This is a genomic window from Streptomyces sp. MH60 (genome assembly GCF_002939385.1).
Taxonomy (GTDB): domain Bacteria; phylum Actinomycetota; class Actinomycetes; order Streptomycetales; family Streptomycetaceae; genus Streptomyces.
Genome location: NZ_MULI01000023.1, coordinates 1 through 56105, shown reverse-complemented (window position 1 = coordinate 56105; position 56105 = coordinate 1). Strand labels below are relative to the sequence as shown.

General features: G+C 72.2%; 48 protein-coding genes and 3 pseudogenes. 20 read left to right on the top strand and 31 right to left on the bottom strand.

Annotated elements, in window-relative coordinates:
- Window positions 1-58: 58 nt before the first annotated feature.
- From BZZ08_RS16905 to BZZ08_RS16885, 5 genes are all read right to left on the bottom strand, one after another.
- Window positions 59-727 (bottom strand): hypothetical protein, encoded by a 669-nt coding sequence (locus tag BZZ08_RS16905; protein WP_104633055.1) that lies wholly within the window; start codon window positions 725-727, stop codon window positions 59-61.
- Window positions 728-829: 102 nt separating this feature from the next.
- A complete protein-coding gene (locus tag BZZ08_RS16900; RefSeq protein WP_104633054.1) occupies window positions 830-2308 on the bottom strand; it encodes a GntP family permease in 1479 nt (492 codons plus the stop codon).
- Window positions 2309-2433: 125 nt separating this feature from the next.
- Complete coding sequence (locus tag BZZ08_RS16895; protein ID WP_104633053.1) at window positions 2434-2844, bottom strand: RidA family protein; 411 nt, start codon at window positions 2842-2844, stop codon at window positions 2434-2436.
- On the bottom strand, window positions 2841-3605 hold the full coding sequence (locus BZZ08_RS16890) for an IclR family transcriptional regulator (protein ID WP_104633052.1): 765 nt from the start codon (window positions 3603-3605) through the stop codon (window positions 2841-2843). The genes BZZ08_RS16895 and BZZ08_RS16890 overlap by 4 nt, the downstream gene beginning before the upstream one ends.
- Complete coding sequence (locus BZZ08_RS16885; RefSeq protein ID WP_104633051.1) at window positions 3602-4651, bottom strand: sugar kinase; 1050 nt, start codon at window positions 4649-4651, stop codon at window positions 3602-3604. Before BZZ08_RS16885 ends, BZZ08_RS16890 begins: the two co-directional genes overlap by 4 nt.
- A gap of 175 nt (window positions 4652-4826) precedes the next feature.
- On the opposite strand from BZZ08_RS16885, the gene BZZ08_RS16880 reads away from it, so the two are divergent.
- The 4 genes from BZZ08_RS16880 (at window position 4827) to BZZ08_RS16865 (ending at window position 9609) form a co-directional block, all read left to right on the top strand.
- On the top strand, window positions 4827-6122 hold the full coding sequence (locus BZZ08_RS16880; RefSeq protein WP_104633050.1) for an amino acid deaminase: 1296 nt from the start codon (window positions 4827-4829) through the stop codon (window positions 6120-6122).
- Window positions 6123-6160: 38 nt separating this feature from the next.
- Entirely contained in the window at window positions 6161-7771 is a 1611-nt protein-coding gene (locus BZZ08_RS16875) for an N-acyl-D-amino-acid deacylase family protein (protein WP_104633049.1), read from the top strand.
- 109 nt (window positions 7772-7880) lie between these two features.
- Window positions 7881-9092: a pyridoxal phosphate-dependent aminotransferase gene (locus BZZ08_RS16870; RefSeq protein ID WP_104633048.1), complete on the top strand. Its 1212-nt coding sequence runs from the start codon at window positions 7881-7883 to the stop codon at window positions 9090-9092.
- 94 nt (window positions 9093-9186) lie between these two features.
- Complete coding sequence (locus tag BZZ08_RS16865; RefSeq protein WP_104633047.1) at window positions 9187-9609, top strand: SCO4983 family protein; 423 nt, start codon at window positions 9187-9189, stop codon at window positions 9607-9609.
- 88 nt (window positions 9610-9697) lie between these two features.
- Here BZZ08_RS16865 and BZZ08_RS16860 read toward each other — a convergent pair whose 3' ends face one another.
- Window positions 9698-9880: a hypothetical protein gene (locus tag BZZ08_RS16860; protein WP_104633046.1), complete on the bottom strand. Its 183-nt coding sequence runs from the start codon at window positions 9878-9880 to the stop codon at window positions 9698-9700.
- Between the two features lie 326 nt (window positions 9881-10206).
- Complete coding sequence (locus BZZ08_RS16855; protein WP_104633045.1) at window positions 10207-12036, bottom strand: phosphoenolpyruvate carboxykinase (GTP); 1830 nt, start codon at window positions 12034-12036, stop codon at window positions 10207-10209.
- Window positions 12037-12323: 287 nt separating this feature from the next.
- Here BZZ08_RS16855 and trhA point away from each other — a divergent pair, with 287 nt between their 5' ends.
- Together trhA and BZZ08_RS16845 are read left to right on the top strand one after the other, a co-directional pair.
- On the top strand, window positions 12324-13028 hold the full coding sequence (gene trhA / locus BZZ08_RS16850) for a PAQR family membrane homeostasis protein TrhA (protein ID WP_104633044.1): 705 nt from the start codon (window positions 12324-12326) through the stop codon (window positions 13026-13028).
- Window positions 13029-13200: 172 nt separating this feature from the next.
- On the top strand, window positions 13201-13932 hold the full coding sequence (locus tag BZZ08_RS16845; RefSeq protein WP_104633043.1) for a Mut7-C RNAse domain-containing protein: 732 nt from the start codon (window positions 13201-13203) through the stop codon (window positions 13930-13932).
- Between the two features lie 4 nt (window positions 13933-13936).
- On the opposite strand, the gene BZZ08_RS16840 is transcribed toward BZZ08_RS16845, so the two are convergent.
- The 5 genes from BZZ08_RS16840 to BZZ08_RS16820 all read right to left on the bottom strand — a co-directional run bounded on the left by BZZ08_RS16840 (window position 13937) and on the right by BZZ08_RS16820 (window position 21512).
- Window positions 13937-15979, bottom strand: coding sequence for a thioredoxin domain-containing protein (locus BZZ08_RS16840; protein WP_198601531.1), 2043 nt, complete (start codon window positions 15977-15979; stop codon window positions 13937-13939).
- A 106-nt stretch (window positions 15980-16085) separates the two neighbouring features.
- Window positions 16086-16592, bottom strand: a complete 507-nt coding sequence (locus tag BZZ08_RS16835; RefSeq protein WP_104633042.1) for a nucleoside deaminase — start codon at window positions 16590-16592, stop codon at window positions 16086-16088.
- Window positions 16593-16784: 192 nt separating this feature from the next.
- Entirely contained in the window at window positions 16785-17594 is an 810-nt protein-coding gene (gene xdhC, locus BZZ08_RS16830; RefSeq protein ID WP_104633041.1) for a xanthine dehydrogenase accessory protein XdhC, read from the bottom strand.
- A gap of 1 nt (window position 17595) precedes the next feature.
- A complete protein-coding gene (gene xdhB / locus BZZ08_RS16825) occupies window positions 17596-20022 on the bottom strand; it encodes a xanthine dehydrogenase molybdopterin binding subunit (RefSeq protein WP_104633040.1) in 2427 nt (808 codons plus the stop codon).
- Window positions 20019-21512, bottom strand: coding sequence for a xanthine dehydrogenase small subunit (locus tag BZZ08_RS16820; protein ID WP_104633039.1), 1494 nt, complete (start codon window positions 21510-21512; stop codon window positions 20019-20021). The genes xdhB and BZZ08_RS16820 overlap by 4 nt, the downstream gene beginning before the upstream one ends.
- Before the next feature lie 562 nt (window positions 21513-22074).
- On the opposite strand from BZZ08_RS16820, the gene BZZ08_RS16810 reads away from it, so the two are divergent.
- Complete coding sequence (locus BZZ08_RS16810; RefSeq protein WP_104633037.1) at window positions 22075-25323, top strand: tetratricopeptide repeat protein; 3249 nt, start codon at window positions 22075-22077, stop codon at window positions 25321-25323.
- 75 nt (window positions 25324-25398) lie between these two features.
- On the opposite strand, the gene BZZ08_RS16805 is transcribed toward BZZ08_RS16810, so the two are convergent.
- Both BZZ08_RS16805 and mca read right to left on the bottom strand, forming a co-directional pair.
- Entirely contained in the window at window positions 25399-25635 is a 237-nt protein-coding gene (locus BZZ08_RS16805) for a hypothetical protein (protein WP_198601530.1), read from the bottom strand.
- Window positions 25628-26509 (bottom strand): mycothiol conjugate amidase Mca, encoded by an 882-nt coding sequence (gene mca, locus BZZ08_RS16800; protein ID WP_104633035.1) that lies wholly within the window; start codon window positions 26507-26509, stop codon window positions 25628-25630. Before mca ends, BZZ08_RS16805 begins: the two co-directional genes overlap by 8 nt.
- Window positions 26510-26637: 128 nt before the next feature.
- On the opposite strand from mca, the gene BZZ08_RS16795 reads away from it, so the two are divergent.
- Complete coding sequence (locus tag BZZ08_RS16795) at window positions 26638-27036, top strand: DUF4307 domain-containing protein (RefSeq protein ID WP_104633034.1); 399 nt, start codon at window positions 26638-26640, stop codon at window positions 27034-27036.
- A gap of 180 nt (window positions 27037-27216) precedes the next feature.
- A complete protein-coding gene (greA, locus tag BZZ08_RS16790) occupies window positions 27217-27714 on the top strand; it encodes a transcription elongation factor GreA (protein ID WP_052839654.1) in 498 nt (165 codons plus the stop codon).
- Between the two features lie 70 nt (window positions 27715-27784).
- Here greA and BZZ08_RS16785 read toward each other — a convergent pair whose 3' ends face one another.
- The 3 genes from BZZ08_RS16785 to ilvA form a co-directional block, all read right to left on the bottom strand.
- The gene (locus BZZ08_RS16785) at window positions 27785-28642 is read right to left on the bottom strand and encodes an ABC transporter permease (RefSeq protein ID WP_104633033.1); all 858 of its coding nucleotides are present in this window, start codon (window positions 28640-28642) and stop codon (window positions 27785-27787) included.
- Window positions 28639-29646 carry an ATP-binding cassette domain-containing protein gene (locus tag BZZ08_RS16780; protein ID WP_104633032.1) on the bottom strand — a complete coding sequence of 336 codons (1008 nt, stop codon included), beginning with the start codon at window positions 29644-29646 and terminating at the stop codon, window positions 28639-28641. Before BZZ08_RS16780 ends, BZZ08_RS16785 begins: the two co-directional genes overlap by 4 nt.
- A 171-nt stretch (window positions 29647-29817) precedes the next feature.
- Window positions 29818-31047: a threonine ammonia-lyase gene (gene ilvA, locus BZZ08_RS16775; protein WP_104633093.1), complete on the bottom strand. Its 1230-nt coding sequence runs from the start codon at window positions 31045-31047 to the stop codon at window positions 29818-29820.
- 169 nt (window positions 31048-31216) lie between these two features.
- On the opposite strand from ilvA, the gene BZZ08_RS16770 reads away from it, so the two are divergent.
- From BZZ08_RS16770 to BZZ08_RS16760, 3 genes are all read left to right on the top strand, one after another.
- On the top strand, window positions 31217-31717 hold the full coding sequence (locus tag BZZ08_RS16770) for a MarR family winged helix-turn-helix transcriptional regulator (protein ID WP_104633031.1): 501 nt from the start codon (window positions 31217-31219) through the stop codon (window positions 31715-31717).
- 155 nt (window positions 31718-31872) lie between these two features.
- Window positions 31873-32379, top strand: coding sequence for a sigma factor-like helix-turn-helix DNA-binding protein (locus BZZ08_RS16765; RefSeq protein ID WP_104633030.1), 507 nt, complete (start codon window positions 31873-31875; stop codon window positions 32377-32379).
- A gap of 94 nt (window positions 32380-32473) precedes the next feature.
- Complete coding sequence (locus BZZ08_RS16760) at window positions 32474-32731, top strand: hypothetical protein (protein WP_104633092.1); 258 nt, start codon at window positions 32474-32476, stop codon at window positions 32729-32731.
- 10 nt (window positions 32732-32741) lie between these two features.
- Here the strand turns inward: BZZ08_RS16760 and BZZ08_RS16755 are convergent, their stop codons facing one another.
- Window positions 32742-33896: a cystathionine gamma-synthase gene (locus tag BZZ08_RS16755; RefSeq protein ID WP_104633029.1), complete on the bottom strand. Its 1155-nt coding sequence runs from the start codon at window positions 33894-33896 to the stop codon at window positions 32742-32744.
- A gap of 96 nt (window positions 33897-33992) precedes the next feature.
- Between BZZ08_RS16755 and BZZ08_RS16750 the strand changes: the two genes are divergently transcribed.
- A complete protein-coding gene (locus BZZ08_RS16750) occupies window positions 33993-35111 on the top strand; it encodes a hypothetical protein (RefSeq protein WP_104633028.1) in 1119 nt (372 codons plus the stop codon).
- Window positions 35112-35169: 58 nt separating this feature from the next.
- Here the strand turns inward: BZZ08_RS16750 and msrA are convergent, their stop codons facing one another.
- On the bottom strand, window positions 35170-35682 hold the full coding sequence (gene msrA / locus BZZ08_RS16745) for a peptide-methionine (S)-S-oxide reductase MsrA (RefSeq protein WP_030400875.1): 513 nt from the start codon (window positions 35680-35682) through the stop codon (window positions 35170-35172).
- A gap of 224 nt (window positions 35683-35906) precedes the next feature.
- Between msrA and BZZ08_RS39945 the strand changes: the two are divergent.
- The 3 genes and pseudogenes from BZZ08_RS39945 to BZZ08_RS16730 all read left to right on the top strand — a co-directional run.
- Window positions 35907-36128 (top strand): annotated as a pseudogene (locus BZZ08_RS39945) (DUF6247 family protein); the annotation flags it as partial.
- A gap of 37 nt (window positions 36129-36165) precedes the next feature.
- Window positions 36166-36819 (top strand): DUF4291 domain-containing protein, encoded by a 654-nt coding sequence (locus BZZ08_RS16735; protein ID WP_104633026.1) that lies wholly within the window; start codon window positions 36166-36168, stop codon window positions 36817-36819.
- A pseudogene (locus tag BZZ08_RS16730) lies at window positions 36819-37344 on the top strand (hypothetical protein). Before BZZ08_RS16735 ends, BZZ08_RS16730 begins: the two are co-directional and overlap by 1 nt.
- 33 nt (window positions 37345-37377) lie before the next feature.
- Here the strand turns inward: BZZ08_RS16730 and BZZ08_RS16725 are convergent.
- Window positions 37378-37974 (bottom strand): TetR/AcrR family transcriptional regulator, encoded by a 597-nt coding sequence (locus BZZ08_RS16725; protein WP_104633025.1) that lies wholly within the window; start codon window positions 37972-37974, stop codon window positions 37378-37380.
- A gap of 258 nt (window positions 37975-38232) precedes the next feature.
- Between BZZ08_RS16725 and BZZ08_RS16720 the strand changes: the two genes are divergently transcribed.
- Window positions 38233-39270, top strand: a complete 1038-nt coding sequence (locus BZZ08_RS16720) for an aldo/keto reductase (RefSeq protein WP_104633024.1) — start codon at window positions 38233-38235, stop codon at window positions 39268-39270.
- Window positions 39271-39273: 3 nt separating this feature from the next.
- Here the strand turns inward: BZZ08_RS16720 and narI are convergent, their stop codons facing one another.
- The 6 genes from narI to BZZ08_RS16690 form a co-directional block, all read right to left on the bottom strand.
- Window positions 39274-39987 (bottom strand): respiratory nitrate reductase subunit gamma, encoded by a 714-nt coding sequence (gene narI / locus BZZ08_RS16715; protein ID WP_104633023.1) that lies wholly within the window; start codon window positions 39985-39987, stop codon window positions 39274-39276.
- A complete protein-coding gene (gene narJ, locus BZZ08_RS16710) occupies window positions 39984-40640 on the bottom strand; it encodes a nitrate reductase molybdenum cofactor assembly chaperone (protein WP_104633022.1) in 657 nt (218 codons plus the stop codon). Before narJ ends, narI begins: the two co-directional genes overlap by 4 nt.
- Window positions 40637-42265: a nitrate reductase subunit beta gene (narH, locus tag BZZ08_RS16705; protein WP_198601529.1), complete on the bottom strand. Its 1629-nt coding sequence runs from the start codon at window positions 42263-42265 to the stop codon at window positions 40637-40639. The genes narJ and narH overlap by 4 nt, the downstream gene beginning before the upstream one ends.
- Complete coding sequence (locus tag BZZ08_RS16700) at window positions 42265-45972, bottom strand: nitrate reductase subunit alpha (RefSeq protein WP_198601528.1); 3708 nt, start codon at window positions 45970-45972, stop codon at window positions 42265-42267. Before BZZ08_RS16700 ends, narH begins: the two co-directional genes overlap by 1 nt.
- A gap of 216 nt (window positions 45973-46188) precedes the next feature.
- A complete protein-coding gene (locus tag BZZ08_RS16695) occupies window positions 46189-46974 on the bottom strand; it encodes an SDR family oxidoreductase (protein WP_104633021.1) in 786 nt (261 codons plus the stop codon).
- Window positions 46975-47136: 162 nt separating this feature from the next.
- Window positions 47137-48177, bottom strand: a complete 1041-nt coding sequence (locus BZZ08_RS16690) for an NAD(P)-dependent alcohol dehydrogenase (RefSeq protein WP_104633020.1) — start codon at window positions 48175-48177, stop codon at window positions 47137-47139.
- Between the two features lie 167 nt (window positions 48178-48344).
- Between BZZ08_RS16690 and BZZ08_RS16685 the strand changes: the two genes are divergently transcribed.
- Window positions 48345-49220, top strand: coding sequence for a helix-turn-helix domain-containing protein (locus BZZ08_RS16685; RefSeq protein WP_104633019.1), 876 nt, complete (start codon window positions 48345-48347; stop codon window positions 49218-49220).
- Between the two features lie 84 nt (window positions 49221-49304).
- Here the strand turns inward: BZZ08_RS16685 and BZZ08_RS16680 are convergent, their stop codons facing one another.
- Together BZZ08_RS16680 and BZZ08_RS38995 are read right to left on the bottom strand one after the other, a co-directional pair.
- A complete protein-coding gene (locus BZZ08_RS16680) occupies window positions 49305-50549 on the bottom strand; it encodes a L,D-transpeptidase (RefSeq protein ID WP_104633089.1) in 1245 nt (414 codons plus the stop codon).
- A gap of 230 nt (window positions 50550-50779) precedes the next feature.
- A complete protein-coding gene (locus BZZ08_RS38995) occupies window positions 50780-51133 on the bottom strand; it encodes a hypothetical protein (protein ID WP_198601527.1) in 354 nt (117 codons plus the stop codon).
- Between the two features lie 109 nt (window positions 51134-51242).
- On the opposite strand from BZZ08_RS38995, the gene BZZ08_RS38990 reads away from it, so the two are divergent.
- Complete coding sequence (locus BZZ08_RS38990; RefSeq protein ID WP_198601526.1) at window positions 51243-51572, top strand: hypothetical protein; 330 nt, start codon at window positions 51243-51245, stop codon at window positions 51570-51572.
- A 160-nt stretch (window positions 51573-51732) separates the two neighbouring features.
- Here BZZ08_RS38990 and hutH read toward each other — a convergent pair whose 3' ends face one another.
- The 3 genes from hutH to BZZ08_RS16660 form a co-directional block, all read right to left on the bottom strand.
- Window positions 51733-53271, bottom strand: a complete 1539-nt coding sequence (hutH, locus tag BZZ08_RS16670; RefSeq protein ID WP_104633017.1) for a histidine ammonia-lyase — start codon at window positions 53269-53271, stop codon at window positions 51733-51735.
- A gap of 93 nt (window positions 53272-53364) precedes the next feature.
- Window positions 53365-54513: a GGDEF domain-containing protein gene (locus BZZ08_RS16665; RefSeq protein ID WP_198601525.1), complete on the bottom strand. Its 1149-nt coding sequence runs from the start codon at window positions 54511-54513 to the stop codon at window positions 53365-53367.
- A gap of 365 nt (window positions 54514-54878) precedes the next feature.
- The gene (locus BZZ08_RS16660) at window positions 54879-55679 is read right to left on the bottom strand and encodes an enoyl-CoA hydratase/isomerase family protein (RefSeq protein ID WP_104633016.1); all 801 of its coding nucleotides are present in this window, start codon (window positions 55677-55679) and stop codon (window positions 54879-54881) included.
- Window positions 55680-55890: 211 nt separating this feature from the next.
- On the opposite strand from BZZ08_RS16660, the pseudogene BZZ08_RS16655 reads away from it, so the two are divergent.
- A pseudogene (locus BZZ08_RS16655) lies at window positions 55891-56105 on the top strand (hypothetical protein); the annotation flags it as partial.

Genomic DNA, 56105 nt, shown 5'->3' with positions numbered 1-56105 from the left:
AAAGCCCATGGCCCGCCGGTGCGGCAAGAGGGCGTGCACGGATCTTCACCCGATGCGCTTACTCCGCGCGGGGCGCGGCCTCCTTCGCGTCCTTCGCGTCCTTCGCGTCCTCGGCGTCCTTCGTGTCCTCGGCGTCCTTCGCGTCCGGGGAGGCGCCGTCGGCTTCGGCTTCCGTCCCCGCCGCGGTTTCGGCCGCGGCCTGCGCCTCGCCGTCCTCGAAGTACGCGTCCAGGACCTCGTCCAGGGCCGATTCCCACTCCGCGAAGCGGCTCCGGGACGTGGCCTCGATCTCGATCGGGTACCAGCGGCGGTCCGGCGTGTGCACCGTGACCGTGAACCGCTTGCCGAAGCGGCCGGTCTCCGTCTCGACGGCCCCGACCTCGTCCCAGCGGAAGTCACAGCTCTGGTCGTCGAGGGAGAGCCGTACGCCCTGGTGGTCGGCGACGATCCGGGCACGGCGGTCGGCGGCCTCGAAGACCGGGCCGTCCACGGGGGCCTCGCCGTCCGGTGCGGCGGCGTCCTCGGTGCCCTCGGCGGACGGCTCGCCGGCGGCCGGGGAAGGCGACGACTCCTCGGTCTCCGCGTCGGCGTCGTCGACCGCCTCGGCCTCCTCGCGTCTCACGTCCTCCGGCCCACCGGACACGGGTGCGGTGAGCCCGGGGATGAATGCCGGGTCGAATCCGGCGCCTTCCAGGGGCTGGCTCGTCGATCCTCTGCGCTGCTCCACGCGGGCAGTATGGTCGACGATCCTGTGTCGGACACAGCCAGCCCCAACTTCGTTATCAGACGCCTACACGAGTCGCCCGCACGAGCCGCCCGCGCGAGCCGCCTACACGAACAGGCTCACCACCGCGGCCATCACGAACCCGGCGACCGACAGCACGCTCTCCAGCACGGTCCACGTCTTGAGCGTGTCCCGCTCGCTGATGCCGAAGTACTTGGCGACCATCCAGAAACCGCCGTCGTTGACGTGCGAGGCGAAGATGGAGCCGGCCGAGATGGCCATGATGACCAGGGCGACGAACGCCTGCGAGTGGTCGCCCTCGGCGAGCAGCGGCGCCACGATGCCCGCCGTCGTCACGATGGCGACCGTCGCCGAGCCCTGGGCGACCCGCAGCACCACGGAGATCAGGTACGACAGGACGATCACCGGCAGGCCGACGTCGTTGAAGGTGTCGGAGAGAGCCTGGGCGACGCCGCTGGCCTTGAGGACGGCGCCGAAGACCCCGCCCGCGCCGACCACCAGCAGGATGTTGCCGACCGGCTTCAGCGAGGCCGTCGAGACGGTCTCCAGGGACTTGCGGGACCAGCCGCGCCGGATGCCGAGCAGGTAGTAGGCGAGCAGCAGGGCGATGGTCAGCGCGACGAACGGGTTGCCGAAGAACTCGATCACCGAGCGGAGGGTGGACGGGTCCAGGGCGATGGAGGAGAAGGTCGCCGCGAGGATCAGGACCAGCGGGGTGCCGATGATGCCGAGGACCGTGCCGAGCGCGACCGGGGTCTCGGTCGGCGCGACGCCGGCCTTGCGCTGCTCCTCCACGACGGCCTGCTTGGCCTCCTCGGCCGCCTCCACCATGTCCTGCGGCACGGGCACGAAGATGCGGCGGCCGATCCAGGCGGAGAACACCCAGGCCGCGAGCACGGCGGGGATGCCGCAGACGATGCCCATGAGGATGATCCAGCCGAGCTTGACGTTCAGCAGTCCGGCGGCGGCCACCGGGCCGGGGTGCGGCGGCAGGAAGGCGTGGGTCATGGACAGGCCGGCCAGCAGCGGCAGGCAGTAGAGCAGGATCGACTTGCCGGAGCGCTTGGCGGCGGCGTAGACGATGGGCGCGAGGACGAAGATGCCCACGTCGAAGAAGACCGGGATGCCGAAGATCAGGCCCGTGAGGCCCATGGCGAGCGGGGCGCGCTTCTCCCCGAAGAGGCCGAGGAGCCGTGAGGCCAGCACCTGTGCGCCGCCGCTGACTTCGAGGATCGCGCCGAGCATGGTGCCCAGGCCGATGATGATGGCGACGTGGCCGAGGATGCCGCCCATGCCGGACTCGATGGTCGAGACGGCGTCCGACTTCTGGACGGTGCCGAAGAGTTCGGTGACCGACAGGCCGGCGAGCAGGCCGACGGCTATGGAGACGGCGAGCAGCGCGACGAACGGCTGCAACCGCACCTTGATGATGAGGAAGAGCAGAAGCACGATGCCGATGGCGGCGACGGTCAGCAGCCCGGCGGTGCCGTCGATCAGGGTGAGCAGACCGCCGGTGTGCGGTGGGGCCTCGGCGGCGGCGAACTGGAGGGACGCGTGGGACATTCGGGGGTCCTCTGGATAAGTACATGGAGCTTTCGGGCAGGGTGGAGCGCGGCACGGCGCCCCTGGGTGCGGGGACGCCGTGCCGTTCACAGACAGACGGTCAGACAGGCGGGGTGGCGGGACGGTCAGCCGAGGACGGCGAGCGCGTCGATCTCGATGAGGAGGCCGGCGGGCAGACCGACGTACACGGTCGTGCGCGCGGCGGGCGGCTGGGTGAGGCCCTGCTCCGCGAAGTAGGCGTTGTAGATCTCGTTCATCTCGGCGAAGTGGTCCACGTCGGTGAGGTAGACGCGGAGCATCATCACGTCGTCCCAGGAGGCGCCGCCCTCCGCCAGGATCGCCTTGACGTTGGCGAGGGTCTGGAGGGTCTGCTCGCGCAGGGTCGGACCGGCCGGGGTGGGGGCCTTGCCCTCCTCGTGGGGCAGGAAGCCGACCTGGCCGGCGACCTGGAGGATGTTGCCCTTCTTCACGCCGTGGCTGAACTTCGCCGGGGGGACGGTGTGGGTCGCGGGAACGAGAGCGATCTTGTCGGTCATGCGGTGACTTCCTTGACTGGGGTCCTGCCGGAGTACTCGCCGCTGATGGCGTCCGCCGTACGGCGGACCAGCGGGAGCAGGCTGAGGAGTTCCTCGGCGGTGACGACGACGTTCGGCGCGGAGACCGACATGGCGGCGACCACCCGGCCGTCGGCGCCCCGGATGGGCGCGGCGACGCAGTTGATGGACTCCTCGTGGCCACCGAGGTCGGTGGCCCAGCCCTGTTCGCGCACCTTGGCGAGTTCCTTGAGGAACCCGTCGGCGTTCGGTGTCGAACGGGCCGTGTACAGGGGGTAGTCGAGCTGCTCGGCCACGGCCCGCCGCTCGTTCTCGGGGAGGTCGGCGAGGAGCAGCTTGGCGACGGCCGCGACGGTGATGGCGACGGGCTTGCCGATCCGGGAGTACATGCGGACCGGGTAGCGGCTCTCGACCTTGTCGATGTAGAGGACCTCGTCCTCCTCGTGCACGGCGAGGTGGACGGTGTGTCCGACCTGTTCGTTGAGGCGTACGAGGTGGGGGTGGGCGATCTCGCGGACGTCGAGGTTCTCCATCGCCTCCTGGGCGAGGGAGATCAGCCGGGCGCCCAGGCGGTAGCGCTGATCGGACTGGCGGTAGACGAAGCCGTGGTCGTGGAGGGTGCGCAGCAGGCGCAGGGCCGTGGACTTGTGCACGTCCAGGCGCTCGGCGACCCGGCCCAGGTCGGCGGGGCCCTCGGCGAGCAGCGGCAGGATGCTGAGCGCGCGGTCGACGGTCTGACTCATGGCGTACGTACCTCCTCGTCGGCTCCTCGGACGTCCTGTGTCCAGCCGGGGCCGAGTCGCAGTCTCCCCCACGCGGTGTCGTCGAGGGCGGCCAGCCGGTCGGCGTGGTCGCGGGCGGGGGGCGTGGCGAGATCGCCGGGGACGGTGAGGGCGGCGGCGGCCATCAGATGGCCGTGGCGCAGGCGCTCGCGCACGGGCAGTCCGCGCAGGGTGGCGGAGAGGAACCCGGCGGCGAAGGCGTCGCCCGCGCCGACGGCGGCGACGACGTCGACGTGCAGGGCGGGCACGGAGGTGACGTCGGCGCCGTGGAAGGCGGTGGCGCCGCTCGCGCCCTGCTTGACGACGAGCAGCTCCGGTTCGGGCAGCGCGGCGCGTACGGCCTCGGGGCCGCCGAGTCCCCAGGCCTCGTCCTCGCCGACGAAGACCAGGTCGGCGCCGCGGGCGAGTTCGAGGAGCACCTCGGGACCGTGCCCGTGACCGGCGTCGCGCCACAGGCCGGGGCGGTGGTTGACGTCGAAGGAGACGAGGGGCCGGCCGGGGCGGCGGGCGGTCAGCTCGCGCATCAGGCCGAGGCAGTCGGCAGAGAGCGCGGGCGTGATGCCCGACAGGTGCAGAACCCGGCCGGAGCGGATCGCGTCGAGGTCCATGGTGTCCACGGACATCGCGGAGGCGGCCGAGCCCGCCCGGTAGTACGCCACCTCGTGGGCGTCGGTGGCGCGGTCCCCGGCGGTGCGGAAGTAGATGCCGGTGGGGCGGGCGGGGTCGCGGCGCACGGCGGAGACGTCGACGCCGTAGGCGCCGATCGCCTCGACGAGGTGGTCGCCGAAGCCGTCGGCGCCGACCCGGCCGACCCAGCGCGCGGAGTGTCCGGCGGCGGCGAGCACGCAGGCCAGGTTGGACTCGGCGCCGCCGATGGCCCGGTCGAAGGAGGGGACGTCGGCGAGGCGCCCGGGGCGGGAGGGCAGGAAGGTGACCATGGACTCGCCGAGCGCGACGACGTCCACGACGTCGGGGGCGGTGCTGGTTCGTCCGGTGGCGGTCTCGATGGTGGGGGCTCCTCGTCCGTGGCGGCTGCGGCGTCCGCGCTGTCCGCGGCTCGTTCTTCGCGTCTCGCGGGCGGCTGCTCCGTTGACCCCGCGTTCGCCGAGATGTTAGACAGCAGTAAGCGATATACGCAATGGTCGTTGCAGACATTGCAACGCATCAGATCAGGGAGGCTCCATGGCCCTCGACTCCGGCCCCACCGACGGCCGCGACGCGCTCGCCAAGCTGGCCGAGGAGCACGTCGACCACCGCTTCAAGGGCCTCCCGCCGGACGCGTACGGCCTGACCGTCGCCGAGCTGGCCGGACAGCGCCGCAACCTCTTCACCGGCGGTTTCGCCACCCCCGTGCTCGCCCTGTCCGCCGAGCGCCTGGAGCACAACCTGAAGCTGATGGAGACGTACTCCGCCCGGCACGGCCTCGCCTTCGCGCCGCACGGCAAGACCTCCATGGCCCCGCAGCTCTTCCACCGCCAGATCGAGCACGGCGCCTGGGGCATCACCCTCGCCGTGCCGCACCAGGTACGGGTGGCGCGGGCCTTCGGCGTCGGGCGGGTCTTCCTGGCCAACGAACTGGTCGACGCCGCCGCCCTGCGCTGGATCTCCACCGAGCTGGACGCCGACCCGGACTTCCGCTTCGTCTGCTACGTCGACTCCGTGCGCGGCGTCGAGCTGATGGACGCGGCCCTCACGGACGCCGGCGCCGGCCGCCCGCTGGACGTCGTGGTCGAGCTGGGCGCCGGTGCGGGTGCCCGGACCGGTGTGCGCACCGAGGCCGAGTGCGCGGCGGTCGCCGACGCGGTGGCCGGGACGCGGACGCTGCGGCTGGCCGGGGTCGCCGGGTACGAGGGCGAGGTGCCGGACGCCGATCCGGAGCGCGTGCACGCGTGGCTGCGGCGGCTGGTCGCGCTCGCCGTCGACTTCGATGGGGCGGGGCGGTTCGAGGGTCTGGAGGAGATCGTGCTGAGCGCGGGCGGCAGCGCCTGGTTCGACGCGGTGGCCGACGTGTTCGCCGAGGTCCCCGGCCTCTCCCGGCCCGTCCTGAAGCTGCTGCGCTCGGGCGCGTACGTCTCCCACGACGACGGCCACTACCGCGAGCTGACCCCCTTCAACCGGGTCCCCCAGGAGGGCGCCCTGGAGCCCGCCTTCCGGCTGTGGAGCCAGGTCGTCTCCCGCCCCTCCCCCGAGCAGGCGTTCACCAACGCGGGCAAGCGGGACGCGGCGTACGACCTCCACCTGCCCTTCGCCCAGGTGGTGCGCCGCGACGGCGTGGAGCGCCCCGCCACCGGCATCGAGGTGACCGGCCTGTCCGACCAGCACGCCTGGGTGCGCACGACCGGGGAGGCGGACCTGGAGGTCGGCGACTGGCTCGGGACGGGCCTGTCCCACCCGTGCACCTCCTTCGACAAGTGGCAGCTCATCCCGGTCGCCGAGGCGGACGGGACGGTCGTCGACTACATCCGCACCTTCTTCTAAAGAAGCCAGAGAAGCCAGAGAAGCCAGAGGAGCCAGGCATGGAAGAGCTGGTCATCAGGGACGTCGACGTCGTGGACGGCTCCGGCGCCGACTCCTACCGCGCCGACGTCGTGGTCGACGGCGGCCGGATCGTCTCGATCGTCAAGGAGGCGGCGGCCGCCGGCTGCCAGCGCCCCGAGGCACGCCGCGAGCTGGACGCCGAGGGCCTGGTCCTCTCCCCCGGCTTCATCGACATGCACGCCCACAGCGACCTGACGCTGCTGCGGGACCCCGACCACAGCGCCAAGGCCGCGCAGGGCGTCACCCTGGAGGTCATCGGCCAGGACGGGCTGTCGTACGCGCCGGTCGACGACCGCACGCTCGGCGAGGTGCGCCGCGCGATCGCCGGGTGGAACGGCGCGGGCGACGACATCGACTTCGACTGGCGGTCGGTCGGTGAGTACCTGGACCGGCTGGACCGGGGCATCGCGGTCAACGCCGCCTATCTGGTCCCGCAGGGTACGGTGCGCGCCCTCGCCGTCGGCTGGGACGACCGGGAGGCGACCGAGGCGGAGCTGGAGCACATGCGGCGCCTGGTCGCCGAGGGCCTGGAGCAGGGCGCGGTCGGCATGTCGTCCGGGCTGACGTACACGCCCGGCATGTACGCCAAGGACGCCGAGCTGACCGAGCTGTGCCGGGTGGTGGCGTCGTACGGCGGCTACTACTGCCCGCACCACCGCTCGTACGGGGCGGGGGCGCTCCAGGCGTACGAGGAGATGGTGGAGCTGACCCGCGAGGCGGGCTGCCCGCTGCACCTGGCGCACGCCACCATGAACTTCGGCGTGAACAAGGGCAAGGCGCCCGAGCTGCTGACCCTGCTCGACGAGGCGCTGGCCGACGGCGCCGACATCACGCTCGACACCTACCCGTACACCCCCGGCTGCACCACCCTCGTGGCGCTGCTGCCGAGCTGGGCGAGCGAGGGCGGCCCGGAGCAGATCATGAAGCGGCTGGCGGACGACGACACCGCCGAGCGGATCCGGCACCACATGGAGGAGATCGGCTCCGACGGCTCGCACGGCGTGCCCATGGAGTGGGAGACGATCGAGATCTCCGGCACGGGCGACCCGGCCCTCGGGGAGTACGTCGGCCGTACGGTGCTGGAATCGGCGCGGCTGCGCGGCGAGAGTCCGTGGCAGGTCGCCCGGCAGCTGCTGCTGGCCGACCGGCTGGCGCCGACCATCCTCCAGCACGTCGGCCACGAGGAGAACGTCCGCGCGATCATGCGGCACCGGGTCCACACCGGCGGCTCGGACGGCATCCTCCAGGGCGCCAAGCCGCATCCGCGCGCCTACGGCACCTTCCCGCACTACCTGGGCCACTACGTGCGCGAGCTGGGCGTGCTCCCGCTGGAGGAGTGCGTCGCCCACCTCACCTCGCGCCCGGCGGCCCGGCTGCGGCTGCCGGACCGGGGTCTGGTGCGCGAGGGGTACCGGGCCGACCTGGTGCTCTTCGACCCGGCGACGGTCGCGGCGGGCAGCACCTACGCGGACCCGCGGGTGCTGCCGACGGGCATCCCGTACGTGCTGGTCGACGGACGGTTCGTGATGGACGACGGGCGGCGCACGGACGTGCTGGCGGGGCGGTCGGTGCGGCGCACTCCGCGGTGATCCGGGCGGGACTGGGCAACCGGTGAGTGACGAAACCCACCCAAACCGCGCGTCTCAAGTGGCGGATAACACGACCCGTGAAACGTAACCGGGTCGTAAGCTCGCGGTCATGCAGGTGATCCAGTCGACCAAGCTCGCCAACGTCTGTTACGAGATCCGGGGCCCGGTGCTCGAGGAGGCCATGCGGCTGGAGGCGGCCGGGCACCGCATCCTGAAGCTGAACACCGGCAACCCGGCCGCCTTCGGCTTCGAGTGCCCGCCGGAGATCCTGGAGGACATCCTCCGCAACGTCTCCACGGCGCACGGCTACGGCGACGCGAAGGGCCTGCTGGCGGCGCGCCGGGCGGTCGTCATGCACAACCAGACCCTCGGCATCGAGACGGACGTCGAGCACGTCTTCATCGGCAACGGCGTCTCCGAGCTGATCGTGATGGCGATGCAGGGCCTGCTGGACGACGGCGACGAGGTGCTCGTCCCGGCGCCCGACTACCCGCTGTGGACGGCCGCCGTCTCGCTGTCCGGCGGCACGGCGGTGCACTACCGCTGCGACGAGCAGTCCGACTGGATGCCCGACCTCGCGGACGTGGAGCGGAAGATCACCGACCGCACCAAGGCGCTCGTGATCATCAACCCGAACAACCCGACGGGCGCGGTCTACGACGACGCGATGCTGCGCGGGCTGACGGACATCGCGCGCCGGCACAACCTGCTGGTCTGCTCCGACGAGATCTACGACAAGATCCTCTACGACGACGCCACGCACACCCCCACCGCCGCGATCGCCCCCGACCTGCTCACCCTCACCTTCAACGGCATGTCGAAGGCGTACCGGGTGGCCGGCTACCGGGTCGGCTGGATGTCCATCTCCGGGCCGCGCGCGCACGCCGAGTCCTACATCGAGGGCCTGACGATCCTGGCGAACATGCGGCTGTGCGCCAACATGCCGGGCCAGCACGGCGTGGTCGCGGCGCTCAGCGGACGGCAGACCATCAACGAGCTGGTGCTGCCGGGCGGCCGGCTGCGCGAGCAGCGGGACGCCGCCCACGAGGCGCTCACCAGCATTCCCGGCGTGACCTGCGTGAAGCCGAAGGGCGCGCTGTACCTCTTCCCGCGGCTCGACCCCAAGGTCTTCAAGATCAAGGACGACCGGCGGATGGTCCTGGACCTGCTGCGCCAGGAGAAGATCATGGTCGTCCAGGGCACCGGGTTCAACTGGCCCGAGCCCGATCACTTCCGGGTGGTGACCCTGCCGACGGCCGTCGACCTGCGCGAGGCCGTGGGCCGGATCGGCAACTTCCTGGACGGCTACGGCCAGCCCTGAACCGCGGCCGTGTCCGGGCCGTGTCCCGAATCCCGTCAACTTTAGATTGAATCCAATGTAGGATGGTTTCCTGAACCACTCAGGAGGCCATCCCATGTACGAGCCGATCCGCAGCAAGTCGGTCCACAGCACGATGGCCGACAGCCCCACGGACTTCCCCCACCGGTCCCGGGACGAGGAGCTGGACATCCAGCTCGCGGGCCATCTCGCGGCCCTGCTCGCCGTCACGGACGAGCTGCGCGCGCTGGCGCCCGACGCGGGCCTGGACGCCGCCGCCGACCGGCTCACCGAGCAGGTGACCCGGCTGCGGGGAGGTCAGGCGCCGGTCCGCCTGCAGGTGGCCGCCGCCCACCCGGAGCCGCGTCCGGCGGCCCTGCACCGGCGGGCGCACACGCTGGCGGCCCGTGCCCTGGTGGTCGCGGCCTCCCGCGCCGACACGGCGGTCGCCATCCTGACCGCCGAGCGCATGGACGCGCACTCCGCGGCCCTGGAGCCGCGCGAACTCGCGGCCCGCTGAGCCCTCCCGGGGCCCCCGCACGGCCCCGGTCCGCGTGCACCCGCAGCGACGCGCGGACCGGGCGCCACACACCCCACCGCCCGGCGGGTCAGCCGAAGATCACCGTCAGGACGACGAAGACCAGGATGACCGCGAGGACGATCGCCCACACGGGCCAGTTGCCGCGCCGGTGCGGGTCCTCCGGGCCGCCACCGCGTGGGCGGTCCTCCGCCAGCTGCGGGTCGGGATCCCGGGGCCGGTCGCGTGAGTAGAAATCACCGTCGTCTGCCATGGCGGGCCCCTCCTTCCTCTTCCTGTTCTCCGCTTCTCCGCGGTTCCGGCCTTCCGGGTACCGCGCGGGGAGCTGCGCATGCCCACCGCCCGCCGGGGCGTCTCCGGTGGACCGGCCGCGGTGCCGGGCGGGCCAGGACACGCCGAAGGGCCGGGTCCGTCGCACGCCGTTGTGCGGGGACCCGGCCCGAGCGGGGCTTCTCCGCCCTCCGGGGTTGCGATGAGCTACTGGAGCGCGGGGAGACCCCCTCGTGACCGGCCTTCGTGACGACTTCGCGGGTCAGGGCTAGTCGGACCGGTCACGGAGCCTGGCGGTGTCGGTACTGCTCAGCCCAGGCGTTCCACCAGCGCCCGGTACTGGTCCCACAGCTCGGCGGGCGTGTGGTCGCCGAAGGTGTTCAGGTGCTCGGGGACGAGCGCCGCCTCCTCGCGCCACACCTCCTTGTCGACGCTGAGCAGGAACTCCAGGTCGGCGTCGGCGAGGTCCAGGCCGTCGGTGTCCAGGGACTCCTTGGTCGGCAGCACGCCGATCGGGGTCTCGACGCCGTCCGCCTTGCCCTCCAGGCGCTCCACGATCCACTTCAGGACGCGGCCGTTCTCCCCGAAGCCGGGCCAGACGAACCTGCCCTCGTCGTCCTTGCGGAACCAGTTGACGTAGTAGATCTTGGGCAGCTTGGACTGGTCCTTGTCCTTGGCCACGTCGACCCAGTGCCCCATGTAGTCGCCCATGTTGTAGCCGCAGAACGGCAGCATGGCGAAGGGGTCGCGGCGCAGCTCGCCGACCTTGCCCTCGGCGGCGGCGGTCTTCTCGGAGGCCACGTTGGCGCCGAGGAAGACGCCGTGGTTCCAGTCGAAGGACTCGGTGACCAGCGGTACGGCGGTGGCGCGGCGCCCGCCGAAGAGGATCGCCGAGATCGGCACGCCCTTGGGGTCCTCCCACTCCGGCGCGATGATCGGGCACTGCGCGGCGGGCGTGGTGAAGCGGGCGTTGGGGTGGGCGGCCGGGGTGCCCGACTCGGGCGTCCAGTCGTTGCCCTTCCAGTCGGTGAGGTGGGCCGGGGTCTCCTCGGTCATGCCCTCCCACCACACGTCGCCGTCATCGGTCAGGGCGACGTTGGTGAAGACCGAGTTGCCCCACAGGGTCTTCATCGCGTTGGCGTTGGTGTGCTCGCCGGTGCCGGGCGCGACGCCGAAGAAGCCGGCCTCGGGGTTGATGGCGTACAGGCGGCCGTCCTCGCCGAAGCGCATCCAGGCGATGTCGTCGCCGATGGTCTCCACGGTCCAGCCGGAGATCGTGGGCTCCAGCATGGCGAGGTTGGTCTTGCCGCAGGCCGACGGGAAGGCGGCGGCGACGTACTTGGGCTCCCCGGTGGGCGGGGTCAGCTTCAGCACCAGCATGTGCTCGGCGAGCCAGCCCTCGTCGCGGGCCATGACGGAGGCGATGCGCAGGGCGTAGCACTTCTTGCCGAGCAGGGCGTTGCCGCCGTATCCGGAGCCGTAGGACCAGATCTCGCGGTCCTCGGGGAAGTGCGAGATGTACTTGGTGCTGTTGCAGGGCCACGGGACGTCCGCCTCGCCCTGGGCGAGGGGTGCGCCGAGGGTGTGCACGGCCTTCACGAAGAAGCCGTCGTCGCCCAGTTCGTCCAGGACCGGCTGTCCCATGCGGGTCATGGTGCGCATGGAGACGGCCACGTACGCGGAGTCGGTGATCTCGACGCCCAGCGCGGAGAGCGGGGAGCCGAGGGGGCCCATGCAGAAGGGCACGACGTACATGGTCCGGCCGCGCATGGAGCCCCGGAACAGACCGCCCTCCCCCTGCTCCCCGGTGAAGATCTCCCGCATCTCGGCGGGGTCCTTCCAGTGGTTGGTCGGGCCGGCGTCCTCCTCCTTGGCGGAGCAGATGAAGGTCCGGTCCTCGACGCGGGCGACGTCGGAGGGGTCGGAGGCCGCGTAGTAGGAGTTGGGGCGCTTGATCGGGTCCAGTTTTCGGAAGGTGCCCTTCTCGACGAGCTCCCCGCACAGTCGCTCGTACTCGGCCTCGGATCCGTCGCACCAGACCACTGCGTCCGGCTGGGTCAGTTCGGCGATCTCGTTCACCCACGAGATCAGTTCCTGGTGGTTGGTGGGGACGGAGGGAGCCGCGATGTCGCGCGCCACGATTGCTCCTAAATGAGGGGTTTTTTTGTTGGAGGCCCCGTGGGGGCTGCGACCCGGACGCGTGACGTTGACCTCGTGGGCGCTCATCCGGTGTCGACCGCACTCATTTGATCATCCGACGCGAGCGCCCATCTGTCCAGAGGGCGTCACACTTGAGCGGCGTGAGGAGCGCCACGTGCCCCAACCGGGAGTGCGCCGCCGCAGCCACCGTGAGACGATGACCACTTGCTCTGCGGCACCCGCCCGTACTGATGCGTAACTTACGGAGCCGTAGGTACGATGCGCCCATGACTGCGTCCGTCCCCGACGCGCCCAGGGACCTGCCGGCCGACGGCCGCGGGCCCGTAGCGCTCTCCCTCCCGCATCCGGTCAAGCCGAAGCTGCGCGGTTGGCTGCACCTCGGCATGTTCCCCGCCGTCCTGGTCGCCGGTCTGGTGCTCACCGCCCTCGCCGAGTCCCACGAGGGCCGCATAGCCTGCGGCGTCTACGTCCTCACGGCCTGCCTGCTGTTCGGCGTCAGCGCGCTCTACCACCGGGGCAACTGGAGCCCCCGCATGGACGGTGTCCTGCGCCGCCTCGACCACGCCAACATCTTCCTGATCATCGCCGGCACCTACACCCCGCTCACGATGCTGCTGCTGCCCGGCGCCAAGGGCCAGTGGCTGCTGTGGGGCATCTGGGCGGCCGCCGTGGCCGGGATCGTCTTCCGCGTCTTCTGGGTCGGCGCCCCGCGCTGGCTCTACACCCCGTGCTACCTCGCCATGGGCTGGGCGGCCGTCTTCTACCTCCCCGAGTTCATGCGGGCCGGCGGCGTCGCCGTCCTCGTGCTGGTGATCGTCGGCGGTCTGCTCTACAGCGCGGGCGGTGTGATCTACGGCCTCAAGCGCCCCAACCCCTCGCCCCGCTGGTTCGGCTTCCACGAGGTCTTCCACTCCTTCACGCTGGCCGCCTTCATCGCGCACTACGTGGGGATCTCGCTGGTCGCGTACTAGCCGCCGCGCGGGGCAGGCCGCACCCTCACCGCGTGGCCGGCGATGACCGAGGAGAGCCGGGACGCCCTGGAGAACGGGTTGCCCGCCCTCCGGGAAGGCCGCCGGGAAGACCCTCGGGAAGGCCGCCGAAAAGGCTGCGGCCCGGTCCCCGCCTCCGTGGCATTCTGACCGGGTGAACGGTCCCGAGATCCACGTCGAGTTCGCCCCCGAACTGCACCTGTTCGTCCCGCGCGCCCGCCCCACCGGCGCCGCCCGCGCGGCCACCGACGGCGTCTCCACCCTCGGCCACCTCGTCGAGTCCCTCGGCGTGCCGCTGACCGAGGTCGGCACCCTGCTCGTCGACGGCCGCGAGGTGCCGCCCGGACACATCCCGGCGGGCGGCGAGTCGGTGCGCGTGCGGCCCGTCCAGCACCCCCAGCGGGTCCCCGGTGCTCCCCTGCGGTTCCTGCTCGACGTGCACCTCGGCACCCTGGCCCGCCGGCTGCGGCTGCTCGGCGTGGACACGGCGTACGAGTCGACCGACCTCGGCGACCCGGCGCTCGCCGCGCTGTCCGCGGCCGAGAAGCGGGTCCTGCTCAGCCGCGACCGGGGACTGCTGCGCCGCCGCGAGCTGTGGGCCGGCGCCTACGTCTACAGCACCCGCCCCGACGAGCAGCTCCAGGAGGTCCTGGACCGGTTCCGGCCCGCACTGCGCCCCTGGACGCGCTGCACCGCCTGCAACGGGCTGCTCCGGACGGCCACCAAGGAAGAGGTGGCGGAGCAGCTCAAGGGCGGCACCCAGCGGTCGTACGACGTCTTCGCCCAGTGCACCGCCTGCGGCCGCGCCTACTGGCGGGGCGCGCACCACGAGCAGCTGGAGGCGATCGTGGAGCGCGCCGTGAGCCGCAGCGCCCAGGACGGCTGAGGAGTCAGCTGCCCGGGGCGGCGTCCAGCGCGGCGCGCAGCCGGTCCGGGTCGGTGGTCGGCGCGTCGCAGGTGAAGTTCCGGCAGACGTACGCGGCCGGGGCCCCGCCCACCAGCGGCCGGTCGGCGAGCAGCGGGAACTCGTCGCTCCCCTCGGTGCCGAAGGCGACGACCGCCCCGGGAGCCGTACCGAGCAGCGCCGTACGGTGCAGCCCGCGCGCCGCGGGATCGGCCGGGCCCGGAGCGACGACGGCGACCTCGCGCGGGCCGTCGAGCAGTGCCTCGGCGGCCGCCAGCCCCCAGCCGATGAAGCGCGGGACGCGCGGGCCGAGCGCCTTCACCACGCCGAGGGCGCGCTCGGCGGCGGTGCGGTGGGGTGCGGAGCCGGTGTGGGCGGCGTAGGACAGCAGGGCGCCCGCGGCGGCACTCCAGCCGGACGGGGTGGCGTTGTCGGTGGGGTCCTGCGGGCGGCGGATCAGCTGCTCGGCGTCGGCCGCGGTGTCGTACAGCGAGCCGGACTCGTCCGTGAAGCGGGTGAGGACGTGGTCGAGCAGGAAGCCGGCGAAGTCCAGCCACACGCCCTCCCCGGTGACCGACGCCAGCGCGAGGAAGCCCTCGGCCACGTCGGCGTAGTCCTCCAGCACCCCGGCGTTGGCACCGGCCCTGCCGTCCTTGCTGGTGCGGGTGAGGCGGACCTGCTCGTCCAGGTGCAGGCGCACCAGCAGGTCGGCGGCGGCGACGGCGGCCTCGACCAGGTCGGGGCGCTCGAAGTAGGCGCCGGTCTCGGCGAGCGCGGCGATCGCCAGGCCGTTCCAGGCGGCGACCACCTTGTCGTCCCGGCCCGGGGCCGGGCGCCCGTCCCGCGCGGCGAGCAGCCGCTCCCGGACCGACGCGATCCGCGCGGCGTCGAAGACGCCTTCCTGCTGCGGCAGTTGGAGCACGGAGGCGCCGTGCTCGAAGGTGCCCTCCTGGGTCACGCCGAAGTACTGCGCGGCCAGCTCCGCGTCCTCGGCACCGAGGACCTCGGTCAGCTGCGCGGGCGTCCACGCGTAGTAGGCGCCCTCGACGTGCTTCCCGGTGCCGTCGTCGCTGTCGGCGTCCAGCGCGGAGGCGAACCCGCCCTCGGCGGTGCGCAGTTCACGCACCATGAAGTCGGCGGTCTCCAGGGCGACCCGGCGGGCCAGGTCCGAGCCGGTGGCCCGCCACAGATGCGCGTACACGCGGCACAGCAGGGCGTTGTCGTACAGCATCTTCTCGAAGTGCGGCACGACCCACTCGCGGTCCACGGAGTAGCGGGCGAAGCCGCCGCCCAGCTGGTCGTAGATGCCGCCGCGGGCCATCCGCTCGCAGGTGTCCCGCGCCATCTGGAGCGCGCCCTCGGCGCCGGTGCGGGCGTGGTGGCGCAGCAGGAACTCGATCACCATGGAGGGCGGGAACTTGGGCGCCCCGCCGAACCCGCCGCGCTGCGCGTCGTACTCCCGGGTGAGTCCGAGCAGCGCCTGCCCGAGCTGCTCCTCGCCGGGTGCCCGCGCGTCGCCGTAGGAGATCTCCCGCCCGGCGAGGTCCCGGACGATCTTCCCGGCGACCTCGTCGACCTCGTCGCGCCGCTCGGCCCACGCCTGCTGGACGCCCTGGAGCACCTGGCGGAAGGAGGGCATGCCGTGCCGGGGCTCGGGCGGGAAGTAGGTGCCGAAGTAGAAGGGCTCCGCGTCCGGCGTGAGGAACACGGTCATGGGCCAGCCGCCCTGCCCGGTCGCCGCCTGCACGGCCTCCATGTAGACGGCGTCGATGTCGGGGCGCTCCTCGCGGTCGACCTTGACGCTCACGAAGTGCGAGTTGAGGTACTCGGCGGTGGTCCCGTCCTCGAACGACTCGTGCGCCATGACGTGGCACCAGTGGCACGCGCTGTAGCCGACGCTCAACAGGACGGGGACACCGCGGCGTCGGGCTTCCTCGAACGCCTCGGCCTCCCACGGCCACCAGTCGACCGGGTTCTCCGCGTGCTGGAGGAGGTAGGGGGACGTCGCCTGCGCAAGTCGGTTGGGCATGCCCCCATCCTGGCGCACGCGCCGCCGCCCCGCCCGGACGCCACGGTGGAAGGGGCGCACGGACGGGGCGGCGGGGCGCCGGGGAGGCTGCTGCTCCGTGGTCGGCTCAGTAGTCGACGCGGTCGGACTTGGCGATCCAGGCGTCGAACGGCTGGGTGCGGTGGGGCAGGTCGAGGTGCTCCACGGTCATGGGCCAGTTCGCCTGGGGCCGCTTCTCGAACAGGTCGTAGAACTTGCGGTCGTCGAAGCCGGCCACGGCGGCGTCGTGGCGGTCGGCGGAGAAGACGAGGCGGTCGACGCGGGCCCACAGGGCCGAGGAGAGGCACATCGGGCAGGGCTCGCAGGACGTGACGAGGGTGCAGCCCTCCAGGCTGAACGTGTCGAGCGTCTTGCAGGCCGCGCGGATGGCGCTGACCTCGGCGTGCGCGGTGGGGTCGAGGCCGGCGGTGACCTGGTTGCTGCCGAGGGCGACGATCTCACCGCCCTTGGCGATCAGGGCACCGAAGGGGCCGCCGCCGTCGCGGACGCTGGTGGTGGCCAGCTCGATGGCCTTGTCCATCCAGGCGCGCTCCAGCTCGCGGAGGCCGGTCTCGAGGGTGTCGGTGGTCGTCATGCGTGCTCCTTCTTGGGCAGGCGGCGGGCGGGAGTACGGCGTGCGGGCCGGTGCGCTTCACGGGGAGGATGCGTAGGAGCAGTACACAGCTCGCCGACGAGACCCGGCCAGGGGCCGAAAACATGAACTACGGACCGGCCGCGACCACCGCTTCATAGCTTCCTACAAGGGCGGACGACCGCCCCGGAGGGGTCAGTCGCCCTCGGCCTCGAAGGCGCGCAGCAGGTCGGCCGCGACGCTCACGGCGATGGTCGCGGGCTCCTTGCCGGCGATGTCGGCCAGCCCGATCGGGGTCTTGATCCGGTCGATGACGGCGTCGTCGTGGCCGCCCTCGGTGGCGAGGCGTCCCCGGAACCGCGCCCACTTGGCCGCCGACCCGATCAGCCCGATGGAGCCGAGGTGGCCGGTGCGCAGGGCGGCGTCGCACAGGGCGGCGTCCTCGGCGTGGTCATGGGTCATGATCAGGACGTGGGTGCCGGGCGGCAGCTCGGCCAGCACCTCCTCCGGCAGCAGCGGCGTGTGGTGCGTGCGCACCTGCGCCACCGCGTCCGCCAGCACACCGAGGCGCTCGTCGGTCAGCAGGTCGGCGCGGCTGTCGATCAGGTGGAGGTCGAGGTCCTGACGGGCCAGGATGCGCGCCAGTTCCAGACCGACGTGCCCGACGCCGAAGATTGCCACCGCCCGGACCACCGGCAGCGGTTCGAGCAGCACCGCGACGGTGCCGCCGCAGCACTGCACGCCGTGCCGGTTGGTCACCTTGTCGTTCAGGGCGAAGTCGAGCATCTCCGGCGCCGGCTCGGCCGCGGCGATCATCTCCCGGGCCCGGTCGACGGCGACGGCCTCGACGTTGCCGCCGCCGATCGAGCCCCAGGTCCCGGTCCGCCCCACGACGAGTTTCGCACCGGCGTCCCGTGGGGCGTGACCGCGCACGGCCGCGACGGTCACCAGCACGCCGGGTTCCCGGCGTGCCCGCAACCGCGCGACCGCGGCGACCCAGGTCATGTCAGGCACCGCTCAGCGCTTCCACGCCGGTGCGGACCGCGCCGCCGTCGACGGCGGCCGCCGCCACGTCGGGGGTGCGGCCGTTCCCTGCGGTGCCACCCCGCCGGGCCGACTCGACCGCCCAGTACACCGCCTCCGGCGTGGCGGGCGAGGCCAGCTCGACGGCGGTCCCCCTCGGCCCGAACGCGGCGGCCGCCTGCCGCAGCGCCTCGCGCACCGAGAACGCCAGCATCAGCGGGGGCTCGCCCACCGCCTTGGACCCGAAGACCGCGCCCTCCTCGGTGGCGTTCTCCAACAGGGTGACGTTGAACTCCTCGGGCATCTCCGAGAAACTCGGCAGCTTGTACGTGCTCGCCGCCTGGGTCAGCAGGCGCCCGCGGTTCGGGCCGTCACCGGTGTCCCAGCGCAGGTCCTCCAGCGTCAGCCAGCCCGCGCCCTGCACGAACCCGCCCTCGACCTGGCCGATGTCGATCAGCGGGGACAGGCTGTCGCCGACGTCGTGCACGATGTCCACCCGCCGGATGCGGTAGGCGCCGGTGAAGCCGTCCACCTCCACCTCGGTCGCGGCGGCGCCGATGGCGAAGTACTTGAACGGCGACCCCTGGAACTTCGTGGCGTCCCAGTGCAGCCCCTCGGTCCGGTAGTAGCCGGCCGCGGAGAGCTGGACCCGCTGGAAGTACGCGGTGCGCACGAGGTCGTCCCAGGCCAGCTCCTGGTCGCTGCCCAGAGTGCGCGCGACGCCCTCGACGATGCGCACGTCCGAGGCATTGCAGCCCAACTGGCTCGCGGCCACCCGCAGCAGCCGCTCGCGCAGCTGCTCACAGGCGTTCTTGACCGCCCCGCCGTTGAGGTCGGCGCCGGAACTGGCCGCGGTGGCGGAGGTGTTGGGCACCTTGTCGGTCCGGGTCGGGGCGAGGCGCACCTTGTGCAGCGGGATGCCCAGCGTGGTCGCGGCCACCTGCAGCATCTTGGTGTGCAGGCCCTGGCCCATCTCGGTGCCGCCGTGGTTGATCAGGACGGAGCCGTCCTTGTAGATCAGCACCAGCGCGCCGCCCTGGTTGAAGGCGGTGAGGTTGAACGAGATGCCGAACTTCACTCCGGTGACCGCGAGGGCCCGCTTGGTGTGCGGGTGCGCGGCGTTGAAGGCGGCGATCTCGCGCTCGCGGTCGGCGATGTGGCCGTTGTCCTGGACCTGTTGCCAGACGGCGGCGATCCGCTCGGGCTGGGTGACCGGCTGCCCGTAGGGGGTCGTCTGGCCCTGGCCCGGCCGGTAGAAGTTGCGTTCCCGCAGCTGCTTGGCGTCCAGGCCGAGTCGCGGCGCGCAGCGGCCCAGGATGTCCTCGATCACCAGCATGCCCTGCGGTCCGCCGAAGCCGCGGAAGGCGGTGTTGGAGACCGTGTTGGTCTTGGCGATACGGCCGGCGACGCGTGCGTTGGGGATCCAGTACGTGTTGTCGATGTGGCACAGCGCCCGGGCCAGGACCGGCTCGGACAGGTCCAGGCTCCAGCCGCCGTCCGCGGTCAGCGTGGCGTCGAGGGCCTGGATACGGCCCTCGGCGTTGAAGCCGATCTTCCAGGTGGCGTGGAACCCGTGCCGCTTGCCGGACATGGTGAGGTCCTGGGTCCGGTTGAGCCGGAACCGCACCGGCCGGCCGGTCAGCTTGGCGCCCAGCGCGGCGACGGCCGCGAACCCGTGCGGCTGCATCTCCTTGCCGCCGAAGCCGCCGCCCATCCGCAGGCACTGCACGGTCACCTCGTGGGAAGGCACCCCGAGCACGTGCGAGACGATCTCCTGGGTCTCGGAGGGGTGCTGGGTGCTGCTCTGGATGAACACCTGCCCGTTCTCGTCGATCTGGGCCAGCGCCGCGTGCGTCTCCAGGTAGAAGTGCTCCTGGCCGGAGAACTGGAACTCGCCGGTGAACACGTGCGCCGAGTCCGCGAAGCCCGCGTCGACGTCGCCGTGCGTCATGACGGGCCGGGCGCCGTGGTAGCTGCCGGCCGCGATGGCCTCCGGCAGCGTGATCAGGGAAGGCAGCTCCTCCAGGTCCACCTCCACGGCGGCCGCGCCGAGCCGGGCGGCCTCCAGGGTCTCGCCGAGCACCCAGGCGACCGCGTGGCCGTGGAACATGACCTCGTCGGGGAAGAGCGGCTCGTCGTGCTTCATGCCGGCGTCGTTGACGCCGGGCACGTCGGCGCCGGTCAGCACCCGCACCACACCGGGCACCGCGAGGGCGGGTCCGGTGCGCAGTGCGGTGACCTTCCCGCGGGCCTTCATGACCTGGACCGGATAGGCGTGCAGCACGTCCTTGGTGCGCTGGACCAGGTCGTCGGTGTACAGCGCGGTGCCGGTGACGTGCTGGACGGCGCTCTCGTGCGGCATCGAGACGCCGACGGCGGGCTTCTCGGGACGCTCGGACAGGTGGCTCATGACGGCACCGCCTCGGTGGTCTGTGCGTGCAGCTTCAGCAGGCTCTGGCCGAGCATCGCGGAACGGTAGTCGGCGCTGGCGCGGTGGTCGCTCATCGGCGTGCCCTCGCCCCGCAGCACCCCGGCCGCGGCCTCCGCGGTCTCGGCGGTCCACGGCCTGCCCTCCAGGGCGGCCTCGGTGGCGAGCGCGCGGACCGGGGTGGCGGCCACGCCGCCCAGACCGATGCGGGCCTTGCGGACGGTCCCGCCCCCGATGTCGAGCGCGAAGGCGACCGCCACGCTGGAGATGTCGTCGAAACGCCGCTTGGCGATCTTGTGGAAGGCCGTGACCGGAGACAGCGGCAGCGGCAGGCGCACCGCGCGGATCAGCTCGCCGGGACGGCGCACGCTCTGCCGGTAGCCGGTGAAGTACTCGGCCAGCGGCACCTCGCGCTCACCGTCGGCGTCGGCGAGCACCAGCGACGCCTCCAGCGCGAGCAGCACCGGCGGACTGTCGCCGATGGGCGAGCCGGTACCCAGGTTGCCGCCGAGGGTGGCGCCGTTGCGGATGAGCCGGGACGCGAACTGCGGGAACAGCTGACCCAGCAGCGGGACGGTGCCGTCCAGGCGGCGTTCGATCTCGGTGAGCGTCAGCGCGGCCCCGATCTCGACGTGGTCGGACTCGACTCGCAGCTCCCGCAGTTCGGGCAGCCGGTCGACGGCGACCACGCAATCGGCCCGGCGGGAGCGGATGTTGACCTCGACGCCCCAGTCGGTGCTGCCGGCGACCACCACCGCGTCGGGCCGCTCGCGCAGCAGTCGCAGGGTCTCGGCCAGGGTGCCCCTGCGCAGGAAGGCGCTGTCGTCCTGGCGGTACTCGGTGGCGACCGGCGCGGGCGGGTCCTGCTCGCGGCGCCGGGCCAGCGGGTCCTCGTCGGTGGGCACGCCGACGGCGAACGCGGCGTCGCGGATGGGCCGGTAGCCGGTGCAGCGGCACAGGTTGCCGCTGAGCGCGTGCAGGTCGAAGCCGTTCGGACCGTGCTCCGGGTCGGTGCCGGCGACGCCGTCGGCGCCCTCAGCCGGATCCGAGCCCTGGCCGGCGTGCGCGCAGCGGTCGGGCCGGTAGTACTCGGCCGCCATGCTGCAGACGAATCCCGGCGTGCAGTAACCGCACTGGGAGCCGCCGCGGACCGCCATCTCCTCCTGCACCGGGTGCAGTACGGGCGGCGTGCCGGGCGCCTCGACGGTGGCGAGGCCCTCGGAGGTGACGACCTCCTGGCCGTCGAGCGCCGCGACCGGGACGAGACAGGCGTTGACCGGCACCCAGTCGGTGGGCTTGCTCACGCCGGGGCGGGCCACCAGGACCGAGCAGGCGCCGCACTCACCCTCCGCGCAGCCCTCCTTGGTACCGGTGAGGCCGCGCTCGCGCAGGAAGTCGAGCACCGTGGTGTGCGGCGCGGCCGGTGCGATCGGTGCTTCTTTTCCGTTGACCGTGATCCGTGCCGTCACCATGACAGACCTTCATTTCGACTCGGGGCCGGTCGATTCGGGACAGGTCGATTCATCATGTTCGCCAATTTCAGGCAGCTTTCTGAGTCCGGACGCGCCGCAGAAGATGAGCAGGCGCACATCGGCACGCGACAACGGCATGCCGTGAAGTGGGGAAAGTGAGGGAGAAGAAAGAGGAGAAACCCGGAATGTGCCCCATGGGGGCACAGCGGAACGGCGTGTCAGCAGCCGTGCGCGACCCGACCCGAAACCCACACCGTGCGGCGGGCGAGGCGGCTCAGGTCAGAGTTGGTGTACATCTGCCGGTCGCCTCCTGTCGGTAGTCATGGGTCTGCCTCCATCGAAAATTAGTGGCTGCGGTCACCCGGGTCAAGAGGGGAATTCGTCGACTTTCCCGGCCGGTGCGAACCATCCCTCCCCAGGGTCTCCTCGCAGCAGGACACTTGACTCACGCATAACCGGGGAAGGACCCGGGGATGGGCGGGGAGGGCTCTGGGACTCCTGGGGCCACCGGGGCGCCTGGGGCGACCCGGCAGGACACCGATGCCGCCGGAGGGGGCGCGACATGCGGGACAGTCATCGGGCGGAGGCCGAAGGGCTGCTCAGGCGGGCCGTGGAGGAGGAGGTACGGCGCTCGGGCGGGCGCACCGACGGGACCGTACTGCTCTCCCGGGCCCGCGCGGCACTCGACGCGATGGCGGGGGCGGCCGGCGAGGAATACGAGGCCTACACCCGCGCCCTCGACGAGGCCGCGGCCGGGCAGCTCACCTTCCGCCAGCGCTACGCCCGTGAGGGCGCCGGCACCCCCCTGCTGGTGGCCGCCGTGGCGGCGGTCGCCGCGGTGGTGGCCGACGTGGCGCTCGGCACCGGCACCGGCACCGCGGTGGGCGCGGGCGCGACGGTCGGGGTCGTCGGCGCGGCGGCGACCGTGGTCAAGGTGGTCGGGGCGCATGTGCCGGCCGCCCACCACCGCGCCGGGGCGGTCAGCCAGCCCGGCGGGCCCGAGCAGCTGCGGTTGCAGTGGCTCACCGCGCTGGAGGTGCGCGGCATCCGGCCCTTCCTCGACCAGCAGCGGATGCTCGCCGCGTCCACCGGACCGGCCAAGACCGGGCCGAAGCTGCGGGGCGCGGACAAGAGCGCGGCCGCCCGGGGACGCAACGCCCTGGAGCAGTCGTTCGGGCAACTGCCCGAGCCGGAGGGCGTGTTCGCGGGCCGGCGGCAGGAGATGGCGCGGCTGCGGCAGTGGGTGCAGGCGGCCCGCGCGAGCACGGAGACCAAGCCGACGGTGGTGGTGCTGCACGGGGCCCCCGGCAGCGGCCGTACGACGCTGGCGGTCCGGGCCGTCCACGAACTGCGGGACTACTTCCGCGGGGCCTGCCTGGTCGACCTGCGCGGAGCCGGGTCCGCGGCGGGCGGCTCCGGGACGGGCGGCTCCGGTTCGGGTGGCTCCGTGGAGGGCGACGAGTCGCCGCTGAGCACCCGGGACGCCCTGCTGCATCTGCTGAACCGGCTCGGGGCGCCGCGCGAGCAGCTGCTGTTCCGGGAACGCTCCTCCGCCGACCAGCAGGTCAAGCGGCTCAGCGAGCTGTACCACCAGCATCTGACGGGCGTCCCGGTCACCGTCGTCCTCGACGACGCCTCGGACCCCGAGCAGGTGCGCGCGCTGGTGCCGGAACGCTCGGACAGCCTGGTGCTGGTCACCGCGCGCCAGGCGCTGCGGCTCCCGCCCGACCTGCCCGCGCGGGTGTACGACCTGCCCGTCGAGGAGCTGGACGCGGCGGGCGCGGAGGAGCTGCTGGGCGCCGCGGCCGAGGACGCCTCGGGGCCCTACGACGCCGAGTCGAGCGAGCTGATCCGGCAGCTGTGCGGCGGGCTGCCGCTGGCGCTGCGGGTCGCCGGGTCGTCGCTGGGTGCGCGCTCGCCGCGCGCGCTGGCGACCGACCTGGGCGCCTACGGACCGGTGGAACCGGTCGAGCGGGCGCTGTGGCTGCGCTACACCGACCAGCCGGAGCCCGCCCGGCGGCTGCTGCGCCGGCTGGCGCTCGCGGGGCGCACCTCGCTGGGTGCCGCGGCCGCCGCCGCGCTGCTGGCCACGGACGAGGCGGAGGCGACCCGGCAGCTGGCGGCGCTGGCGCGGGCGGGCCTGATCGACCACGTCCGGGGCAGCCGCTACCGCCTGCACGACGTGGTGCGCGCCTTCGCCCGCGCCCGGCTCGCCGACGAGGAGGAGCCCGGCGAGCGGACGGCCGCGCAGGAGCGGCTCATCGCGAACTACGCCGAGCTGGCCGACTCCGTGCTGCGCCTGGTCGACGGCAACATGTCGACCCGCTCCAACCAGTTCGGGCAGTACGGCTTCACGTCCCTGGACGAGGCGCTGCGCTGGCTGGACGACGAGTCGAGCTTCATCACGGCGACGCTCCGGCACGCGGAGGGCGTCGACCAGGGCGCGGTGCTGAACCTGCTGGGCGCGCTGTGCGACTACTGCCTGCTGCGGGGCGACCTGTACCGGCTGGGGGAGATCAGCGAGCTGGCGCAGTCCGTGGACCAGGGGCTGCTGGTGCGCTCGGTGCAGTGGCGCACCGGAATCGCGGCCCGGCAGCTGGGCGAGCTGGACAAGGCGCGTACGACGCTGGCCTCCGTCGTCGACCTGTACCGGGACGCCCACCACGACGCCGGTGCGGCGCGGGCGCTGTGCTCGCTGGGGATCACGCTGCACCACCAGGGCAACCTGACCGACGCGGCGGCCAAGCTCCAGGAGGCGCTCGACCTCCAGGCCGCGCCGGAGCTGGCCACGGACCGCGCGTGGACGCTGCACGCGCTGGCGGCGGTGCAGCGCGACCGGGCCCGGCTGGCCGAGGCCCTGGAGCTGCTCACCGAGTCGCTGGTGCTGCACCGCGCGGGCGAGTCGGTGCACGGCCAGGCGTGGGCCCACTTCCAGCTCGGCCAGCTGCACCTGCGCATGGGCGACGTGCCGGGGGCGGAGTCGGACCTGCGGGCGGCCCTCGACCTGTACGGCCGCACCCAGGACGCCCGCGGCGAGGCCTGGGCGCTGACCCAGCTGGCGCGGGCCCGCCTGGTGGGCGGCGACGCCTCCGAGGCGGTGGAGGAGCTGCGGCGGGCGGCGGCCCGGCACCGCGAGAACGAGGACGCCCGCGGTGAGGCCTGGACGGTCTACTACCTGGGCCAGGCGCTGGAGGAGACCGGCGACCTGGACCAGTCCGTGCGCGAGCTGGAACGCTCCCGCACGATGTTCTCCCGGATGCGGGACGTGTACGGCCTGGCCTGCGCCCGGCACCACTCGGCGCGGGTCACCCGGGACCAGCGGGCCGCCCAGACCGGTTCCCTGCGCAACTCGGGCTTCGCCCGGCAGCTCCTGGTCGACGCGCGCGCCGACTTCCAGCGCATCGGCGTCGGGCACGGGGAGGCGTGGACGTGTCTGGAGCTGGCGGTCGTGGACGCGGGCAACGCGCGCACGCCGCAGGCACTGGCCCTGTGCGACGAGGCGGCCGCCCTCTTCGCCGGGTACGGCGACCGGCGGGGCGAGGACTGGGCCCGCTTCCTGCGCTGCACGCTGCTGCCGTACGCCGCCCCCGGCGGAGTGGAGGTCGGCACGGCGGTGGCGCAGGAGGAGCTGGCGCAGCTGTCCCGCGCCCGCCATGCCGCCCGCGACAGCAAACTGGACGACTACGTGGACGCCTACCAGCTTCTCCTGGAGCGCGGAGTCCAGCTGGAGGCGGGCTGGCAGGCCTGGCGCCTGGGCATGGTCCCGGGCCGCCAGGCGAGGGAGGTGATGGGCGTGGCGGTCACGGCGTAGCCCCGCCGGGCCGCACCCCCGGAGGGCCGCACCGCCGCGCAGGGTTCCGTCTCCGGCGGGGGTCCCCGCCGGGGTCTAGCCCTGCTGGGGCTTCGCCTCACCGCCGCCGGAGGCGTCCTGCTCCGCCGCCTCCTTGAAGTCCACCTTGCCCATGTGCCGGTTCATGGACTTCATCAGTCCCCACACCGCCAGAGCCATCACCGCGAACACGATGAACCCGAGGACGCCGGGGGTGACCTTGTCCTCGTCCAGCTCGGCGAGAGTGACGAGGTGCGTCATTGCCAGGCTTGCGCTTGCACTCATGTCAGGCATTGTCGCGGATGCCCGCGAAGAGGTCGTCCTCGGGGAGGGAGGTTTCCACGAGGGACTTCGCCAGCTCGTACTCCTCGGTGGGCCAGACCTCCTTCTGGATCTCCATCGGCACCCGGAACCAGCCCCCGTCGGGGTCGATCTGCGTGGCGTGCGCGATCAGCGCCTTGTCGCGGATCTCGAAGAAGTCCGCGCAGGGCACGTGGGTGGTGAGGGTGCGCTCCTTGCGCTCGAACTCCGACCAGCGCTTGAGCCAGTCCTCGTAGGGCGACTCCAGGCCGCGCTCCAGCAGCGCGTTGTGCAGCGCCTCGGTGCGGGGCCGGTTGAAGCCCTGGTTGTAGTACACCTTCATGGGCTGGTACGCCGGTCCGTACTCGCCCTCCGGGTACTTCTCGGTGTCCGCCGCGCCCTCGAAGGCCACCATCGTGATCTTGTGGGTCATGATGTGGTCGGGGTGCGGGTAACCGCCGTTCTCGTCGTAGGTGGTGATCACCTGGGGCCGGAAGGAGCGGATCTTCCGCACCAGCTCACCGGCCGCCTTGTCGACGTCCTCCAGGGCGAAGCAGCCCTCCGGCAGCGGCGGCAGCGGGTCGCCCTCGGGCAGGCCGGAGTCGACGAAGCCGAGCCACTCCTGCCCGACGCCCAGGATCTCCCGGGCCTCGTCCATCTCCTTCCTGCGCACCTCGTGGATGTTCTCCTCGATGTACGCGTCCCCCTGGAGCTTCGGGTTGAGGATGGAGCCGCGTTCCCCGCCCGTGCAGGTCACCACCAGCACGTCCACCCCCTCGGACACGTACTTCGCCATGGTGGCCGCGCCCTTGCTCGACTCGTCGTCGGGGTGGGCGTGAACGGCCATCAGTCGCAGCTGGTCAGTCAAGACTCAATCCTTGGGTCAGTCGGCGCCCGTGTGCGTCGGCGCAATCGGCGGCTTCTATAGTGACCGAATCGGGGGCGGAATAATTCCGGGGCCCGGAACCCGGACCCGCTCCCGCGGAGAGGACGATCATGAGTACGGCGAGCACACGGACGCCCCAGGGTCGGTACGGCCGCTCCTCGGACGAACGGGCCGACCGCACCCTCAAGGTCGTCGGCGCCGTGCTCGGTGCCCTCCTGCTCGCCCTGATCGGCTGGTTCGGCTACCACTACGTCGGCCAGAACAAGATCAGCGGAGAGCTGATCGGCTTCGAGCTGGCCGAGAACTCGGTGCAGGTGCACCTGGAGGTCCGCAAGGACGCCGGCGTCACCGGCTACTGCACCGTGCGCTCCCAGGCCGAGGACGGCGACGAGGTGGGCCGGGCCGACTTCCGCTTCGACGGGGACGACACCCGCATCGACAAGGTCGTCACCCTGCGCACCAAGGCCGCGGGGACGACGGCGGAGCTGCTCGGCTGCCACCCGGAGTGATCCGGCGGGGCCCGATGCCGCCAATACCTGCCGCCTGACCTGCGGTGACAGGAATCTGGCGGCTTATGTCCTCCCCCTTTGGCCACTGAATTGTTAGGCTCGTGGTTTCGCCCTTCCGTGAAGGAACATCCTTCTGGGTAGGGCGTTGATTTGTATTCCCAGTACCAACGAGGAGCACCCGTGACCCAGACCAGCGAGAACGTCACCTGGCTGACCCAGGAGGCGTACAACAAGCTCAAGGAGGAGCTTGAATACCTTACTGGTCCTGCGCGCACCGAGATCTCTGCCAAGATCGCCGCGGCTCGCGAGGAGGGGGACCTGCGTGAGAACGGCGGGTACCACGCGGCGAAGGAGGAGCAGGGCAAGCAGGAGCTCCGCGTGCGCCAGCTGACCCAGCTGCTCGAGAGCGCCAAGGTGGGTGAGGCCCCGGCCGCCGACGGCGTGGTGGCGCCCGGCATGGTCGTCACGATCGCCTTCGACGGTGACGAGGACGACACGCTGACCTTCCTGCTCGCCTCGCGCGAGTACGCGAGCTCGGACATCGAGACGTACTCCCCCCAGTCCCCGCTGGGCTCGGGCGTCATCGGCCACAAGGTCGGCGACGACGCGCAGTACGAGCTGCCCAACGGCAAGCCCGCCTCGGTGAAGATCCTCAAGGCCGAGCCGTACAACGGCTGACGCGCCGCTCACCCGTCGACGAGCCCCCGGTGTCCCCGTGACGCCGGGGGCTCGTCGCGTCGTCTGCCGGTCAGGTGGCCGCCGAGCGGTACTTGCGCACCGCCAGCGTCCGGAAGACCGCGATGATCAGCACGGACCAGATCACCGAGGCCCAGACGGGATGCTGCATGGGCCAGGCGTCGGACTGCACGACGCCGGGGTTGCCGAACAGCTCGCGGCAGGCCTGCACCGTGGCACTGAACGGGTTCCACTCGGCGATGTGCCGGAGCCAGGGCGTCATCTGGCTGGAGTCCACGAAGGCGTTCGAGACGAAGGTCACCGGGAACAGCCAGATGATCCCTCCGGAGGTCGCCGCCTCCGGCGTCCGAACGGACAGGCCGATCAGGGCGCCGATCCACGTGAAGGCGTACCCCAGGAGCAGAAGCAGCCCGAAGCCCGCGAGCACCCTCCCGATGTTGGTCGGCTCCGCCGACCCGGTACGCCAGCCCACGAGCAGCGCGACGATCGCCAGGACGAGCAGGGTGATCGACGTCTGCACCAGGTCCGCGACCGTCCGCCCGGTCAGCACCGCCCCGCGCGCCATCGGCAGGGACCGGAAGCGATCGACGAGCCCCTTCTGCATGTCGTCGGCGATGCCGGCCGCCGATCCGGCGGTGGCGAAGGTGACGGTCTGCGCGAAGATGCCCGCCATCAGGAAGTCCTTGTAGACGCCCGAGTCGGTGGTGCTGCCGACCTTGATGGAACCGCCGAAGACGTACGTGAAGAGGACCACGAACATCACCGGCTGGATGACCCCGAACAGGACCATCTCCGGGATCCGGGTCATCCGGATGAGGTTTCTGCGGGCGATGACCAGCGAGTCGCGGATGGACTGGCCGAGGGGGTTGGCGGACGCCGTGACCGGCGCGGCATCGGTGGCGGCGCTCACTTGGCGGCCTCCTTCTCCTGCTCGTGGTCGGCGCCGTCCGCCGAGCCGTTCGCCTCGTCCTTCGCCTCGGCCACGTGGCCGGTGAGGGAGAGGAAGACGTCGTCGAGGGTCGGGCGGCGCAGGCCGATGTCGTCGATCTCGATGCCGCGGACGTCGAGCTCGCGGATGACCTCGGCGAGCAGCTTCGCGCCGCCGGTGACGGGGACGGTCAGCTTGCGGGTGTGCTCCTCGACGGTGGTCGAGCCCTTGCCGAATCCGGCGAGCACCTCGGAGGCCGTCCCTATGTGGTCGCGCTCGTGGACGACGACCTCCACGCGCTCTCCCCCGGTGCGGGCCTTGAGCTGGTCGGAGGTGCCGCGGGCGATGACGCGGCCGTGGTCGACGACCGCGATGTCGTGCGCGAGATGGTCGGCCTCCTCCAGGTACTGCGTGGTCAACAGCAGGGTCGTACCGCCGGCGACCAGCTGTTTGATGACCTCCCACAGCTCCTGGCGGTTGCGGGGGTCGAGGCCGGTCGTGGGTTCGTCCATGAACATGACGGGCGGGGAGACCACCAGGGCCGCCGCCAGGTCGAGCCGGCGGCGCATGCCTCCGGAGTAGGTCTTGGTGGGACGGTCGGCGGCGTCCGAGAGGTGGAACTGCTCGAGCAGCTCGATGGCTCGGGCCTTCGCGGCCTTGCCCTTCATCTGGTAGAGCTGCCCGACCATCTGCAGGTTCTCCCGGCCGGTCAGGTATTCGTCGACCGCGGCGAACTGGCCGGAGAGGCCGATGGAACGGCGTACCTCGTTGGGCTGCCTGAGGACGTCGATGCCCGCGACGACCGCCTTTCCGCTGTCGGGGCGGAGCAGGGTCGTGAGGCAGCGGACGGCGGTGGTCTTGCCCGCGCCGTTCGGCCCGAGCAGGCCCAGGACGGTGCCCTCGGGAACGTCGAGGTCGACGCCGTCCAGAGCCCGTACGTCACCGAAGGTCTTCACCAGGCCTTCGGCATAGATGGCGCCTGGCATATGAGTCTCCACGTCGTCGGGGATTCTTCGGAAAGCCTAGGTTTGTACGTTTCGCCGCGCTCAGCGAGCGATTTACGACACACCATAACGCGATGTATCGCGTCTCACAATGCAGTTGCTCGAACGAGTGACGAAGTGGCGGCCGTCCCCTGCACAGGGGCCCCAGGGGGCTCAGGCGATGACGGTGTAACCCGCTTCCCGCAGCGCGCGGCCGACCTCGGTGCAGTGCTCCGGGCCCTTCGTCTCCAGGTGCAGTTCGACCTCCGCCTCCGTGAGCCCGAGCCGCGGATGGGTTCGGACGTGGCTCACATCGAGGACGTTAGCGTCGACCACTGACAACACCCCGAGAAGCGTGGCCAGGGCCCCGGGCCGGTCCGTCAGCCGCAGCCGGACCGCCAGGTAGCGGCCCTGCGCGGCCATGCCGTGCCGCAGCACGCCCTGCATCAGCACCGGGTCCACGTTGCCGCCGGACAGGACCGCCACGACCGGCCCCGCGAAGGCGTCCGGCGCGCTCAGCAGCGCCGCCACCGGGCTCGCCCCGGCCGGTTCCACGACCAGCTTGGCCCGCTCCAGACACAGCAGCAGCGCGGTCGACAGCTCGTCCTCGGAGACCGTGCGGACCTCGTCCACCAGCTCGCCGACGATCCCGAACGGCACGTCGCCGGGCCGCCCCACCTTGATCCCGTCGGCCATCGTCGCCGGGTTCTCGACGGCGACCGGGCGCCCCACGGCCAGCGAGGGCGGGTAGGCGGCCGCGCCCTCCGCCTGCACGCCGACGATCCGCACGTCCGGCCGCAGCGCCTTCACCGCGACCGCGATCCCGGCCGCCAGCCCGCCCCCGCCGATGCCGACCACGACGGTCCGCACCTCGGGGCACTGCTCCAGGATCTCCAGCCCGACCGTGCCCTGGCCCGCGATGACGTCGGGATGGTCGAAGGGGTGGATGAAGACCGCGCCGGTCCGCTCCGCGTACTCCTGGGCGGCGGCCAGCGTCTCGTCCACCACCTGGCCGTGCAGCCGCACCTCGGCGCCGTAGTCCCGGGTCGCGCTGATCTTCGGCAGCGGCGCCCCCTGCGGCATGAACACCGTCGAGCGCACACCGAGCAGCGACGACGCCAGCGCGACGCCCTGCGCGTGGTTGCCCGCGCTCGCCGCGACCACACCCGCGGCCCGCTGCTCGGGCAGCAGCCCGGCAATCCGCACATAGGCGCCGCGCAGCTTGAACGAGCCCGTCCGCTGCAGGTTCTCGCACTTGAAGTGCACCGGCGAGCCGACCAGCTGGGACAGGTGCCTGCTGCCCTCCATCGCCGTCACCCGCGCCACGCCCGAGAGCATCTTCTGGGCGCCGCGCACGTCGTCGAGGGTGACGGGAGCGACCAGGCGCGTCGTGCTGTAGCTCATACCCTCCAGCATCGCAGTTCCCGGACGCCCCGCACCGTTGTGACCAACCACCGAGACCCGCTTTGCCCAGCGCCGGTACGCCTTGCCGCCCGGCCGCGTACCCTGTCCCCCAATTAGCAGCCCTCCACGAAGTGAGCCCCCGGCCATGCCCACAACACCTGAAATGTCGATGGACATGACGACCGCCGGTGACACCGGTCTTCTCGAGACGCTCCAGCACGAGGTCGCGCTCTTCGCCCGACGCGCCGAACAGACCCGACTCGGCGGGGTCGGCCAGGTGCGCAACTCCATGGACCGCGCCGCCTACCTGCTGCTCAACCGCCTCGACAAAGAGGGCCCGATGGGCGTGAAGGCGCTCGCCGCGAGCATGGGGATCGACTCCTCGACGGTCACCCGGCAGGTGGCCCCGCTCGTCGACACCGGACTCGTCAAGCGGACCTCCCACCCCGAGGACGGCCGCGCGGTGGTCCTGCAGCTGTCGCCGCGCGGCGTGGCGCGGCTGGAGGAGGTCCGCTCCTCCCGGCGTCAGCTCATGGCCGAACTGACCCACGACTGGGCGCCGCAGGAGCGCGAGACGTTCTGCGCGCTCCTGGCACGCTTCAACGGCGCCCTGTCCGCCCGTATGGCCCCCTCCGGCGTGGCGTCCACCGACGCGCAGGCGGGCTCCTGAGCGACGCTTCGCACGCCGTTCCGCGGCTTTCCGAAGCTTTCCCTCAGCTTTCCCGGAGCTTTCGGAGCGGGGTTCGCACCGAACCCTTGACCGACGGGCCGCCCCTGGCCTGATATGAGACCTCAGGGGTCGTCGCCGTCTGGGCGGGAGGCGCGGTGCGAGAACGGCATGCGTCCCGGAACGCCCGCCGGGCCCGCGAGTTCGAGGCGTTCGTCGCGGGCGCGGCAGGGCGGCTCCTGCACGCCGCGACCCTGCTCACCGCCGAGGCCCCGGACGCCAACCCGCGCGCGCGGCGCCTGCTGGCCCTGAGTCTGGCCCACACGTACGCGTACTGGGACCGGCTGCACGGGGAGGACCCGTACGACCGGGCCCGCCAGTACCTGGCCACGCGTTTCGCCCGTGAGGCGTGGCACCGGTACGGCGTTCTCGGCCGGGCCCGCCGGCGGCCCGTGGGCCCCCTGGGCCCACTCGCGCCGCAGGAACGCCTGGTCCTGGTGCTCAGGCTGTACGAAGGCGTCGCCGAGGAACAGACGGCCGCGCTGCTGGGCCTGCCCGCGGAACGGGTACGGACGCTCTGCGACCGCGCGACGGCCGCCCTGCTGCACCCGCCGCCCGCACCGGCCCGGCCGGTGGCGTCGGAAGCGAAGGCGGCGACGCCGTGACCGGCCAGGCGAGCGCCCGGAGCAGCCGTACGGCGACGTGCGCGATGACCCGCGCGACGGCCGGCACGCGCGCGTGGCGGACCGGGAGGTGCCGGTGAACCGTCCCCGGCGGGAGGCCGCCGCGCGGCAGATCATGGAGCAGTCGCCGCCGCGGGTGCCGCCCGACCTCTGTGCGGAGGCCGTCCGCCGCGGCGGCCGTATGCTGCGCCGCAGGACCGCCGCCCGCCGCCTGATGTGGCTGCTGCTGGGCGCCGCGGCCGTGGCGTTCGCGGTGTGGGCGCTGACCGTCCAGCCGTGGGTGGAGCCGCCCTCGGAGACGACCCCACCCGTGACCGGCTGGGAGGGCTGGTGAGCCCTCTCCGCTAGCCCAGCGCCTGCTGGAGGTCCGCCAGCAGGTCGTCGGCGTTCTCGATGCCGACCGACAGCCGCACCAGGTCGGCGGGCACCTCCAGGGCGGAGCCCGCCGCGGAGGCGTGGGTCATCCGGCCCGGGTGCTCGATCAGCGACTCGACGCCGCCCAGGGACTCGCCGAGCGTGAAGACCTTCGCGCGGTTGCACACCTCGACGGCGGCCTGCTCGCCGCCCTCGACGCGGAAGGACACCATGCCGCCGAACGCCTTCATCTGCTTGGCGGCGACCTCGTGCCCCGGGTGCTCGGGCAGCCCCGGGTACAGCACGCTCGTCACGCGCGCGTGCCGGGAGAGCATCTCGGCGACCTTGGTCGCGTTCTCGCTGTGCCGGTCCATGCGCACCGCGAGGGTCTTGGTGCCGCGCAGCACCAGCCAGGAGTCGAAGGGCCCGGCGACCGCGCCCATCGCGTTCTGGTGGAAGGCCAGCTCCTCGCCCAGCTCCTGGTCGCCCACGATCAGCGCGCCGCCGACCACGTCCGAGTGGCCGCCCATGTACTTGGTCAGCGAGTGCACGACGACGTCCGCGCCGAGCGCCAGCGGCTGCTGGAGGTACGGGGTGGCGAAGGTGTTGTCGACGACGAGCCGGGCGCCGGCGTCCCGGGCGACCTGCGCGACCTGCGCGATGTCGGTGATGCCGAGCAGCGGGTTGGAGGGGGTCTCCACCCACACCGCCTTGGTCTTCGGGGTGAGTGCGGCCCGCACGGCCGCGGCGTCGCCGGTGTCGGCCACGGACCACTCGACGCCCCACCGGGTGGCGACCTTGGCGAAGAGGCGGAAGGTGCCGCCGTACGCGTCGTTCGGGATCACCACGTGGTCGCCGGGGCTCAGCAGCGTACGCAACAGGCAGTCCTCGGCCGCCAGTCCGGACGCGAACGCGAGACCTCGCCTGCCGCCCTCCAGGGCGGCGAGGTTCTCCTCCAGGGCCGTGCGGGTGGGGTTGGCGCTGCGGCTGTACTCGTAGCCGCCGCGCAACCCGCCGACGCCGTCCTGCTTGTAGGTCGACACCTGATAGATCGGCGGGACCACCGCGCCCGTCAGGGGATCGGCGGTGTTGCCCGCGTGGATCGCGAGCGTCTCGAAGTGCTGACTGATGTGCCTGTCGCTCATGGGCACCGAGGGTAGCCGTGCGGAACGCTTCGCGGGTTTTCCACAGGGCGGGGGACAGGTTGGCCAATTGTCGGCGGCGTCTGGTTCGCTTGAGACATGGAGATTCTCTGGGTCCTGATGGCCCTGGTCATGCTCGGCTTCGTGCTGCTCCAACTCTCGCGGCGCCGGCGCGGCGCGGTCGGCCTGGTCGAGCCCGGCCACCCGGATGCCGCCGACCCCGCGAACTACGGCTTCGCCCGCGAGGAGGAGCTGGACATCCGCATGCCGGGTCCGGACGAGGACCTGCTGGACGTCCTGGACCTGGTGCAGCGCACCCAGGACTACCGGGGGGCGCAGCAGCTCCTCGCCGGCACGGAGGCGAAGGGCGAGCGGCGCTGGCAGCGCGTGCAGGCCTTCGCGGGCGCCGCGTCGCTGGAGCTGCGGCAGCGGCCCGGCGGTGTCGGGGAGACACCGGGCGGGCAGTGGCTGCGGGTGTGGCGGGCGGAGATGCCCAAGGACGCGGGGGGCGCGGCGGTGCACGCCGAGTTCCTGGTGCAGCAGGCGTGGCGCACGGCGACGCCGGGCTCGGACGACTTCCGGATCATCATGGAGGAGGCGAAGGCGGCCTGCGGCGAGGCGGCCCTCCTCGCGCCCGGGGACCCGGTCCCCTACATCATCGAGCTGTCGGTGGCCCGCGGTCTCGGTTACCCGCGCGAGGAGTTCGAGCAGCTCTGGCTGAAGATCCTGGACCGCGCTCCGAACCACATGGGCGCTCATCTGGCCGCCCTGCAGTACTGGTGCGAGAAGTGGCACGGCTCGCGCGAGCTGGCGTACTCCTTCGCGGAGGCGGCGGCCGCGCGCGCCCCGCGGGGTTCCCTGCTGGCGGCGATGCCGCTCTTCGCGGTCTTCGAGCACCTGCCCGAGGTCAACCTGGTCAGCGGCTTCTACCAGAGCGAGGTCGTCACCAAGGCGGTCCACGGCGCGCTGCACGCGGTCCACGGCGCCCACCCGGACGACCCGATGCAGGCGCACGTCCGCCACCTGCTGGTCTTCTTCCTGGTCCGCGGCGAGCGCTGGGCCGAGGCGATGAACCAGCTGATGGTCATAGACGGCCACGTCGGCGCCCTGCCGTGGACCCTGTCGGCCGACCCGGCGGCGGAGTTCGCGGTCTACCGAGCGCTGGCGGTGGCGGGATACGAGGCGAACGGGGGCAGCCCGGCGACGCTGCCGCACTGAGCGCCCCACGACGAACGGTCCGGCCGCGAACCCGGCCGGACCGCTTCTCGGTGAACCCTCAGCCCTCGGTACGGGCGGGCAGCCGCCATCCCGGGCGCGGGAAGTGGCAGGTGTACCCGTCCGGGTAACGCTGCAGGTAGTCCTGGTGCTCGGGCTCGGCCTCCCAGAACGGGCCGACCGGCTCCACCTCGGTGACGACCTTGCCGGGCCACAGCCCGGAGGCGTCCACGTCCGCGATGGTGTCCTCGGCGATCCGCTTCTGCTCGTCGTCCACGTAGTAGATCGCCGAGCGGTAGCTGAGGCCGATGTCGTTGCCCTGGCGGTTCTTGGTGCTCGGGTCGTGGATCTGGAAGAAGAACTCCAGGATCGCGCGGTAGTCGGTCACCTCGGGGTCGAAGAGGATCTCGATGGCCTCCGCGTGCGTGCCGTGGTTGCGGTACGTCGCGTTCGGCACGTCACCCCCGGTGTACCCGACCCGGGTCGCGGTCACGCCCGGGAGCCGACGGATCAGCTCCTCCATCCCCCAGAAGCATCCGCCCGCCAGCACGGCCCTCTGTGTCTGCGCAGCCATCGCGGCCCTCCAAAAAATCTCTCGGCTCGGTCACTCGGGCACGCGGCCCATACCCGACTGGCTCCCATACCCACGCTTGTGCAACGCACGGGGCACCCTCAACCATTCCACGCCCGATCGTCCGAGCGGCATCCGCCCGACCGGCTGCCACCCCGGAGGGACGCATCGGCACTGCCTCACCCGTTCGAGCGGTACGGCGGCGCTCGCGCCGGACAGCCTGATGCGTGGGAGCCAGACAGATCACGCCGGCAGCGCTGCCCGCGTTCACGCGGGAGTTGGACCAGGCGGCGGACCAGTCCCGGCAGGGTTCGGACCTGGCGCCCCTGCAGCGGTTCATCGCTCAGTGGGCGGCCCATGTCTACATCCGGCGCCAGCCGGACCTGGCGGCAGACCTGCAAATTCTTCGACCTGGCCAGTACAGCAGCCGTGCCGCTGCCGAAAACCGGTAGCCCGATTCGGAGCCCCCGACCCAAGCTGTACGCCATGCAACAACCCCCGCACGAGGTCCGGGCGGTCCACACGGCGTCCACCGTCACCGTCTACCAGGCGTACACCCCGGAGATCGGCCTCCCCGCCGCCCGCGAGGGACGCTTCCCCGCTGCCTGGAAGCGGGACAGGATGACGTGGATCAAGCCGTCGTTCCTGTGGATGATGTACCGCTGCGGATGGGCCGCCAAGGAGGGCCAGGAGACCGTCCTGGCGGTCGAGATCAGCCGCGAGGGCTTCGAGTGGGCCCTGCGCAACGCATGCCTGTCGAGCTACCAGCCCGGCGTGCACCCCGACCGAGCCACCTGGCAGCGCGAGTTGAAGCGCTCACCCACCCGTGTCCAGTGGGACCCCGAACGCGACCTGCGTCTGCGGCCCCTGCCGTACCGCTCCCTCCAGCTCGGCCTCTCCGGCGAGGCCGCGCGCCGGTACGCCGACGAGTGGACGGTCGGGATCCGTGACGTCACCCCTCTCGCCCACGAGATCCACGGCTTCGTACGCGAAGGCGACCTCGACTCGGCACGACACCTGCTGCCCCGGGAGCGGCCGTACCCCGCCGCGGAGGAACTACTGAGCGACGTACGACCGCCGGACCCGCCACCGTCACGTCGACCGGCTGTCCAGCCACCGGTCCGGACCGTTCGGGAGTAATGATGTCCCGGGCCGAGAAGTCCGCTTCCGCCGAGCGGTCGGGGCACGAGGCGGAGCTATCGGTGTATCAGCGGGCGATGCGGGAGCGGCTGCTCGCGGCGCCTTCGGTTCCCGGGCCCTGGCGGTCCGTCGGTCTCGTGCCGGTCGGCGGGCTGCTCGGCATCGGTTTCGCGGCGCACCCCGACAGCGGCCGTGACCTGGTCATGGTCGTCTCGCACGACGGCCACGGTCTCTTCGACGCCGTCACCGGAGAGAAGACCGCCAGGGACCGGGATCCCGAACCCGACGGCAGCACACCCGACGAAGCAGCCGACCTGTCCTGCCCCGGGCTGGGCCCCATCAACGGCTGCCGGGTGCGCTCTGTTGTCCCGTGACGGCGGCCTCCGCCACGCCGGTCCGCACGGAGAGCGGTGGTGGCACCTCTTCCACTCCGACTACTCCACGTTCCGAGCGGCGGGCTTCTCACCCTCCGGCCGCATCATCGCCGTGGCGACGAGCAGCGACCTGTCGCTGTGGACGCGCTGAGCGGACGGACGTCACCCGGCACGCCCACCGGGGTCAGCCCCCGTCGCGCAACCCCGCGACCAGTACCCCCGCCAGTTGACGGGCGTCGTAGCGCGGGTCGGGGGTCTCGGCGCCGATGCAGAGGTTGCCGACGCCGCGCATGAGGGCGATGGCCGGTACGTCGGTGTGGATCTCGCCGGAGGCGGTCGCGGCGGCGAGGAGGTCGGTGCACACGGGGACGAGGCGGTCGAGGAAGTACGCGTGGAGGGCCTCGAAGCCCGCGTTGTCGGACTGGAGGACCGCGGCGAGGCCGTGCTTGGTGACCAGGAAGTCGACGAACCGGTCGATCCAGGTAGCGAGGGCGGCGTACGGGGTGGGGCTGCTCGCCAGCAGGGCGGGGCCGGCCTCGGCGCAGGCCTCCACCTGGTGCCGGTAGACGCCGATGATGAGGTCCGCCCGGGTCGGGAAGTGGCGGTAGATCGTGGCCGTCCCGACGCCGGCCTCGGCCGCGATGTCGCGTACGGGGGCTTCCACGCCCGCCCTGACGAACACCGCGGCCGCGGCGTCGAGCAGGGACTTCTCGTTGCGCCGGGCGTCCGCGCGCTTGGGCCGGGAGGCTGCCTGCCCCGTCGCCGCTTCGCCGTCCTTCACCGATTCCGTCCCTTCGCCGTTCCCGATCCCGGTGTCATTCCCGTCCCGTTCCGTTCCCGTTGCCGTTCCCGTTGTCGTTCTCGCCGTCGTCGCCGACGTATCGACCGCCGCGGTTGCTAAACGGGACAGTGTTCCGTATCGTTGGGCGAGTAAACGGGACGGTGTTCCGCTTGGTCTCTCCATGATGCCAGAGCGTCGAGCCCGCCACCAAGTCATGCCTCGCCCCCTACGCAGGCCACCCCCAGTGGAGGAACCGTCATGCAGTACCGCACCTTGGGCCGCACCGGTGTGCAGGTCAGCTCGCTCGCGCTCGGCGCCATGAACTTCGGCAGCATCGGGCGCACCACCCAGGACGAGGCCACCGCCCTCGTCGACGCCGCCCTGGAGGGAGGGATCAACCTCATCGACACCGCCGACTGGTACAGCGGCGGCGAGTCGGAGGAGATGGTCGGCAAGGCGATCGCCGGGCGCCGGGACGACATCGTGCTGGCCACGAAGGCGTACATGCCGATGAGCGACGAGCCCAACCACCGGGGCGCCTCGCGCCGCTGGCTGGTCACCGAGCTGGACAACAGCCTGCGCCGGCTCGGTGTCGACCACGTCGACCTCTACCAGATCCACCGGTGGGACCCGGACACGAGTGACGAGGAGACCCTGTCCGCGCTCACCGATCTGCAACGGGCCGGGAAGATCCGGTACTTCGGCTCCTCGACCTACCCCGCCCACCGCATCGTCGAGGCCCAGTGGGCCGCCCGCGAGCACCGGCTGAGCCGGTACGTCACCGAGCAGCCCAGCTACTCCGCCCTCCAGCGCGGGATCGAGAGCCATGTCCTGCCCGTGACCGAGCGGTACGGGCTCGGCGTGCTGGCCTGGAGCCCGCTGGCCTCGGGATGGCTGTCGGGCGCGGTGCGCGCCGGGCGGGAGGTCGCCACGCACCGGTCGGCGATGCTGCCGGAGCGTTTCGACACCGCGCTGCCCGCCAACCGGGCCCGGCTGGACGCCGTCGAGAAGCTGGCCGCGGTCGCGGACGAGGCCGGTCTCACCCTGATCCAGCTGGCGCTCGGCTTCGTCACCGCGCACCCGGCCGTCACCGCCGCGCTCGTCGGGCCCCGCACTCTGGACCACCTGCGCTCCCAGCTCGCCGCCGCCGACACCGTGCTCTCCGACGACGTCCTCGACGCGATCGACGCCATCGTCCCGCCGGGCACGGATCTGGCCGCGCACGAGAAGTTCGACGCCACACCCGCGCTGCTCGACCCGGCCCTGCGCCGTCGGCGCCACCCGGCAGACCGCTGAGCGTCAGCGCACCGGCCGCCCCGCCCGCACCTCGCCGCGACCCCGGGAGCGGTACACGACGTACGGCCGCACCAGGTAGCCCAGCGGCGCCGTGAAGGCGTGGACCAGGCGGGTGAAGGGCCACAGGGCGAACAGGGCCATGGCGAGGAGCGCGTGCAGGCGGTACACCAGCGGCGCCTCGGCCATGGCGGTCACGTCCGGGTCCAGGGCGAACAGGCTGCGGAACCAGACGGAGACGCCGAGCCGGTAGTCGTACGTGGACTCGGCCGTCGCGCCGGAGGCGGTGGCCGTCAGTCCGGCGAGGACGACCGTGATCAGCACCGGGTAGACCACCCGGTCGCTGCGGCTGGTCGCCGCCCTGATCGCGGGGGTGCGCAGGCGGCGGTACAGCAGGAGGGCGAGGCCCGCGAACGTGGCCAGGCCCGCCGTGCCGCCCGCGATCAGGGCGTTGGCGTGGTAGAGGTGCTCGCTGACGTGGAGGCGGTCGGTCAGCGACTCGGGGACCAGGAGGCCCGCCACGTGGCCGGCGATCACGAACAGCAGGCCGTAGTGGAAGAGCGGTCCCGCCACCCGCAGCAGCCGGCTCTCGTGCAGTTGGCTGGAGCGGGTGGTGAAGCCGAAGCGGTCGTAGTGGTAGCGCCAGGCCGTGCCCGCCACCAGCACCACCAGCGTCAGATACGGCAGGACGCCCCACAGGGCGATGTGCAGGTGCCTCATCGGCGGGCTCCTTCGTCGTTCGACCGGGGCTGGGCGGGGAAGGGCCCCAGGACGTCCAGGCCCACCGCCTCGGCCGGCGGGCCGGTACGGGTCAGGCGCAGGGCCTCCTCGCGGCTGGCCGGTGCCTGGCCGGGCAGGCACCGGCAGACGGCCTGGAGGAGGGCGGCGTAGGGGCTGCGGTGGGCTTCGAGGGCGTAGCGCAGGACTTCGATCGCGGCACGGTGGTCCGTCAGCAGGGCGGTGCCCGCCTCGGGGATACGGGCGGCGAACTCCAGCATCAGCGGCAGGAAGTCGGGCAGCTCGTCGTCCGGGGGCAGCCAGCCGTGGGTGCGGTACACGGACTTGATGCGGGCCAGTGCGGCGCCCCGGCGGCGGGTGTCGCCGTCGGTGTAGTAGGTGAGGTAGAGGCAGCGGCGGCGGCTGCGGTCGAAGGTGGCGACGTAGCGGGCGGCGACGGCGAGGGGGTCCTCCCGCTCCGCCCGGTCGCAGAACGAGAGCAGGAGCTGGATCTCGGGGCCGGGGAGTGCCGCGACCGTCTCGCGGACGGTGCGCGGGCGGCGGGGCCAGTCCCGGTCCGGGTAGCCGAGGAGCAGGGCGGCGGCCTGGAAGACGACCGGGGCGTTGGCGGTGTTTCCGGTACGGCTGCGGCTCACAGCTCGGGCTCCGTCCGCACGGTGCGCGGGAAGAGGCCGTCCGGGCGTCCCTTCCCGTTCCAGTTCAGGAGGTTGACGCGGCCGCGCAGGGACGTGGCGGTGCCGGAGGAGTCCGCGGTGGGTGGCGCGTGGAAGGAGTCCGGGTCGAAGTCCCCGCCCTCGGGCATCATCCCGGGCCCGCCCACGCCGTCCAGGCTGCAGCCCGCTCCGCTGCCGCCGGGGTCGGGGACGGAGCCGGTGTAGGCGGTCGGGATGACGTACCGCTCGTCGTACTTGGCGAGGGCGAGCAGCCGGTACAGCTCCAGGATGCCCCGCTCGTCAAGACCGACCGCCTCGGCGATCCGCGGGTCCTGTTCCTCGCCGAGGTTGACCCGCCGCATGTGGGAGCGCATCGCGGCCAGCCGGCACAGGGCGGCCTCGACGGGTCCGGGATCGCCCGCGGTGAAGAGTTCGGCGAGATAGCCGAGGGGGATGCGCAGCGTGTCGATCGCGCCGAACAGCGCGGCCGGGTCCTCCCCGTCGTGGCCGCTGCCGGTGAGCGCGTCGACGACCGGGGAGAGCGGCGGGATGTACCAGACCATCGGCATGGTGCGGTACTCCGGGTGCAGCGGGAGCGCGACGCGGTAGCGGCTGATGAGGGCGCCCACCGGGGAGCGGCGCGCGGCCTCGACCCAGTCGTGCGGGATGCCGGACGCCTCCGCCGCGCGGGCCACCTCCGGGTCGTCGGGGTCGAGGAAGCAGCCGAGCTGGGCCTCGTACAGGTCCTTCTCGTCGGTGACGGAGGCGGCGGCGCCGACCTTGTCGGGGTCGTAGAGCATGACGCCGAGGTAGCGGAGGCGGCCGACGCAGGTCTCGGAGCAGACCGTCGGGTCACCGGCCTCGATGCGCGGGTAGCAGAAGGTGCACTTCTCGGCCTTGCCGGTGGCGTGGTTGAAGTAGACCTTCTTGTACGGGCAGCCGCTGACGCACATCCGCCAGCCCCGGCAGCGGTCCTGGTCGACCAGGACGATGCCGTCCTCGACGCGCTTGTACAGGGCGCCGGAGGGGCAGACGGCGACGCAGGACGGGTTGAGGCAGTGCTCGCAGATGCGGGGCAGGTAGAACATGAACGCCCGCTCGTAGTCGAGGCGGACCTGCTCGCTCATCCGGGCCAGCAGCGGGTCGGCGGCGAGCTGGTCGGGGCCGCCGCCGAGGTCGTCGTCCCAGTTGGGGCCCCAGGTGATCTCGGTGGGCCGGCCGTCGATCAGGGAGCGGGGCGGCGCGGTGGGGATGTCGTCGCCGAGGGGGGCGGTGGTGAGGTTCTCGTAGTCGTAGGTCCAGGGCTGGTAGTAGTCGTCGAGGGTGGGGAGGTCGGGGTTGGCGAAGAGGCGGGCGAGGCGGCGGGCGCGGCCGCCGCTGCGCGGGACGAGGCGCCCGCCCTTGAGCTGCCAGCCGCCCTTCCACTTCTCCTGGTCCTCGTGGCCGCGGGGGTAGCCCTGGCCGGGGCGGGTCTCGACGTTGTTGAACCAGACGTACTCGGTGCCGGTGCGGTTGGTCCAGGTCTGTTTGCAGGTGACCGAGCAGGTGTGGCAGCCGATGCACTTGTCGAGGTTCATGACCATCGCCACCTGTGCCATGACGCGCATCAGTACGTGACCTCCTGGGAGCGGCGCCGGATCGTGGTGACGGCGTCGCGCTGGTTGCCGGTCGGGCCGTAGTAGTTGGGGGCGAAGGAGAGCTGGCCGTAGCCGCCGATGAGGTGGGTGGGCTTGACGAGCAGCTTGGTGAGGGAGTTGTGGACGCCGCCCCGGCGGCCGTTCGCCTCCGACTTGGGCACGTTCACCAGGCGTTCCTGGACGTGGTACATCAGCACCGTGCCGTCCGGGACGCGGTGCGAGACGATCGCGCGGGCGACGACGACGCCGTGCGCGTTGACGGCCTCGACCCAGTCGTTGTCGGCGGCGCCGATCGCGCCGGCGTCGGCGGGGCTCATCCAGATGACGGGGCCGCCGCGGGCCAGGGTCTGCATCAGCAGGTTCTCCTGGTACTCGGAGTGGATGGACCACTTGGCGTGCGGGGTGAGGTAGCGCACGGTGACCGCGCGGCCGTCGCCGGCCGAGGTCGGGGCGTCACCCAGCTCGGCCAGGTTCAGCGGGGGCCGGTAGACAGGGAGTTGCTCGCCCAGCTCGGCCATCCAGTCGTGGTCGACGTAGAAGTGCTGGCGGCCGGTGAGGGTGTGCCAGGGCTTCTTGTGCTCGGTGTTGACCGTGAAGGGCGAGTAGCGTCGGTCGGGCGCCTCCTTGCCGGACCACTCGAAGCTCGCGCCGACCTGCACGGGCCGTTCCTGGGTGTCGGAGAAGACCACCCGCCGCTCCCTCACCGACGCGGCCAGCTCCGCGAGTCCGGCGCCGGGGCCGACGCGGTCGGCGAGCCGGTCGAAGCCCTCGGCCGCGAGGCGGCCGTTGGTGGTGCCGGACAGGGCGAGGATCGCCTCGCAGAACTTGACGTCGGTGTCGAGCAGGGGGCGGCCGTGGGCCGGTCCGGCGGGGGCCGTGCCGCAGCGGGCGGCGAGCCAGCGGGCCTCCTCGTGCGGGTTGACGGTGACGCCCTTGACGGTCATGCCGTGTTCCTCGGCCAGCGGGCCGAAGGCGGCGAGCCGGTCGGCGAGGGCCGTGTAGTCCCGTTCGACGAGGGTCACGTTCGGGGCGTTGCGGCCCGGCTCGATGGGGGTGCGGCCGTCGCGCCAGTCGGTGACCCGGCCGCCGGGCTGAGCGGTCTCGCCGGGGGTGTCGTGCTGGAGGGCGGTGGCGACCAGGTCGTGGGCCGTGTCGAGGCGGCCGGCGGCGAGTTCGCCGAAGCGGCGGGCGAGGGAGTGGAAGATCTCGAAGTCGGTGCGGGCCTGCCACGGCGGGTTGATCGCGGGACTGAAGGCGTGCACGAAGGGGTGCATGTCCGTGGAGGACAGGTCGTGCTTCTCGTACCAGGTGGCGGCGGGCAGCACGAGGTCGGAGAAGAGCGTCGTGGAGGTCATCCGGAAGTCGAGGCTCAGCAGCAGGTCGAGCTTGCCCTCGGGGGCGTCGTCCCGCCAGGCCACGGAGCGCGGCCGGTGTCCGGGCGGTGCCTCCTCGGCGGTGGCGCCGTCACGGGCGCCGAGCAGGTGGCGCAGGAAGTACTCGTTGCCCTTGGCGGAGGAGCCGATCAGGTTGGCCCGCCACACGGTCAGCACGCGCGGCCAGTTGCGGGGCGCGTCCGGGTCCTCGCAGGCGAAGTCGACGGCGCCCGAGCCGAGTTGCTCCGCGATCCAGTCGCCGGGTTCCTGGCCGCTCTCGCGGGCGCGGCGGCCGAGGTCGAGCGGGTTGGCGTCGAAGGTCGGGTACGACGGCATCCAGCCGAGCCGGGCCGACTGGGCCACCAGGTCGGCGGTGTGGAGGCCGGCGAGGGTGCCGGGCGCGGTGGGTGCGGCGAGGGCGTCGGCGGCGTGGGACTCGTACCGCCACTGGCCGGTGTGCAGGTACCAGTACGGGGTGCCCGCCATCTGCCGCGAGGGCCGTACCCAGTCGGCAGCCGTGGACAGCTGCTGCCAGCCGGTGTACGGGCGGACCTTCTCCTGGCCGACGTAGTGCGCCCAGCCGCCGCCGTTGACGCCCTGGCAGCCGGTGAGGATGAGCAGGGAGAGGAAGGAGCGGTAGATGGTGTCGGAGTGGAACCAGTGGTTGGTGCCCGCCCCCATCACGATCATGCAGCGGCCCCGGGTCTGCTCGGCGGTGCGCGCGAACTCCCGGGCCGCGCGGACCGCCGCGTCGGCCGGGACGGAGGTGATGCGCTCCTGCCAGGCGGGGGTGCAGGGGTCGTCGGCGTCGTCGTAGCCGCCGGGCCAGTGACCGGCGAGTCCGGGGCGGGCCACGGCGTACTGGGCGAGCAGCAGGTCGTAGACGGTGGTGACGAGCCGGCCGCCGACCTCCCGGGCGGGTACGCCGCGCACGACGGTGGCGCCCGGTTCGTCGAAGCGGGGCAGCACCACCTCGACACCGTTGTCACCGCGGCCGTCGGTGTGCCTGTGCAGGGTGAGCAGCGGGTCGGCCCCGCCCAGGTCGAGATTCCAGCGCCCCTGGCCGTCCTTGCCCCACCGGTCGCCGAGGGTGCCGTTGGGCACGACCACGTCGTCGGTGTCGGCGTCGATCAGCACCGGCATCCAGGCCCGCGCCCCGGCGTCGGCGTGCCGGCCGAGCCCGAGGTCGGCGGCGGTGACGAACTTGCCGGGCGTGTAGCGGCCCTGCGCGTGCTCGTCGAGGGCGACCAGGAAGGGCAGGTCGGTGAAGCGCTTGACGTAGTCGGTGAAGTACGGCACCTGGCGGCGCACGAAGAACTCGGTGAGGAGCACGTGCCCCATCGCCATGGCGAGCGCCCCGTCGGTGCCGGGGTGCGGGTGCAGCCACTCGTCGGCGAACTTGGTGGCGTCCGCGTAGTCCGGGGAGACGACGACGACCTTCTGGCCCCGGTAGCGGGCCTCCGCCATCCAGTGGGCGTCGGGGGTGCGGGTGACGGGGACGTTGGAGCCCCACAGCATCAGGTAGGCCGCGTCCCACCAGTCCCCCGACTCCGGTACGTCGGTCTGGTCGCCGAAGACCTGCGGGGAGGCGATCGGCAGGTCGGCGTACCAGTCGTAGAAGGAGATCATCGGGGCGCCGATGAGGGAGTGGTAGCGGGCGCCGACCGCGTGCGAGGCCATCGACATGGCGGGGATCGGGGAGAAACCGGCGACGCGGTCGGGGCCGTACTCGGCGATGGTGTGCACCTGGGCGGCGGCGGCGATCTCCAGCGCCTCGTCCCAGTCGACGCGGACGAAGCCGCCGTGGCCGCGGGCGCGCTGGTAGCGGCGCCGCTTGTCGGGGTCACCGGTCAGCTCGGCCCAGGCGGCCACGGGGTCGCCGCCGTGCCGGCGTTTGGCGTCCCGGTACATTTCCACCAGGACACCGCGGGCCAACGGATGGCGAACGCGCGTGGGCGAATAGGTGTACCAGGAAAAGGAGGCGCCGCGCGGGCAGCCGCGGGGCTCGTACTCGGGCCGGTCCGGGCCAACGCTCGGATAATCCGTCTGCTGGGTCTCCCAGGTGATCAGACCATCCTTGACGTACACCTTCCACGAGCAGGACCCCGTGCAGTTGACGCCGTGCGTGGAGCGCACGACTTTGTCATGCGCCCACCGCTCCCGATAAGGACTGTCATTGACTTTCTGGTCCGTGCGGTACACGGCCCTCAGATCGAGGGTGGTCGGGGACTTCCGTAGCAGCTGACCGGCCTTCAGCAGCCGGTCCGCGGCGTCGGCCGCGGCCTTCGCCCTGCTTCGCACCACGTTGCCATCTCCTTGCGAACGCGACGGAGCGATGCCCGCCGGGTTTCGCCGGGCATGCTGTGTGCCGCTTTCAGCATCGCGCCGGAATTCGCAGCAGAAACGATATTCCAGCACCCTTTGCGGAGGTGGGGGCGAAGGTTTTGATTCGCTTTGCAATAGTTGTCATGCGCATATTCTTGAGCGCCGCCGACTTTCGGCCATAAAGGCCCGGAGAACCTATGAGGCAAACCGTTCCGCCAGGAATTCCGCCCACGTCAGCTTGCCGACCTGCGCGTCTTCCAGCGTGAGGTTCTCGCCAGAACGGTACGCGCGACCCGCTTTCCCGGGAATGCGCACCGGCAGCTTCGGGCGCCGGCGTCCGCCGCGCAGGTCGAGATAGGAACGGGCCAGCGTGGCCAGATCGTGGACCTCGGGGCCGGTCAGGTCGGGGACCCGGCCGGACGGCCCGGCCAGGGTCAGCTCGGCCAGGCGCGCGGCGACCTCGCGGGCGGCGACCGGTTGCAGGCGCAGCCCGCCCGGGGCCGGGAGGACCGGCAGCCGGGTCATCTTCTCGATCATGGTGAGGGTCAGCTCGTGGAACTGGGCCGCCCGCAGCACCGTCCAGCCGATGCCCGAGCCGGTGACCGCCCGCTCCGACTCCAGCTTGGTGCGCAGCCAGGCCAGCGGGACCCGGTCGGCGCCCACGACCGAGATGTACACGAGGTGACGTACGTCCGCACGCACGGCGGCGTCCACCAGGGTGCGGGTCGCCCCGTCGTCGCCCTTGGGCCCGCCCGCCAGGTGCAGCACGGTGTGCACGCCGTCGACGGCGGCCTCGACACCCGCGCCGGTGCGCAGGTCGCCGGTGACGTACGTGACGCCGTCCGCGTCGGGGCGGGGGCGCCGGGTGAGGACGCGCACCTCCTGTCCGGCCGCCCGCAGCAGCGGGACGACGTGGCCGCCGAGAGTGCCGGTGCCGCCGGTGACGAGGAGGGGCGTCGTGGAGGTCGAGGGGTGGGTCATGGCTGCTGCTCCCGGTGTCCGTGGCGTCCGGGGAGCGGGGTGGGAGCCGATGTGGGACCGCCCCGCCCGGGCGCCCGCCGAATGTGGTGGCGGTATGACCCGGGGCGGGGCGGCTGTGTGACAGGGCGGAGGGAAGAATCCGAGAAAACTTCCCCCGGGGGATCAGATCGTCGCGGTGTCGATCACGAAGCGGTAGCGCACGTCGCTGGCCAGGACCCGCTCGTAGGCCGCGTTGACCTCGGAGGCGGCGATCAGCTCGATCTCGGCGCCGATGCCGTGCTCCGCGCAGAAGTCCAGCATCTCCTGGGTCTCGGCGATGCCGCCGATCATGGAACCGGCGAGGGACTTGCCGCCGCCGAGCAGCGCGAACAGGTTGAGGGAGACCGGCTCCTCGGGGGCGCCGACGTTGGCCAGCGTGCCCTCCGTCTTCAGCAGCCCCAGGTAGGCGCCGAGGTCGAGGGGGGCCGAGACCGTGGAGACGATCAGGTCGAAGGTGCCGGCCAACTCCTCGAAGGTGGCCGGGTCGCTGGTGGCGTAGTAGTGGTCGGCGCCCAGCTTCAGGCCGTCGTCCTTCTTGCGCAGGGACTGCGACAGCACGGTCACCTCGGCGCCCAGGGCGTGCGCGAGCTTGACGGCCATGTGGCCGAGGCCGCCCAGGCCGACGACGGCGACCTTCTTGCCGGGACCCGCGTTCCAGCGCTTGAGCGGGGAGTAGGTGGTGATGCCGGCGCACAGCAGGGGCGCGGCCTCGTCCAGGGAGATGCCCTCGGGGATGCCGAGGACGAAGTTCTCGTCGACGACGACCTTCTCGGAGTAGCCGCCGTAGGTGGGCTCGCCGTCCTTGCCGATGCCGTTGTACGTCATCACGTTGCCGCCCGTGCAGTACTGCTCACGGCCGGCCTTGCAGTTCTCGCACTCGCGGCAGGAGTCGACCATGCAGCCGACGCCCACCCGGTCGCCGACGGCGAACTTGGTGACGCCGGGGCCGACCTCGGAGACGATGCCCGCGATCTCGTGGCCGGGGACCATCGGGAAGATGGCGTCGCCCCAGCCCTCGCGGACCTGGTGGATGTCGGAGTGGCAGATGCCGGCGAACTTGATGTCGATCAGGACGTCGTGTTCCCGCACCTCGCGCCGCTCGATGGTGGTGCGCTCCAGCGGCGCCTTGGCGGCGGGTGCTGCGTACGCGGCGACAGTGGTCATGCCGGGTTCTCCGGGATTCTCTCGACGTGACTGGGTGATGCTTCCACCCTGCCTGCGCCCCGCTGATCCACCCAGACCACCGCTTTGCGTACGACCGGCGTGCGTACCACCGACGGGGTCAGGCTCGTGTGCGTACGACCGGGAATACCTCCGGCGATACTGGAGGCATGGATGGACAGCTTGACCGGCGGGCCGAACTGAGCGAGTTCCTGCGCACCCGGCGGGCGCGGCTGAAGCCGGAGGACGTGGGTCTCGAGTCGTTCGGGCGGCAGCGCAGGGTGCCGGGGCTGCGGCGCGAGGAGCTGGCACAGCTGGCCGGGGTGTCGGTGGCGTACTACACCCGTCTCGAGCAGGGCAACGGGCAGAACGTGTCGGCGGAGGTTTTGGACGCCATCGCCCGCGCGCTGCGGCTGACCGACGCGGAGCAGGCCCACCTGACGCACCTGGCGAAGCCGAAGCAGCAGCGCAGGCGGAGCGGGGCCCCGCGGGGCAAGCAGCCGGTGCGGGTGGCGCTGCTCCAGCTCCTGGAGTCGATCGACACGGTGCCGGCGTACGTGACGGGCCGCCGCTCGGAGATCCTCGCCTGGAACCGGATGGCCGCCGCCCTCTTCGGCGACTGGGGCAAGCTGCCGGCCGCCGAGCGGAACTGGGCGCGGCTGGTCTTCCTGAACCCGGACTACCGCGAGCTGTTCGTCGACTGGGACCAGAAGGCGTACGACATGGTCAGCTTCCTGCGCATGGACGCGGGCCGGCATCCGGACGACCCGCGGCTGTCCGCGCTGGTGGGCGAGCTGTCGGTGAAGAGCGAGGAGTTCCGGCGGCTGTGGGCCACGCACGACGTCAAGGAGAAGAGCTACGGCGTCAAGCGGATGCGGCACCCGCTGGTCGGTGACCTGACCCTGTCCTTCGAGACGTTCCGCCTGGTCGACGACGACGAGCAGGCCTTCGTCACGTACCACGCGGAGCCCGGCTCCCCGTCGGCGGACGCGCTGCGGATGCTGGCGAGCTGGGGCACGGAGGCGGCGGCCTCGCTGCCGACGTGACGAGAGGCACGGGCGCCCGCCACTCCCGTGCGGGGAGTGGCGGGCGCCCGTGCGAAGTGCTGTCGGCCCTCGGGGAGTCCGGCGTCAGGCCGCCGAACCCGCCTTCCACTGGGCCCAGTCCATGTTCCAGCCGTTGAGGCCGTTGTCCGGGGCGATGGTCTTGTCGCCGGTGTTCTGGACGACGACCACGTCACCGATGATGGAGTTGTTGTAGAACCAGGCGCCCGGCGTGTTCGGGTCGTTGGCCCCCTTGGCGTCCTGCAGGCCGACGCAGCCGTGGCTGGTGTTGACGCTGCCGAAGATGCCCTTGCCCCAGTAGTTGCCGTGGATGAAGGTGCCGGAGGTGCTCAGGCGCATGGCGTGCGGCACGTCCTTGATGTCGTACTCGCCCTTGCCGTCGTCGTCGGTGAAGCCGACGGTCGAGCCGTCCATCCGGGTCTCCTTGAACTTCTCGGAGATCACCATCTGGCCTTCGTAGGTCTTGTTGTCCGGGGAGCCGGCGGAGATCGGGATGGTCTTGACGGTCTTGCCGTCCTGCGTGACCTTCATCTGCTTGGTCTTCGCGTCGACGTAGGAGACCTGGTTGCGGCCGATCTTGAAGGTGACCGACTTCTGCTGGACGCCGTAGACGCCGTCGGCGCCCTCGACCCCGTCGAGCGCCAGCTTGAGGGTGACGGTGGAGCCCTCCTGCCAGTACTTCTCGGGGCGGCAGTCCATGCGCTGGGTGGAGAACCAGTGGCAGGCGACCTCCTGGCCGCTGCTGCTGTTGACCGTGATGCCCTTCTGGACGGCGGCCTTGTCGGTGATCTGCTTGTCGAAGCTGATCGACACGGGCATTCCGACGCCGACGGTCTCGCCGTCGTCCGGGGTGAAGGTCCCGATGAAGCTGTTCTGGGGGGAGACCGTGGTGAACGACGCGTTCTCGTGGGCGGCGCGGCCCTCGGAGTCCTGCGCGGTCGCCGTGATCTGGTACTTGGTGGCGCGCTCCAGCTGACCGCTGGGCTTCCAGCTGGTCTTGTCGGCGGATATCTCGCCCTTGACCTCGGTGCCGTCCGAGGCGGTCATCTTCACCTCGGTGAGCGTGCCCTTGCTCACGGTGACACCGGCGGCGTTGTTGATGGAGGCGTTGTCCGAGCCGCCCTTGGGCGTGATCTTGATCTGGGCCTCGGACGTCTTCTTGGCCGCCGCTTCGTCGACCTCGGCCTGCGAGGTCTTGTCCCCACCCCCGGAGGTGCCGGCGTCGCTACTGGAACATGCCGAGAGCACCAGCACACCGCCGAGCAGTGCGGACGCGGCCATCAGACCCTTGCGCCGCTTACCGTCCGTCATCACACGCTTCTCCATCGTTGCCGATTCCCGAAACCCCGAGATACCCCGTCAATAACTTTCAACGCTACGACCGGTTCGTCCCGTTCCACATCGCTCACGGGTGTGGGGCATGCCACGTTTGCCGCCGGAGGCCGGGGCGGTGCGGGCAGGTGTCGGTCAGTGCGCACCGTGAGACGACGAAACCCCGGGCGGCGGTTGCCGCCCGGGGTCAGTATTTTCCCCACGGTGCGTCAGCCGACCGTCATTTCTTCGTCTTCCGGGTCGTTCTCGCCGCCATCATCCTCGTCGAGGTCCCACTCGGGCGAGTCGGGGTCATAGTCGATCTGCTCGCTGCTCCAGGACGCCTGCCGGAGCTCGACCCCGGGCACCACGCTGACCAGGTCGAACGGGTCCACCAGATGGGCCAGGGCCTCGGCGGTGTCCTCCGTCACAGCGCGCTCGGAGTCGGCCCGTTCCGCGTCCGGCAGCTCGGTGTCGTCGGCGAGGGCCTGCAGCGCGGCCCCGGTGACGGCCTCCTCGTCGTCGACCTCAAGGACCAGCTCGACGCGAATCCGTACAAACCGTGATGTCTCAGGAGTGCTCATGCCCGGAGCGTAAGGCCGACCGCTCCCGTGACTTTCCTGTGACCCGCGCCTTTCACTAACATCTGCCCACACGGCCAATTCGCCAGCGCCACAAGGGGATCGATATTCCGTGTCATCCGCTCGCCGTTCCTTGCTGACCGCCGCCTCCGCGGGCGGTCTGCTGTGTGCCCTCTGGTTCGTCCCGTCGGCGAACGCGACACCTGAGACACCGGTGCTCGAGTCCGCTGCCGCGACCCCGTCCCCGCAGGTCACGGCCCAGGCGAGAGCCGCCTCGGCGGACACGTCCACGGAGGCGGCGACGACCGGCGAGGGCACGACCCGGCTGGCCGACACCGGCAGCTTCGACAGCACGCCGTACGTCGTCGGCGGCGCCCTCTGCCTCGGCCTCGGCGCCGGCTTCGTGGGCTACTCGGTACGCCGGGAACGCCTCGGCTTTTGAGAGAACTTGACGTTCTTTTGGCGCTCTTGACCGTCCGGGTCCATCCCTGACCGTCCGGAGCGCCCGGAGCTCCCAGAATTTCTGCGGGCAGCACGAGGGGCCCCGGCGTAACCCCGCCGGGGCCCCTCGGACACGTCACGATCCGCCGGCTCACCTCCTGCTAGCGCAGCGGCCCCGTGACCGTCTCCGCCGCCGCGACCAGGTGCCCGGCGCGCACGAACGCGTCCGCCGCGGCGAGGTCGGGCGCCAGGTAGCGGTCCGGTCCCGGACCCTCCACCCCGGCCGCCCGTACGGCGTCGATGACGGCCTGCGACGCGGGCGCCGGGGTCAGTCCCTCGCGGAGCTGGATCGCGCGCGTGGCGGCGTACAGCTCGACGGCGATCACGCGCGCGAGGTTGTCGACGGCCGTGCGCAGCTTGCGCGCCGCCGACCAGCCCATCGACACGTGGTCCTCCTGCATCGCGGAGGACGGGATGGAGTCCGCCGAGGCCGGTACGGCGAGCCGCTTCAACTCGCTGACCAGGGCGGCCTGCGTGTACTGGGCGATCATCAGACCGGAGTCGACGCCCGCGTCGTCGGCGAGGAACGGCGGCAGTCCGTGGCTGCGGTTCTTGTCCAGGAGCCGGTCGGTGCGCCGTTCGGTGATGGAGCCGAGGTCGGCGGCGGCGACGGCGAGGAAGTCCAGCACGTAGGCGACCGGGGCGCCGTGGAAGTTGCCGTTGGACTCCACGCGGCCGTCGGGCAGGACCACCGGGTTGTCCACGGCCGCGGCCAGCTCGCGCTCGGCGACGAGACCGGCGTGGGCCATCGTGTCGCGTCCGGCGCCCGCGACCTGCGGGGCGCAGCGCACCGAGTAGGCGTCCTGGACGCGGGGGGCGTCGTCCTGGTGGTGCCCGGTCAGGCCGGAACCCTTGAGCACGGCGGCCATGTTGGCGGCGCTGGCGGCCTGCCCCGGGTGCGGGCGGATGGCGTGCAGCTCGGGGGCGAGCACCTTGTCGGTGCCGAGCAGGGCCTCCATGGTCAGGGCGGCGGTGATGTCGGCCGACTTGTAGAGGGTGTCGAGGTCGGCGAGGGCCATGATCAGCATGCCGAGCATGCCGTCGGTGCCGTTGAGGAGGGCGAGGCCCTCCTTCTCGCGCAGTTCGACCGGGGTGATCCCGTGCGCGGCGAGCAGCTCACCGGCCGGCCGAACGGTGCCGTCGGGGCCCTCGGCGTCGCCCTCGCCCATGAGGGTCAGCGCGCAGTGCGACAGCGGGGCGAGGTCGCCGGAGCAGCCCAGCGAGCCGTACTCGTGCACGACCGGGGTGATCCCGGCGTTCAGCACGTCGGCCATGGTCTGCGCGACCTCCGGGCGGACGCCGGTGTGCCCGGAGCAGACGGTCTTCAGCCGCAGGAACATCAGCGCGCGGACCACCTCGCGCTCGACGCGCGGGCCCATCCCGGCGGCGTGCGAGCGGACGATGTTGCGCTGCAGCTGGGCCCGCAGCTCGGGGCTGATGTGCCGGGTCGCCAGGGCGCCGAACCCGGTGCTCACGCCGTAGACGGGGTCCGGCTTGGCGGCCAGCGCGTCCACGATGCCGCGGGCCGCGGCCAGGGCGGCGACCGCGTCGTCGGAGAGTTCGATCCGGGCGCCGCCGCGCGCCACGGCGAGGACGTCGGACGCGGTGACCCCGGCCGTCCCCACCACCACAGTGTGCATATCCATATTCAGGAGCGTACGCAGTGAATTCGATGATGTCACGAGGGGATGCGTCACGGATGCGCGCCCGTGGCGCCCCTTACCGGACCGGCGTCACGGCGAGTGCCGCCCGCGGAACCGCCTGCGCTCCCCGTCCTCCTCCCGGGAGGGCTGGTCCGCGAGCCGCACGACGGGGTCGTCGGGCCCCTCGCGCCCCGCGACGACCGGCCCGGCCGCGCGCTCGGCCTTGGCCCGGTACTGGGCGGCGTCGGCGAGCCGGAACAGCCGGCGGGCGGAGCGGACGGGCCCGACCGGGTCCTCCGTGGACGCGACCCCGCAGGCCACGCCGTCCCCCAGCTCCAGCTCGGCCGCCCGGCGGCACAGCTCCTCGGCCGCCTTGACCACCGCGTCGGCGGACGGTCCGACCGCGAGCAGACAGAACTCGTCCCCGCCGAGCCGGGCCGCGAGCGCCCCGGGCAGCATCGCCCCGCACAGCGACAGCACCGACCCGAACCGCTCCAGGAGCCGGTCCCCGACCGCGTGACCGTGCGTGTCGTTCACCCGCTTGAGGCCGTTCAGATCGCACACGACGAGACTGACGACGACGCCCTCCTCGCGGTGCCGCTCGACGGCCTCGTCCAGCGCGGAGTCCACGGCGCGGCGGTTGGCCAGCCCGGTGAGCGCGTCGGTGTACGCGAGCCGCCTGACCTCCTCGAGCCGCTCGGTCTGCGCTATCCCGGCGGCGACGACGGAGGCCAGCACGGTGGCGAAGTCGGCGTCGGCCCGCTCGAAGACCCGCTCCCCCACCGGCCGGGCCACGTACAGCTCGCCCCAGGCCCGCCCGTGCAGCACGATCGGGGCGACCACGCAGCAGCCGCGGCCCCGGCGGCGCAGCGCGGCGACACGCTGGTGGACGTACCCGGGACGCCCGGCGGCGGGCCCCGCGGCCGTCTCGACCCAGGCGTCGGGCTCACCGCCGCCCGCCCACCGTTCGTGCAGGAACTCGGTGATCTCCGCGAACTGGTGCACCGGGTAGGACTCGTCCTCCGGGAACTCCTCCTCGCCCTCGGCCCGCCGGCCGACGTTCACGAGCACCCGGAGCCGTCCCAGCTCCCGCTCCCACACCGACAGCGCGGCGAAGCTGCCGCCCAGTGCCAGGCACCCGCCGACGGCCGCCGCCCGCCACGCCTCACGCGCGCTGTGCGCGGCGGCCATCCCCTGCGCAAGCGCCACCACGGCCGCGAGCCGCCTGTCGTCACCCATCACTCCAGGCTAGGGAAATTCACGAAGAAACGTTACGTAAACGGGGCGAACCGGGCGATTGTCCTCGGCCCAGGCAGCGCCCCGTCACGGGGCCCGCCCGACGATGGCGGGTGCGGGGCGGCGGCGAATCGCGGCGAACGACGGCCGACGACGGCCCGGGCGGACGACCCGGATCCGGCGACCGCAGGCGGACAGCCCGGATGCCGGACGATCATCGGCGGACGACCCGGATACCCGGCGGCCCTGGACGAACGGCCCGGCTGTCCGGCGACCCCGGGCGCGCAGCCCGGGGCCCGGCGACCCCGGGCGCACAGCCCCGATGGCCGGGCGGTGTCATCGGCCGTCGGCGCGGCTGTGCGGGCGGCTCACTCACCCGGCCACTGCGGTGCCCGCTTCTCGTTGAACGCGGCCACGCCCTCCGCGCGGTCCCCCGAGAACGCCACCGAGCGCCACGCCGCGTCCTCGACCTCCAGCCCGGCGCGCAGGTCGAGGCCGTGCCCGAGGCGCAGCGCGCGCTTGGCCGCACGCAGTCCCACGGGCGAGTTCGCGGCCATCCGGGAGGCCAGCTCCAGCGCCTCCTGACGGTCCCGCCCCTCCTCCACGAGCTGGTCCACGAGCCCCAGCTCGCGCGCCTCCCCGGCCGCCACCCGCCGCGCCGTGAACACCAGCTCGGCCGCGCGCGCGGCCCCCACCCGGCGCGGCAGCAGCTGGGTGCCGCCGCCGCCCGGGATCACCCCGACGGACACCTCCGGCAGCCCCACCACGGCCGTACGGTCGGCCACGATCACGTCGCACGACAGCGCCAGCTCGAAGCCGCCGCCCAGCGCGAAGCCGTGCACGGCCGCGACCGTCGGCACCGGCAGTTCGAGGACCGCGGTGTACGCCCCCCGCGTCACCGGCCGCTGCCGCAGCAGGTCGGCGTCGGAGAACGAGTTGCGCTCCTTCAGGTCCGCCCCCACACAGAACGCCCGCTCGTGCGTCGAGGTCAGCACCACCACCCGCACGTCCCGGTCCTCGCCCAGCGCCGCGCAGGCCGCGCTCACGGACCGGGCCATCGCGGTCGAGACGGCGTTCATGGCCTTCGGCCGGTCGAGCGCGAGCTCCGCGACATGCCCGTCCGCGTGCCGCCGCACCAGGACGAACTCTCCGAACCGCTCCTCGCTCATGACACCCTCCGGTTAACGCGTGTTAACAGTCGACCACCCGATCATCGCAGGCGGACCCGCGCGGGGAAAGGCCGGACCCACCCCCTCCGTACGCCGGCCCCGCCCACCCGTTCGAGTGACATGCGAGCGACCGCCGTACCCCGGCCCGCGGCAGACCGTAGCGTCGCTCCGCCACGGCGCAGCGGGGGCGCGTGCGCACCGGGGAGGGATCATGACGACGACCGGCACACCGACAGAGCCGCGGTACGCGTGGGGCCGCCGCGGCCGGCACCGCCGTCCCCGCCCCCGCAAGGTGCTGCTGGCCGCCGGTGGCCTCGCCCTGGCGGCGGGCGCCCTGAGCGTCGTACGCCTGCTGCCGGAGCCCGGCGGCGGCCTGGAAGGCTTCGGCGCCGAGGCGGGGCCGCGCGTGGAGAGCGGCGGCCGGGG

Bases quoted from the DNA above. Each gene is read 5' to 3' on its own strand.
- BZZ08_RS16900 (WP_104633054.1), bottom strand. From the start codon at position 2,308: ATGTCCCACGCGTCCCTCCAGTTCGCCGCCGCCGAGGCCCCACCGCAC.
- BZZ08_RS16895 (WP_104633053.1), bottom strand. From the start codon at position 2,844: ATGACCGACAAGATCGCTCTCGTTCCCGCGACCCACACCGTCCCCCCG.
- BZZ08_RS16890 (WP_104633052.1), bottom strand. From the start codon at position 3,605: ATGAGTCAGACCGTCGACCGCGCGCTCAGCATCCTGCCGCTGCTCGCC.
- BZZ08_RS16880 (WP_104633050.1), top strand. From the start codon at position 4,827: ATGGCCCTCGACTCCGGCCCCACCGACGGCCGCGACGCGCTCGCCAAG.
- BZZ08_RS16875 (WP_104633049.1), top strand. From the start codon at position 6,161: ATGGAAGAGCTGGTCATCAGGGACGTCGACGTCGTGGACGGCTCCGGC.
- BZZ08_RS16870 (WP_104633048.1), top strand. From the start codon at position 7,881: ATGCAGGTGATCCAGTCGACCAAGCTCGCCAACGTCTGTTACGAGATC.
- BZZ08_RS16865 (WP_104633047.1), top strand. From the start codon at position 9,187: ATGTACGAGCCGATCCGCAGCAAGTCGGTCCACAGCACGATGGCCGAC.
- BZZ08_RS16860 (WP_104633046.1), bottom strand. From the start codon at position 9,880: ATGGCAGACGACGGTGATTTCTACTCACGCGACCGGCCCCGGGATCCC.
- trhA (WP_104633044.1), top strand. From the start codon at position 12,324: ATGACTGCGTCCGTCCCCGACGCGCCCAGGGACCTGCCGGCCGACGGC.
- BZZ08_RS16840 (WP_198601531.1), bottom strand. From the start codon at position 15,979: ATGCCCAACCGACTTGCGCAGGCGACGTCCCCCTACCTCCTCCAGCAC.
- BZZ08_RS16835 (WP_104633042.1), bottom strand. From the start codon at position 16,592: ATGACGACCACCGACACCCTCGAGACCGGCCTCCGCGAGCTGGAGCGC.
- xdhC (WP_104633041.1), bottom strand. From the start codon at position 17,594: ATGACCTGGGTCGCCGCGGTCGCGCGGTTGCGGGCACGCCGGGAACCC.
- xdhB (WP_104633040.1), bottom strand. From the start codon at position 20,022: ATGAGCCACCTGTCCGAGCGTCCCGAGAAGCCCGCCGTCGGCGTCTCG.
- BZZ08_RS16820 (WP_104633039.1), bottom strand. From the start codon at position 21,512: ATGGTGACGGCACGGATCACGGTCAACGGAAAAGAAGCACCGATCGCA.
- BZZ08_RS16810 (WP_104633037.1), top strand. From the start codon at position 22,075: ATGCGGGACAGTCATCGGGCGGAGGCCGAAGGGCTGCTCAGGCGGGCC.
- BZZ08_RS16805 (WP_198601530.1), bottom strand. From the start codon at position 25,635: ATGCCTGACATGAGTGCAAGCGCAAGCCTGGCAATGACGCACCTCGTC.
- BZZ08_RS16795 (WP_104633034.1), top strand. From the start codon at position 26,638: ATGAGTACGGCGAGCACACGGACGCCCCAGGGTCGGTACGGCCGCTCC.
- BZZ08_RS16780 (WP_104633032.1), bottom strand. From the start codon at position 29,646: ATGCCAGGCGCCATCTATGCCGAAGGCCTGGTGAAGACCTTCGGTGAC.
- ilvA (WP_104633093.1), bottom strand. From the start codon at position 31,047: ATGAGCTACAGCACGACGCGCCTGGTCGCTCCCGTCACCCTCGACGAC.
- BZZ08_RS16770 (WP_104633031.1), top strand. From the start codon at position 31,217: ATGGACATGACGACCGCCGGTGACACCGGTCTTCTCGAGACGCTCCAG.
- BZZ08_RS16755 (WP_104633029.1), bottom strand. From the start codon at position 33,896: ATGAGCGACAGGCACATCAGTCAGCACTTCGAGACGCTCGCGATCCAC.
- BZZ08_RS16750 (WP_104633028.1), top strand. From the start codon at position 33,993: ATGGAGATTCTCTGGGTCCTGATGGCCCTGGTCATGCTCGGCTTCGTG.
- msrA (WP_030400875.1), bottom strand. From the start codon at position 35,682: ATGGCTGCGCAGACACAGAGGGCCGTGCTGGCGGGCGGATGCTTCTGG.
- BZZ08_RS16735 (WP_104633026.1), top strand. From the start codon at position 36,166: ATGCAACAACCCCCGCACGAGGTCCGGGCGGTCCACACGGCGTCCACC.
- BZZ08_RS16720 (WP_104633024.1), top strand. From the start codon at position 38,233: ATGCAGTACCGCACCTTGGGCCGCACCGGTGTGCAGGTCAGCTCGCTC.
- narI (WP_104633023.1), bottom strand. From the start codon at position 39,987: ATGAGGCACCTGCACATCGCCCTGTGGGGCGTCCTGCCGTATCTGACG.
- narH (WP_198601529.1), bottom strand. From the start codon at position 42,265: ATGCGCGTCATGGCACAGGTGGCGATGGTCATGAACCTCGACAAGTGC.
- BZZ08_RS16695 (WP_104633021.1), bottom strand. From the start codon at position 46,974: ATGACCCACCCCTCGACCTCCACGACGCCCCTCCTCGTCACCGGCGGC.
- BZZ08_RS16690 (WP_104633020.1), bottom strand. From the start codon at position 48,177: ATGACCACTGTCGCCGCGTACGCAGCACCCGCCGCCAAGGCGCCGCTG.
- BZZ08_RS16685 (WP_104633019.1), top strand. From the start codon at position 48,345: ATGGATGGACAGCTTGACCGGCGGGCCGAACTGAGCGAGTTCCTGCGC.
- BZZ08_RS16680 (WP_104633089.1), bottom strand. From the start codon at position 50,549: ATGACGGACGGTAAGCGGCGCAAGGGTCTGATGGCCGCGTCCGCACTG.
- BZZ08_RS38995 (WP_198601527.1), bottom strand. From the start codon at position 51,133: ATGAGCACTCCTGAGACATCACGGTTTGTACGGATTCGCGTCGAGCTG.
- hutH (WP_104633017.1), bottom strand. From the start codon at position 53,271: ATGCACACTGTGGTGGTGGGGACGGCCGGGGTCACCGCGTCCGACGTC.
- BZZ08_RS16665 (WP_198601525.1), bottom strand. From the start codon at position 54,513: ATGGGTGACGACAGGCGGCTCGCGGCCGTGGTGGCGCTTGCGCAGGGG.
- BZZ08_RS16660 (WP_104633016.1), bottom strand. From the start codon at position 55,679: ATGAGCGAGGAGCGGTTCGGAGAGTTCGTCCTGGTGCGGCGGCACGCG.